Genomic DNA, 57,671 nt, shown 5'->3' on the forward strand with positions numbered 1-57,671 from the left:
AAATCGTTAAAGCAAATGCCAGAGCTACCTGAGTTTCGCTTTGTGAATCACTACTACAGTGAAGACAGCTATATCGAAGCACTGGCTCAATCGGTAGAAGAACACTGGGTTGAGCATGGCAAACCGGACATGCTTCTGTGTTCTTACCACGGTATCCCTAAGCGCTATGCAGATAATGGTGACCCTTATCGGGCACACTGTTTAGCAACGACCGAGAAACTGGTAGCGAGACTCGCCTGTGATGTCCCCCTAAAAACAACGTTCCAGTCTCGCTTTGGACGTGAAGAGTGGCTCCAGCCTTATACGGATAAAACCTTAGAAAAACTGCCAAGTGAAGGAGTGAAACATCTGGATGTGATTACGCCAGCATTCTCGGCAGATTGTCTTGAGACACTCGAAGAGATTTCAGAGCAGTGCCATGAGAGCTTTATGGAAGCGGGTGGCGAGGCGTTTAGATATATTCCGTGCCTCAATGATTCGCCGGCGCACATCAATATGATGAAGTTACTGGTGGAGCGAAATACAAAGAGCTGGTAACGCGTTCTTTTCATTTTCGTTTTATGCCTGGGCTGATTTTTTTCCCGGGCATAGTTTTGTTCGAAAGATTCCCCGTCGAAATTTGTGTGATAGAATTCGCACTTTCGCCACAACAACGACGCATTGAATCATGAAATTCCCGGGCCAACGCAAGTCTAAGCATTACTTTCCTGTCCATGCACGCGATCCACTTTTGGTGCAAGCGAGCGAGCAACGCAAGCTGAAACGTCCACATGTTATTGGTATCGACCAGACATTGGTGGATATTGAAGCGAAAGTAGCCGACGATTTCGTTGCGAAATACGAGTTGAGTAAAGGGCATTCTTTGGTGATTGATGACAAGCGAGCAGAAGCGCTGTATCAAGAACTCAAAGATAACAACATGGTTAGTCACGAGTTTGCAGGCGGTACTATTGGTAATACGTTGCACAACTACTCAACGCTTGCCGACGACAAATCTATTCTGCTTGGTGTCATGAGCCAAGACATCACCATCGGTAGCTACGCATATCGCTACCTCTGCAACACCTCAAGCCGTATGGACCTTAACTACTTACAGGCAGTTCAAGGCCCAATTGGTCGTTGTTACACGCTGATCAGTGAAGAAGGTGAACGTACCTTTGCGATTAGTGAAGGCTTGATGAACCAGCTCCACGCAGATTCTATCCCAGAGCACATCTTCCAAAATGCGTCAGCACTGGTACTTACAGCCTACTTGGTTCGCTGTAAAGAAGGCGATCCAATGCCAGAAGCAACCATGAAAGCGATCGAGTTTGCGAAGAAGCACGATGTACCAGTGGTGATGACCATGGGTACCAAGTACGTGATTCAGAACAATCCGCAATGGTGGCGTGACTTTCTGTCAGAGCATGTTTCTGTTGTTGCAATGAACGAAGAGGAAGCGGAAGCACTGACTGGCGAATCTGATCCTTTGTTGGCGGCTGACAAAGCCCTTGAATGGGTAGATATGGTACTGTGTACAGCGGGCCCGGTGGGACTTTACATGGCTGGCTATACGGAAGAAGAAGCCAAGCGTGAGACCAGCTTACCGTTGCTACCTGGCTCAATTGCCGAATTCAACCGTTACGAATTCAGCCGCCCAATGAAAAAGTTAGACTGTGAAAATCCATTCAAGGTTTACTCACATATTGCGCCTTACATGGGGGGCCCAGAACGCATCAAAAACACCAATGGTGCGGGTGATGGTGCGCTGTCAGCGGTGCTTCACGATATGTCAGCAAACCGCTATCACCGTGATAACGTGCCAAACTCCAGCAAGCACGCCCATTCATTCCTGACCTACAGCTCGTTCTCTCAGGTATGTAAATATGCGAACCGCGTAAGCTATGAAGTGCTGGCGCAGCATTCGCCACGATTGTCTCGTGGCCTGCCAGAGAAAGAGGATTCCTTAGAAGAAGCGTACTGGGAACGTTAATCGCTTAGCCCTGTTTAAGCACTAACTAAGTTCTCCCTACCAATTAAAAAATCCGCCACTTGGGCGGATTTTTTAATTGGTAGGGAGAACGACTCGAATGAACTGGAGTCGTTGGGCTTAAGACAGCTTCTTAGTCCATGTGTTCGTCGCGCGGACGAGTGTGTGGTAAAGGGTATCAAAAGACGCTTTGGGCTCAAGGATAGGATCTTCAATATCACCAAGGCCAATCCACTGGCCAATAAGCATGGTTTTACCTCTCGAACCTGGAGAGAGCAGCGCGACTTCCTCGATATGCTCATGGGACATCACCAAAATTAAATCAAACCCATCGCAAAGCTCCGGCGTAAGCTGACACGCATTGTGGTTAGAAATATCAAGGCCATTTTCGTGACATACTTGCTGGCTATATGGATGAGCCACTGCGTCAATAAGATTGCTCTTGGTAACGGCAGTCCCGGCTGATTCAATGACTAATTTTGGCAAGAGCTTTTTTAGCAAAGCCTCTGCAATTGGTGATCGGCAGATATTCCCGGTACACACCACGAGAATGCGTTTAAACATGTTCTGCTTCCTTTAAGCGTTCAGCGTGATTCGTATTTGGAGGTATAGTGACCAATTGCCCCATAGCAGGTAAAACCGCGCAGGCATTGGCAATGAAGAGTATCAGGATAAATGTCAGCGCGTTAGCCATTGGCTGAAGGTTAAAATCTACACTGATATGAATGAGCATACCAATGATGGACATGATACAACCCAGCGCTATTCCTTTCATTGTTCGGCTATGCCTCTTCCGAATCGTATGGAAGGCGCGAGCAAAGGCCAAAAGTACCACGAGGCCTAAAAGCAATGTCGCTGGGATTCCGGCTTCGACCATAAACTGGATATAGTCATTATGTGCGTGGTCATAGAACCCAATATCGGCTTTGGAGTACATAGGGAAGATCGTGTAAAAGCTCGCCATACCAGTGCCGGTGAAAGGGAAGTCCCTGATAATATCCAGTGACCAAACCACCACCTGATCGCGGGACTCCGCAACAAGTGACGTTTCAACCAAACGCTGTTTGACCTTTTCCAGCCCAAACAAGGCACCCACCACGATAGTATCGACAGCAATAACACTGCCTACCAAGACGGTTAACGCGCGCGGCTTATTTTTATAAAACACCAATGCTAGCAAACCACCGATAGCCGTCGCGGCAAAAAAAGCAGTATTTCCCATTCTCGAACGTGTCATTACCAACGCAATCACCATGATCACAAGGCAGAGACGTATATACATTTTACGGCTGAGAATACCTTCCATCAGTCTTTTAACAAACATATGGCGCGATTCGGAAGGGGAGGTATGAAGCTGAGAGACGATAAGGCCAATACCCATACAAAGCGTCATCATCAAATAATTTGCTAAATGATTCTTATAGACAAAAGAGCCAGTGGCAATCCCTTTTTCACTATAACCAAACACCAGGCTCTCTTTGATATCTAGCAAAACGACCATTGCTGCATAGAAGGCCTGTAAGGTGCCGCTAACCACAATTACCAATACAACTTGCTTAAGTCGCTTACTGGAGTTCACGAGATATATGGCGTTGAAAACCAGCATTGTGTAGGCAATCCCTTTGAAAAGAGACGCCAATGTCATTCGAGAATCAAGGGAAATAAAACCTTCGGGTGCTCCGACGAGTTGGTAAATCTCGGCACTTTTTCCAGAAAATAAGGCCAGTACTTCCCAAGGAAGAGGAAGAGTTTGAAACAATACCCATAGCTGGAACAGTGCCAACCCGGAAAGTAGCCATTTGTACTGCTTTAACGGCTCGAAAGGTAAATTCCCCCGATAGGCGATGATCAGCAGTATTAATTGAAATGCTATCCAGAATTCCGCAATTGACCATGCCCAATCTCGATTGCTCCCAAGGGGGATAGGTAACCAAATGATGAGCGCGAGTAGGGAATAGAACGAGAATTTTTCAATAGACGCCATGTGAATCACTCAATATGTGAGTACAACAAAAAGCCCAACGAACGCTGGGCTTTGGTGGGGTGAATCTTTTATAAAAATGTTCAGTTTGGAGAGATGACGTCTTCACCACCCCCACCTTGGCCGCCTACTGCCGGCGCTGATGGTGGAGCAGGGCCAGCTGCTGCGGTCTGGATACCTGCCGCAGTCGCTTCTGCGATTTCTGTTGGGTCAAGTCCAGCCAACAGTGCCGCAGTCGTAATGTTTTCGTTGGCAATACCTGCATCTCGGGCAAATTGCGCAATTTCAATCGCTTTGTCGGGCGCAGCGGTCATTGCTGCCTGAATCGCGAATTGAGGGTCGACGCCTTCCATCTCCAACAATAAAGCGAGGATTTCAACTGCGAACTCGGCGTTTTCAAACAAAACGTTCTGGTATGTTTCCTCGCTTGGAACATCACCGAGTTGTGAAATGATGGATTGACGCTGTTCGTCACTTTCGAAAGCAAAGGCCATTGATGATAAAGCCAAGCTTGTTACACCGAAAATGGTGGTGGTAATCTTCATGTTTTTTCCTTGAAAGTGTTTTCAAGAGTCTGATTAAAAAGACTATATCAAAGTTAAAATGATTAAAGATAACTTCAAAGCAATTAGAAAAGCTCAATCAGTGAATGGCTTTTGCTTTTGACTGAAGTGTCGCAATTACACTGCAAAAATATGTACCATGCAGTACGCCAAAAACATTGACGATCATATCCAGCCAGGAAAACTGTCTTGATGGGATCTGGGACTGCAGTGATTCGTCTAGTACGACCAAGATCAGGACAAAGAGAGTTGTAACGGGAAGCCCTAAAATAATTCCCTTCGATGAGGCTAGGCGGCAGAGTATGCCCAGCGCGACAGAGCCAAACATATGCAGATAAATGGCACCACCGATCATGAGTTCCGTTGCTTTTATATGGATCCCCCAAATACCGGCAGATTTCAGTACTGAAGCACCACCCAAGAAAGACAACATTGCGACGAGGATAAAAAACGGTGCTTTATGAACGCTATACACAGGCTTTGACCCTAATAGTGTTGAAAGCAAGCAGGTTACACATTCTTTGTTTCGCGGAGGAGTAAGAAATCATAGTTTCCAGCGCTTCTCTGTGACGCCATATACGGGCCAAAGAAACAAGATGTTTAGATGCCAAAACTTGTTCATCCAAATCTGCTTTTTCCCACTTTGTAAAAGTATCCTCAATCATGAGTAATCGACTCGATGGGGCATATGGGCCGAAAAGTGAAGCTAAATGAATGTATCTATCACGCTCACGCTTTGATTCTGAGAGCTTTGCCAACTCAACGTAAGTGTTCGACCAAGTCGGCCGAATATGGGTACTGGTTTGCATAAGCGATTGTGAATCAAGGTAGGTCTCATCCTTTTTTTCAAGGTATGACATCCACTGGTCGAAGAGCACAATGCTGTTTAACTGGTGAGCGGTCGCCGATGAAGCTAATGCCGCTTCCATTAGCTGCTCGTCGTTTTTATGTAATGGCTGGTTGGGATGTTGTGAAAAAGAATCGAGCCTAGTCGTTATTGCGTTTGCAGTTAGTGCATCTTTAAGAGAAAGTGGAGCTAAGACGGCCAATAACAACGCGAAAAAAAGAGCAGTTACAGAAACAAAATAAAGTTTCATATGCAGCTTAGCATCCCAATAAGTTTCAAATTTAATTTCCTTTTGTCAAACCAAAGCTGGACTTGGAGCGTTATTCGCTTCCAAGTCCATATTGCTTTTACCTTAATGTACTAGAACGATAGGTGTTGTTGAGAAGCCAGCTAGGCATTTCATACTGTGGAATTTTACCATCTTGTGTAATGTTGGTTTGATGGTAAGAGTGCTGGTTCCAAATGCGAGTAGCGTTTTTCCAATCACCGTCTTCCGATTCAAAGGCTCGCACGCCGGAATGTGTGTTGTATCTTGGGTCGAAATTGTTTGAAACAACAATGAGCTCTGCATTGTTGTCGCCCTCAAGATCGACGACAATTGGGTATTCGTAAAGCGTCGCACTGGAGTTCTCGATAACCAAGCGCTCCTGGCCAGTTTTACCATCTAAAACCGCTATCTGGAATTGGTCCTGAACGACAACTTCATCACGACCGTCTGCGTCAAAGTCGTAAGCTGATACTCCTACTTTATAGCTGGAAATATCATCGATGGTGTAAGACCAAACGAGATTCCCGTTTGTGTCATACATGGAAACCTTATCCATGGAAGCTGAAACGATGCCTAATTCATTGTTACCAAGGAAGCTCGAGATAGCTTGAACGCCGCCTCCCTGCTTGGACTGATCTTCCACTTGCCACTTCAACTCTCCGTCGTGTTCATAGACGGCCAACAGTTGATATGAACTCGAGTCTTTTCCTGGGATAGATGTAACAAACTCGGGCTCTGGATCTGAGTCTAGGTTTGCAACGGCAGAAAACCAAAAAAAGTCATGCTTTGAAGTGTCTGACCATATAATGTCGCCAAATTGATTGTAGAGTGATGCGTTAGCAAATACTTCCATGCTGCCATCGAGATCTACATCAACCGCAATTGGGTCTGGCCCCCATGTCGCAAATCGATAGAGATAGCCGTTGTTATAGGAATAGACGCCATCTGCGAGAAGTATTTCAGGGTTAGAATCCGAGTTTATATCGGCGATTGCGATGTTTCTGTATCCTGCGTATTTAATGGAATCTTGAATTGAACCAACGTTGTCTACGACGTAAACGGAACGGGCTTCTCTGTGGCCTACAATAATTTCTACAATGCCATCGTTATCCATATCCGCGATAGCAGGAGAGAACCGTGGATCTGCCCAAACTGGACCATCGTTGTAAATCCACAAATCAGAGCCGTCTTTTCCACTGACAGCCCTTAGGACACCAGCACTCGAATACTTGCTGCCTTGAAAGCTCACAAAAACAACGTCTGCGACATCTCTGTTATCTATCACGCCGTCACCGTTGTCATCATTAAGTTGGCCGGTAACTGGCGTCATCATCACCTGATCGTACTCAGGCATGAATGCGCTACTCTCCCAGTGCCATTTTAAATCAGCCTCAAGCGGAGAAGTCAGAATTTGTCCGTCGAAAGGTTGATAGCCCAAAAACATAGAGCCTTCAAAGCTGTCGGCAATGATGCCAACGTTGGAGGTACCTGATGGCGCGGAAACATCAGCATGAGGCGCGAGGACCAACCCTTCTATTGATACACCGGATAATTTCAGTGACGTCGCTTCAAAAAGGTTAAAGATTGTTTTGGAGCGGTGTGGCAGGAAGTCTTGTAGGCTTTTATTGCTTAGTGGGCTAAATCCAGATTTATCGCCACTAATATTCACTATCACCGTCGCATTCTCTGGTATACAGCTAAGAGCGATCGTATGTGATTTTTCGAGTTTATAACCATCGAGATTAAAAACTTGCATGTCGCTGGTGCAATCACCTTTCAGATAAAGGCCTCCCCAAAGTGCTTCGACTGTTCCAACATTCTCCAATTTACTAAGTGTGGTGGAGTAATTGATTATATCTTCTTCTAGATTATCAAAATCAATAGGTAGGTCTGCGGATCCTGTGATAGTGCTTGTTTCAGCCATACCTAGGAAAACGGTATGATTAACGTCCTCAATGTCGCCATTGACTATAACGTTACCTCTATAGACACGACCGCTGTTGTAAGTAAGGTCACCACCTACAGTCAAAGAATATTCGCTATTTGGGAAGTCCGAAAAGTCGTTAAATATACTGTAGCCGCTTAAATCAGCATCTTCGCCGATCGCTAGTGGGCCATTACTTCCAGAATGCGGCGATGTAAAATCACCGAATACTAACGCACTGTAACTGGTATTTAGTGCGAAGGTTTGAGTGCTAAAAAGCATGAACATGGTGCAAAATATATTTCGCATAATGTTACCTTTGTTTAATCGTATGAATTTTCCCATCGATAACAGATATAACTTCGATGGAGAGGGGATTAGTTATTTGACTTTTCTTTTTTCTTTAAGGAGTAACCAAGCAAAAGTTGCATTTGTTACTAAATACCTTTTCCACATTCTGCGGGGTTCTTGTATAACGCGATAAAGCCATTCTAGTCCGTTCTTTTGCATCCATATGGGGGCTCGATTCACTTTCCCAGCAACCACGTCAAAAGTGCCTCCAACGCCCATTACGAAGTCGACACCTAACTGATCACGCCATTTGTTAATGAAATTCTCTTTTTTGGGAGACGTAATCGCGACGAACAACAGTTTTGCGCCAGACTCTCGTATTTTACGCACTACAGTTTCTTCATCGTCCCAAAAATAACCGTCGTTGTATCCAGCTATTGTGAGCTTGGGGTAGAGGTGTTGGACAGTTTCTGTCGTCTTTTTCACGGTTTCACTTTTTGCGCCAAGAAGAAAAACAGGGAAGTCTTTTTCTGCACTCATTTTTAATAACTCATGAAAGAGATCTACACCCGCGACTCTCTCGGTGACATCATGTCCCAGAAATCGCGCGCCAAAGACTACCCCCATACCATCGATATTAATTACATCGCAAGCTTTTACCGAATCGGCCAGAGAGGGGTCTTTTCGCATGTTGACTATTTTTGCGACGTTAACAACCACATGTTGAAGAAAGTTGCCTTCTGATAAATTTTTCTCAATATGTATAACGGTTTCTTCCATTGTCGCCACATCCATAGGCGAGCCAAGAAAATTAATCCTTTTCATGATATGTCCCATAATTTAAAAGAAACAAAAATGAGTAATAAACCCACGCTTGTGTCCATCGAATATAGTTAGTGTTGTTTTTTATATGTCGGTACTTTTGATAAGAGAAAAGACCTGAACCCTGGCGATATAATTGTCGGACTGATGTTTCAACTATCTTTTTTGCGAGTTCAATGTCTTCATCCGTTTTTCCTACTCTAAGCAACGTGAACACTGCTTGAGAAACACTATGCATGTCTAACGGATATCGGTTGTTGTTGTAGTATTTCGCCGTTCCGTCTTCTTCGAATAAATGTGTCTTGTAGTACGTTAATCCTTTGGATATTGCCGAGTCGAATATATCAACCCCCAATGATTCTTTAATCATTTGCAGTGCTTCGAGGTTGTAACCTGTATGAAAGCCATCAACAAACTGATGATGATGTCGAGTTCCATAAACCCAAGAACCATCGTCTCTCTGGGCTTTTACGGATTGGAGAGCGACATCTATAGCTAGCTGCTTGTAATCGTCGTTTCCAGTCAAGTTAGCAACTTTTGCAACCCAAGCGGCTCCCCATAGGCTCGCATTGTGTACGAACGCTTTTTCACCAGGGATGTAGGAAAAGTACTTTTGACCCTCTTTGTCGTTATAGAGAATATTCACGATAAAAGCGGCAGCATCTAACGCAGGTTCTGAGTATTTAGGGTTGTGCGTAATCTCAGACAAGGCAAATAGAGCTTGTGACACGTAGATAGTGGTGATGACATTTGGCTTTCCTTTGGGTACATAAAAAGCCCGAGCATTCCAGTCAAAATGGTACCCCCAACAAGCATTCCCCCACTCCTCCTTACTGCACTGTTGATGGAGCAACCAATCACCAAGCTGAATCGCCTGCTGTAGATAAGCGTCGTCCTTGTTGTGTCTGTACTGTTCTATCAACCCTAAAATAAAAAGTGCAATGCCTTTGGGATTACGCTTTTTGGGAACGCCTAACATCGGCCGAAAATTAATGAGGGAGCGTTTGTTGAATTGAATCCAACATAAGCCAAAAAGTCCTTTTTTAAGTCGAGGGAAAACATTAAAAAAAACACTGTTTAGGCCATCAAAAGGGTCATAGCCTGCAAAACTATCTTGCTTTGCGGTTTCTAATGTTTTCTCTGAAATAGCTTTAATGCTTTCGTAAAAGTGCATTATTCACCTGTTAAATCTGAATAGATAAGGTCAAGTTTTGGGAAAACGGCTTGCTGACTGAAATGGTTCGTAAATTTTCGTTTTGCTTGAGAGGAAAGCCGCTTATTCATCTCTCTATCAATGATCAATGCGGTAATATGTTCGGCGAGTTTTTCTACATCACCGGCTTCGATTAACAATCCATCCACGCCTGATTCAATGGCATCTGGAATTCCCCCCACAGTAGAAGCGACGACTGGCACATTTGCCGACATTGCTTCAAGTATGCCCATGGGGAAGCCCTCGTTATAACTAGGGAGGCAATAGACATCAGACTTACTTAGCCAGGCTATTTTGTCAGAGCCTGATACCCAGCCTAAGAAATCCACGCTGTCTCGTATTCCGAGATTTTCGGCTTGCTGTTTGAAGGTATTTATATCTCCGTCGCCCCCTAATGCGAGGCGTGCGTTTGGCAATTGTTTAACGACGATAGCGAAAGCATCAATCAAATCTCTTACACCTTTACGCTCCCCAAGCCTTCCTAGAAACAAAATTCGTCCTTGCTCAGTTTGAGAGCGATCTAGGTCTAATGTTTCGACGGCGTTATATACGATGTGAGCTTTTGAGGGGTCCTTGAGAATTGTTGTTACCCAAGAGTGCCACTGAGTAGACAAGACAATAACTGCATCTGCATAGTTAAACGTCTGCCGAATGTGCAGTTGGGTTTTGTTCGAGCACTCGTTATAATAAAAGTGTTGAAACTCAGCACCATGCAAGTGAAGTACTACTTTTACTCGAAATGCTTTTACTAAGCGAACAATAATAGATTTCCGATAATAGCTGCCTCGCGAAGCCATATGGATATGTACCAGACCAACTTCGCGTGATGCTATAAAATATATCAGCTTCAATATTGAAGATAAAAATAAAAAAAGCTTTTTGAATCCGAAGAGAGAACCGTCGTTGGTATGTGTGGCAATATGTTTAACGTTCCATTTTTGGAAGTGACCATTATCTAATGTATTAATTACCGTAGATATCCCACCCATCTCACTTAGACCAGTTGATAGGGTGATATTTATTTTCTTTCTCATATTATAATCGCGTCGCAGTGAGGAGTGGAAACTATGTTTTATAAGATGTTGAGTAAAAAATAATCCTTCGCATGAGTACTTTTACTTTTGGTAACTTAATTATAAGCCTAATTGTTAGGGTTGTAGGTTTATTAATTTAAATTTGTAGTGACGAGTATATTTATGGCAAAAATTAAGTATTAATGGAAACATCTGCAGATCGTAATACGGAACGGAATTTTCCAGAGCGTGTTCTAGGGACTTTTTCCATGGTGATAAACTCTATGCGAATTGAGTCTCCAAGGCGTTCTTGAATTTTATTCGATAGTTCATTCTCAATAGTTTTAATGTTATCTAGTTCCTTAGGTACGTATCGAATAATTATTCGGTCTCGTTCTACTTGTTCTATTTGGCTTTCGACAATGGTTGTTACACCCTTAAATGCTACATCCATTCTTCCCACATAGGTCCCATTTGGAAGAATCAGGTAATCATCGTCTCTTCCTAGTATTTTTTCCACAAAAGGCGAGTGATTACCACATGAACACTTTGAGTGTGAATCGAATCCTTCTACGTAGTCGTTTGTATCGTATCGTCTAAGTGGCATTGCAGAGTTATAAATGTTTGTGCCGACGATATGTTGCCCATGCTCATTATGAAGAACTTCTACATGCGAGTAATCGCGACGAATATGATAGTTACCCTGTTCACAAAGTTGCAATGCAGCGACACGCTCGGCCTGACCATAATGGTCGAGAACCTTACCAAAAACTCCGGTCACCGTTTGTTGATTTTCTTTTGAGAACAGCTCACTCGAAGTCAATACACAGGCGAGATCCCAGTTGGGTTTCCAATCAAGTTTCTGAGCAAATTTAGCAAGGAGTGTTATCGAACTCGGATATGCCATGATGACTTCTGGCTCAAAGTTTTCGAGTGCCTCAAGATATAAATGCGCGTTGGTCTGAGAAATATGATAAGAAGAAAGAAATAAACGCCTCGTGAACAACGTTTTAACCCAAAACGTTGGACCAGTATGGTTGGCAGGGAAAAGGTGATCACCTCTTAACACTGCGATCCGTGGAGAGATGCCTACGCCATTCTCGTACATGTATGATTTAATAATGTACTCTTCAAGAAAAATAGATTTTAAGCTCCGATAAACTGTCATAGGTTTATTGGTGGTTCCGCTAGTATAACCCTTAACACTAAATTTAGTGTTAGGCTTATTCCCAATTTTTAGAACGTGGTCTTTGTTTATTATCGGGAGGTTTTTGACATCTAAGAATACGTTTCCATGAAAAATTTTTGGAGCTAAATACTTATAAATAAAATTTATAATTAAATTTTCTTTTAAAATTAGCCATAAGAAGTCTTTAAACAAAATTATACTCCGATATCAAGCTTGTAGATAATTGCTAACCATTTTTTCAAAGCTAAATTTGGTTTCAATAAGTTGGCGTGCATTTTTGGACACTAGAGATAATTGCTCTAAGTTACTGTGAATTTCTAAAATTCTTTCCGTAATATTAGAGATATCACGATAAGTGTGAAAATAACCCGTTTCGTTATCTTCAATCAATTCAGCATTTCCACCGATATTTGCGCCAAGTACTGGCGTGCCGCATGCCATCGCCTCTAAAACTGCGTTAGAAAATGTTTCGTGAGAGGGTATTAAAAAAAGGTCTGCTTTTAGGAGGTAACTATTAACAGAGTTGGTGTCACCAATAAAATCGACGAGATGTTCGATTGCATTATCCTTACAGTATTTTTCGAGAGACTCTGCATACTCAACAAAACTTTTATGTTCCCCCCCAACTATGAGTAACTTTATATCTACCCCTTCTTCATTTAACTGTGTAACTGACTGCAAAACATCTAAGTGTCGCTTTTCAGGTCTGAGTTTAGCAACCATGCAAAGAGTCATAGCCTTGGAGGTGTTTATTTGCTTAGGGTGGTAAGTATATCGATTAATATCAACGCCATTATAAATTTCTGAAATTTTGCTTGTAGTCTGTGGATGCCTAGTGGCTAACGCCTTACTCAAAGATTTATTTCCTAAAATAATCTTATCAAAATGTTTTAAGTTTCTTTCTGCTAGGTGTTTCTTTATTTTTTGAGATAACCCATAAACAGTGCTTGTATTTAACATGGCAATTTTTCGATGCTTAGATTTTGGTGCCATTAGAATTGGATAATAATTCAGCCAAAATGTTTTGTCGTAGTTTGGGTTTTTTAGTAGGAAAGAGTTTATCTGTTTTCTACAGGTTAGCCATTCTCTAAAGCCACCTGTACCATCTATGACTACAAATCGTATTTTTGGTGAAAGTTCTTTTTTAAGTTTTGTTACGTTAGACAAACAAAGAATATCCACTTCAGCAAGCGAGTTTTCGACTAGATAGTTCGCTATATTTTTAATTTTAACTTCGGTTCCGCCAACTGAGAATGCAGAAATGACAAATAGTAACTTCACTCTATTTAACCTTCTTATAGGGTAGGAAAGCAGCTAAACATGCAAGGATGAACAAGATATTATTTTGTTTTATATATGCACTTCCTGTAACAGAATAGATAATAAAAAATACTGAAAGAAAAAGGGGGAGCAGAAAATGCTCACCTTGAGTTCGATACCTCCTCAAACTGTCGACAATACATTTAATGAGCAGCATAAAATAAAAAATGACGCCTAAAACACCAAGTTCAATAAGGGTGTCTACAAATCCATTGTGGGCATGGCCAAGTAAGATATACCTTGGGTCAATCAAGCCATTGGCATAGCCAAACTCACCCCAGAATCCGCCACCAAAACCATAACCAAGAATAGGTGAGTCGATACTCAGTAATATATCTGCCCACATGTCAACTCTTCCAGAACCAGACAGGTCTTTACCCATTAAGTCAGTAACAATGAATTCGATAACTATAGGAATCAGTGCTAAGCAATATATGGATACGATTGCTATAACTATCTTAATGTGAGTTGAAATTCGGTCAGCAATAGACAAGTATAATTTAAGTGTTATTATAAAGGATACAGCAAGAATTGGCGTGGATGACCCCGTCATTAGAAGAACAAAAAGCGCAATAGCCAACGTAGCGTTTCGATAATTTTTCAAAAGTATATTCTGAGCAACTAAGATTACTACTAAAAGCCCCATCACACGGCCTAGTCGATTTTTAAATCCAAATGTACCATGCCACAAACCCGAGTGTTCAAGCACCTTGCTACCGTCATCAACACCAATGCTTGGTGCTAGTATTGATACAAATATCGAAGCTATCGCGGCAAATACTAGCGGCAATATAAGTACTTTAAGTAACTCGTCCCAATCAAAAATTAATATAAGACATAGTGCGAAGAAAAAAGTACCTGTCAACGCGATACTTCTCATCATTGCCTGACTAGAATTAAAACTCCATATTATGGATGCGATTGATAGTAGACAAATTAACATTGGGTAGGGAGAGCATGTTATATATCTTATGGCTTCTTTTCTATGTATGAAAATCATTATCCCAGATACAAAATAGAACTGCGCGGATATGATGGAGTAGGTAGCTGTTGGGTTCTCTGCGTCAAAAAGAAATAGAAAAAATCCGCTAAAGAAAAGAACCCCCATCCCCATGTAATAGGGGAGCAATCTCGAAAAGTCCAAGCTATTATCTCCTATTTATATTACTTAGACGCATATACTTATCTTGCAGGTAGGCCACTTGTTTCGTCACACAGAAATTATTGCTTACGTGTGTATATGCTCGAGCGCCTAAACCCAGTCTCAATGTTTGGCTGCTCACTAGTTTAGAGAGATTATCAGCGATAGAGTCAACGTCTTCGCTAGCTGAAAGAAATCCTAGATCGTCGTTATGAATGATCTCTGAAACACCACCTACGTGTGTTGCGACGACGGGCAGTCTGTGGATCATTGCTTCAATAATCGCTCTTCCAAACCCCTCAGAGCGCGAGGTGTGGCAGTAAATGTCAGACATGCTTAGGTAGTCGTGAACTTTGTCTGTAGCACCAACCCATAAAATGTTTTCATCGATACCTAAGTTTGCTGCTAATTGCATAAGCTTAGAAGTAGAACCATTAACACTTTCTGTTCCAATTTGAATTAGTGTTATGTTTTTGTGCTTTTTAAGTAGTATTGAAACTGACTCTAACAATATATCAACGCCTTTTATGTCAGCATGAAAAGCAACATTAGAGATAATGATGTTTTCTTTTGGTATATTTAAATTACTTCGGCTTATGCTTGTTCTTTTCTCTGGAATCGATAGATTAATACCATTGTATAGGGTGCTTATATTTTTCACCTGCGAAATAGCTCTTAGCTGTTCAGCAACCGCGTTGGACACAGCCAGTACTTCTGACGAGAGTAGACATCTTAGTCGGGTTGAAAACTTTGAAAGAGTACTTTTTCCCGGCATAGAGCGGAAAGATTGAATTGCGGGAATACCGAGCAAGTATGAAATCGCAGTCCCATATTTTGCCGCTGGGTTGAAATGGTAATGAACGATATCTGGTTTCTCTCTTAAAAATAATGAAAGCAATGAGAGCATAAAATGTATCGGCTTACTTCTGGCGGGAATAACTAACAACTTTACGTTATTCACTTTTAAGTCTTCGAGGTATCCTTCAGATGTCGGTAACTCTTCGTAAACGAGACTTAATACAGTTCCATTTCTTTTTCAATTTTTTGCCAACTCAATAAACTCAGTTTCAAGTCCACCATACTTGTTTGAGCGCATTCCGGTTAGATGAATAATGTCATGCAGTTATCTCAACACGCTTGTTTAGATGTAAGCGATACGTACATATTAGACAAATGGCGATGTATGAGACGGTGCATGTCAATGAGTAGTACATAATCGTGTACATGGCGGTCATGTTGGATGTTAGACAGTAAAGGAGAATTGCCGTTTTTATCGCAAAATCGATTGTCTCAAACTTTAACAGGAGCCTATTTTCAGAAATGATAGTCAAGGCAGGTGTGGTCGCGACATTGACAACACTCATGAACACCCAGAATATCATATATTTAGAATATTGTGCTGCATCCCTCCAACCATCTCCAAGTATAAGAACCACCAAATCAGAAATGTAGTAATACAGAGTAATACATATAGGAAGCCCAACTAGGAAGAGGCCAAAGGTCAATTTTATATAAGTGTGATAAATACCTTCACTATTTTGTTCTCTAAAGTAAGGGTAAAAAACGTTACGAAGTGCCATGGTTAGTATTCCAGCAGGCATTTTCAATAACCGTTGTGCTATAAATAATCCACCTATTACGCTTGTTGAATAATATAAAGGAAAGATGAGATATGGTAGTTGCTGAGATGTGTAGTTTAATAGGCTTTGTGGGAATAAGTGCATATATGTTCTTCTGTACTTTTGTAGTATATGCTTTACTCTTTTCGATGTTATCTTGCTGGAATAAAAATCGCTTTTAAAGTCACTCTTGAAACAGAAGTATAGGATGTAGAGAACATAACTTAAGATGCTTCCTAATATAAGGCCATATGTACCAGATAAAGCAAATCCGATAGCGAGTTGACAAATCACTATTAAAACAGAACGGTAGAACGTTGCCTTAGAGACATATCCATACTCTTTGTTGCTGTTTGCATTGATGGTTACAAATTTGTGTCCACAAAAAGCAATTACTCCAGGGATGACGAGAAGAACTGGAATTATGCTATCGGTACCAAAGTAAGACTTTGCTTGATTGTTAAATATTAATATAGATAGAGCTGTTATCATCGCGGATGCAATGGTGATAATAATACATATTTTGAGGATTATCGCACGTTCCACTTTTCTGGAAGTTAGCATCAGAGCTGACTCAATATTGGCACTTGCGAATAAAGATATAAGTCCAACTAAAGATAAGTATACGCTGAAAACGCCAAACTCTCCTGGTGAAAAAAATCGAGAAAGAATAGGCATCGACACAGCCATTACAATGCTGGCAGTAATCGAACCAGTAGCTAGTGTTAAAATGCTTCTAGTGAGACTTTTCGCCATCTCTAACTTTAACTCCAAAGCTGAAAATGATGTTAAAAGCGGTAATTGCCTTTATATTTTTAGATTAGCTATCAGATAGCAAACAGATGTGTGTTAATATCAGTGGTTGCAAGGTGGCAGTTAGTGCATATTGACCGTTAACCACTGCTAACGGTCTAGCTTACTGGGTATGTAAAAATCCAAATGTCAAAGTGGTAGCATCAAAATATCGGTGTCTATTGCTGATTATTAATGTACCACGGAACAGCCGCGAATATCCCTTCTATAATTCTGTATTCAGGGCTGTAACCTAGGGCACTTTTGGCTTTTGATATGTCCGCTTGAGAATGACGGACATCACCCGGCCTAAAACCCCGATATTTAATCTCTCCGCTAACTTGTATGCTATTTTCTATTAGAGCTTCCTTAATTGCGGCATATAAGTCATTCAGTGTTGTTCTGTCACCTAGCGCTACGTTATACACGGCGTCTTTTGCGTCGTCGGATGCGGTTGCTGCGAGGATGTTCATCTGAACCGTATTTTCGATAAAGCAAAAGTCACGACTTGTCTCACCATCGCCATTTATAAAGACGTCTAAGCCATTCAGCATTGCAGATGTCCACTTTGGAATGACGGCAGCGTAAGCACCGTTGGGATCTTGTCGAGGGCCGAATACGTTGAAGTATCGTAGACCGATAGACTTAAATCCATATGTTTTTGCGAATACCGTAGCGTATAGTTCATTAACATATTTCGTAACGGCGTAAGGAGACAGAGGGTTGCCTATGTTTTCTTCTACTTTTGGTAGTGCCGGATGATCTCCATATGTAGAACTACTGGCCGCATAGGTAAAACTTTTGACGTTTTGCTCTTTTGCCGCGTGCAACATGTTCAGGAATCCGGTGATATTCGCGGCGTTTGTTGTTATGGGGTCATTGATCGAGCGAGGGACTGAGCCTAAAGCTGCTTGATGGAGCACATAGTCAACGTCTTTTGTTACACGCTGGCAATCATCGTAGTTGCGAATGTCACCTTCATAGAAAGTAAAAAGAGACCATTGCGAGTCTGAGACTAGATTTTTAACTTCGTCCAGGTTTATTTGATGACCGGTTGCGAAATTGTCTAATCCTATGACTTTTTGATTGAGCTTAAGTAACGTTTCCAACAGATTGGATCCGATAAATCCAGCTACTCCAGTGATAAGCCAAACCTTTGGTTCTGACCTTAGCTCGTTTTTTATGCGTTCAAATTTTGTCATGAAAAATCGTGTTCCGTCGATTCGGGAAGAGTTAGATCTTAAAAAATATAAACTTGAAGCATTAAAGACGAATATCTACATCTTGCTTGTCGAGGATATATTTTAAATCATAGATTACGTGTTGTTCTTTCCCATATGAGTGGAGCATATCCGCGCCTATTTCTTTAAACTCAGCGTGTCCAACAGCTAAGATAATTGCGTCATAATGGTTTTTCTTGATGTCCTTAACGAGTGTGAGTCCATACTCGTGTTGTGCTTCGTTCGATGAACACCAAGGGTCGGCAACATCGACATTAACGTTGTATTCTTTGAGCTCACTTACGATGTCTACAACTTTGGTATTTCTTAAGTCTGGACAGTTTTCTTTAAAGGTTAGCCCCATCACGAGGACGTTTGAGTCTTCGACATGGATTCGTTTCATTAACATTTTTTTGACTAGCTGAGAAACGACATACGCGCTCATTCCATCGTTTAATCTACGGCCAGCCAGTATCATTTCAGGATGATAACCAATACTTTGAGCTTTATGCGTTAGGTAATACGGGTCAACACCAATACAATGTCCACCTACTAATCCCGGGCGGAATGGAAGAAAGTTCCATTTGGTTCCTGCTGCCTCTAGAACTTCCAGCGTATCGATTTCCAGCTTGCTAAATATAATGGATAGCTCATTGATAAGAGCAATGTTGACATCACGTTGCGTATTTTCAATCACTTTTGCAGCTTCAGCGACTTTTATAGATGATGCCTTATGAGTACCTGCAGTAATAATTGACTTATATAGCTCATCTACTTTAGTGGCAATTTCTGGTGTAGAACCACTAGTCACCTTCAGAATGTTCGTAACACGATGTTCTTTATCACCAGGGTTTATTCTTTCTGGTGAGTAACCAGCATAAAAGTCGTCATTGTATTTAAGTCCTGATACGTCTTCTAATACCGGTATACATACTTCTTCGGTCGCACCTGGATATACTGTTGACTCATAAATAACAACGTCACCTTTGCTTATCACCTGACCCAGCATTTCACTTGCTCTAACTAAGGGCGAAAGATCGGGTTGCTTGTGTTCATCTATAGGTGTTGGGACAGTAACGATATAAACATTACACGCTTTAAGATCACCAGATGTGCATGTGTATGATAGGTGAGTTGACTCTTTTAGTTCGCGATCAGATACCTCAAGCGTAAAGTCGTGACCATTAACTAACTCTTGAATCCTTTTGGAATTGATATCAAAGCCGATAGTTGTATATTTTTTTCCAAATTCAACCGCTAAAGGCAAACCAACGTAACCCAAGCCGATAATTCCGATCTTTACATTTTCTTGGTACATACTCATGCCTCAATTCACTATCCCACGTGTATCAATGACGAACTTGGTCATGAATAACGTTTTGTCTGCTGCTTTAAACTGTTTGTGGTCGACGAGAACAACAATGATATTTGCCTTCTCAAGTGCGACCTCTAACGTCGCTTGCTCTGCACCGGAATGGACTAGTTTTTCCGGAATCGCGGAAACGTTAGGTTCTACGGCAAATATCTGTCCGAGATTTTTCTTCGTCAGTTCTTCGACGATTTGCAGGGCTGGGCTTTCGCGGAGGTCGTCGATGTCGGCTTTAAATGCTAGGCCTAAGCAAGCAATAACCGGTCGTTTGAATTGGTCGGCCGCCTTTTCAACTTGATCTATGACGTAATGAGGTTTTGAATCGTTTGTTAGACGTGCTTGACGAATAATTTTGGCTTCATCAGGGCAACTGTCTACGATAAACCAAGGATCGACAGCGATGCAGTGACCACCCACGCCAGGTCCTGGATTTAGAATGTTCACGCGAGGATGCCTGTTTGCTAGTTTGATAAGCTCCCAGACATTGATTTTTAATTTGTCGCTGATGATGGATAATTCATTTGCGAATGCGATGTTAACGTCACGAAATGAATTTTCCGTCAGTTTTGCCATCTCAGCGGTTCTGGCGTTGGTAATCACACATTCACCGCGGACAAACGTTTGGTATAGCTCGACGGCTTTCTCACTACAAGCCTTTGACATCCCGCCAATAACTCTGTCATTCGAGACCAATTCCTGAAGAACATAACCTGGCAATACACGTTCTGGGCAATGAGCCACTTTAATATCCGCAATGTCGCCAGCGTCTTGGGGAAAGCTCAAATCTGGTCTCGCAGCGCTGAGCCATTCGGCTAATTTTTCCGTCGCGCCAACTGGGGAAGTCGATTCTAGGATGACAAGATTGCCTTTTTCCAATACTGGTGCAATAGCGTTTGCTGCGGACTCAATGTAGCTTAGATCCGGTGTGAAGCCTTCTTTGAAAGGGGTTGGGACCGCAATCATAAATGCTTCAGCCGGTTCTGGGGTGGTCGTCGCACGTAACATTCCGGTCGTGACAACACCGCGAACGACGATATCAAGGTCAGGTTCTACAATATGTATCTTTCCTTGATTTATTGTGTCTACGGCATTGGGATTAACATCTACGCCAATTACTTCTATTCCGCGTGAGGCCACAACCGCTGCGGTAGGAAGTCCGATGTAGCCTAAGCCGACAACAGAAACCCTTTTAAAGGACATAACTGCTCCTCAGGCATACCTTTAACAAGTATGCGCTTAAAAATAAGAAAAAAATAAGATGGGATTTGATTTACGTTTTCGTTTGAAACGATGAAAAGATCATTTGATGAATAGCCAAAAAATTAACGACTCTATGAAAATGATTTAATTATTTTCTCGACGATTCTCTGACAAGATTTACCGTCACCATAAGGGTTATGTGCGCGACTCATTCTTTCGTAGTCGAATTCGTTGGTAAGTAAGTTCTCCACCGCTTCGATGATTCTATCTTTATCTGTACCTACGAGTTTTACTGTACCAGCCTCTACCGCCTCAGGACGTTCTGTTGTGTCTCTCATAACCAACACAGGTTTACCTAATGAAGGCGCTTCTTCTTGAATGCCACCCGAATCAGTGAGAATGATGTGAGCTTTGTTCATCAGATAGACGAAAGGTAAATACTCCTGAGGTCCAATTAAATGAACATTACCAATGCCTTTTAGTATGCGGTTGACCGGTTCTCTCACATTCGGATTTAGATGGACAGGATAGATGATTTGGCTATCTGGGTAGCGAGTTGCGATCTCGGCAAGAGCTTCACAAATTCGCTCAAATCCACCTCCAAAGCTCTCGCGGCGATGCCCAGTAACAAGGATCAGCTTTTTGTCGTCATCTAATTGAGGAAAGACATTCGCAAAGGTATCGATGAGATCCTGATCATTCTCAAGCTTTTCTTTAACAAGAAACAACGCGTCGATGACGGTATTCCCTGTAACAGAAATACTCTCTGCATTGACTCCCTCAGAAAGTAGGTTCTTTTCTGATGTTTTCGTCGGTGCGAAGTGAAGTGATGTTATTGCACCGGTGAGTTTCCTGTTTCCTTCCTCTGGCCAAGGAGAGTAAATGTTACCTGTACGAAGTCCCGCTTCGACATGCCCTACAGCAATTTGCTGGAAGTATGCTGCCAGACTTGCTGAAAGTGTCGTAGCCGTATCACCATGCACAAGAACAATATGTGGTTTGAAAGACTCTAATACGGGTTTGAGGCCAGAAAGAATATTGCCTGTAACTTCATAAAGAGACTGTCCTGGCTTCATCACATTTAGATCAAAGTCTGGTTTAATTTCAAATAAATCAAGAACCTGATCAAGCATTTCTCGATGTTGTGCTGTAACGCATACCTTCGCTTCAACACCCTCAGCCTTACTGAGCTTGTGAACAAGTGGCGCCATTTTAATCGCCTCTGGGCGGGTACCAAAGACAGTAAGTACCTTAATTGTAGCTGTCATATGCATTCCTTAGCTTGCTGTGTTTCCATACGCATAGCGAGAGTATTCAGAGTAGGTATGTGTGCCTTTCTTTGGTTGTGGGACTTGATTTATTACTACGCCATCAATTGATATTTGATGCTTTGTAAATAAGGACATGGTGTGCTTGTACACTGATTTGCTTGTACTATTGGCTTTCAGAATGAGCACAATACCCTTGGTCAACTTCCCGACGATAAATGCATCTTTCACTGGCAAAATAGGCGGCGTGTCAAAGATGATGCGATCATACTTTTCTGCCAGCTTTTCAATGAGATTCTGGAAAGAGGAACTGCTAAGAAGTTCCTGTGGATTGGCAACAACTAACCCTGCTGATAGAACATCTAGATTGGTTCCCTCTATGCTTGTAATACAGTCATTAAGTGATGCATTCATAACCAGAATATTCGTCAGTCCAGGATGGCTTTTAGCAAGTCCAAAACGTGTTCCCACCGAAGGCTTTCTTAAATCACAATCAATCAATAACACCTTTTCGATACTTGCAAAGGATTGGGCAAGACTCACTGCGGTTGTCGTTTTGCCCTCTCCTGGGACGGAAGATGATAGTGCCAATAGTTTCCTATCAGTTTTAGGCATACTTAGGTAAAGCGATGTTCGAATTGAGTCTATGGATTCTTGAAATGCAGCAAATTTACTGTTGCTAAAAACTGATGCATCAATGTGATTACGTTTGTATTCCTTGGCCCTTACTAAAGGGAGTGTTCCAGTTGGTAATAAGCCAAGCTTGTTTTCAAAATCTCTTGCAGAAGTGATGGTGTTGTTAAAGGCATCTAGGCAAATAACGACTACAATGGCAAAACTTAAACTAACAGCAAATGAAAAAAGTACGATAAATTTTCGATTAGGTTTAAAAGGAAGTTGTGGCACTAAGGCGTAATCACTAAAGCGTGCATTTGCCGCGCTGAAATCACTGGCTGCGGATGTTTCCTTTTGTCGAGTCAGAAATAGGTCATATAATTTTGAGTTGCTGTCGACTTCTCGTTTTAACGCATCATACTCACTTTTAATTACACTTAAAGCTTGGAATTCCTCTTTTTTACCTAGCAGTTCTTGTTTTAAAAGCTTCTCTTGCTCAATAGCGCTGGATAGCTCCTTTCCAATACCAGCGACAAGTTTGTAGGTCAATTTATCAGTTCGCTGCTGAATTGACTTTAAGCGCGCATTGGCTTGAATCATCTTGTCATGCTTTGGCCCATAGCGTTTTGAAAGTTGACTGACCTCTTTCTCTGCTTCTGCTTCTGCCATTCTTAAATCGCGTATCTGAGGATGGCTAGATATAAGTGTATTGGCGCTCATTGCAGAAATATCTGCATTTGGATTACTTTTTAACGCATTGTATAATGCTTGTGTTTTTGTTCTTCTATCTGTTGCTTCGGCAATTCGATTGGTAAGGTTCTGTAGCTCATTGCTTGTTAAAGCTGAAATCCCGCTGTCGTCGATTAGCTTCTGTTGTTGTAAAAAATTTAATAATGCTTGCTCGGAGGCATGGAGATTCTCTTTAAGCTCGTAAAGGCGAACATTGAGCCAATCGTTTGCTTTGTCAGTGGTTATTATCTTTGACTCTAAATTGTTTTCAATAAATGCCTCACCTACAGCATTAGCAATTTTTGCGGCTAGCCTAGGGTCTTCTGATTCAAAGGAGATTCTAACTAGTTGAGTTTTCCTTATTGGTGAAATACTCAATCTGGATTTGAATTTCCTAAGGATTTTTATATTTTCCGCTCCTTGCTTGGAATCTATATCTTTGAGGGCTTCTTTCTTTTGAGAGAGAAGTGAGTCCATAATTGGATGAGAACGAAGCCAGTCTGATATCTGTTTGCTATATGATGGGGAGTTTTTTGAACTTAAAGCTGAGTTGAATTCTGGAACTCTATTCAGTTGTAACTTATCAATAACCCGTTGTGCGACTTGATTAGATTTTAGTATCTCAAATTGAGTTAAGTAGTATTCGTTAGCGCGCGAATCAATTCCAACTACCTCCTCAATAGATATAGCTCTTGCCTGTTGAGATTCAATTAATAATGTGGCAGTGGCACGGTAAGTCGGAGTAATAGATAGTGCGAAAAGTATAGAAATTGCTGTACATAGAAATGTAAATAGTGCAATTGAAAGCCAGCGTTTTTTAATTAAATGAACAAAATATCCGAAGTCTATAAGTTGTTCTTTCGTTGAGTTATCTTTACTGGAGTTAACAAACATCATTTATTCCGTGGATGAAGATGGGTATTCTGGTTTTACGCCATACTTTTCAAGGAAACCAGAGTGGCAGTGTATAAAGCTAGAATGCAATAATGGTCGTATGCCTACTAGAAAAAGCTTTGTTCAATTACAATGATGTCCCCAGGTGCGACCATGTGAGAAAGACTTACTCGGTTTTTAGGTTCATTTTTATCTTCGTGAGTAATGTAGATACTTTTCCTCGCAGCGCGCTCTGTGAAGCCCCCGGCAAGTGCAATTGCCTTGTCGACTGTAAGGCCAGGTTGATATTCATAGCCGCCAGGCTTTTTGATTTCACCGTTGACGAAAATACTCCTGAAACCAACAATGCCCACACGAACTTTTGGTGAAACAAGGTAATCGCCTTTTAGACCTCTGATAATTTCAGCCTTTAGCTGCTCGGTCGTTTTGCCAATTGCTATTAATTGACCAAGATAGGGATAGTCGAATTCGCCACTGCTATCGATATAAAGCTCTTCAATGGTTAGCTCTTCCTCACCATATACGATGATTTGAATTTTATCGCCTGCGCCAATGGTGTAGTCATTACCACTAGCGAAAGCACTCAATGGAAAAGCGAGGATAAAGGTGAACGTAATGAGTAAGCGATAGATGTGTGTCATTTGAACAGCAATCCTTTGAAAAATCAGAACACGAGATTAGTGCCGAGGTACCAAACATTTTGGCTGTAGCGGTTGGTGTCAATCGAAGAGTCATTGTCTTCATATCGCCAGCCGGCAGTAATTTCAGTGTCTTCCCTGAACGCATATCCGAGGTAGAAAGAGGATCTCAGTAGGTCGTCTTCACGGGAGCTCTGTGAATAGTCATCGTTAATGATGTCGAACGCGATGTTGCTGTATACGCGCGACAGCCAGAAGTGCTTCCAACTAGCAGCAAAACTGGTTTGATTGATGAAGTTGTTGCCTTGATCCGGGTCGATGGCGCTCTGAGCAGCAGACAAAGCAATCGTTGAATAGGTAAGAGGTTCCCAAACAACATCTAAATCCCAACTGAAACCATTGAAGTCCTCTCTGGCATCATCTTCGTAGTTTTTGTCTTGCAAGCCCAATCTCAGCTTGCCAGTGGTCTTGCCCGTAATGTCCCACTGGGTACCCACGAGAAAGTAAGCATCAAGATTATTCTGAGAATCACCACTGACTGGATCGCCAAGCTTGTACTGACGATCAGCTAAATCTATTTCGAGTAAAAGCTCTGTGGCTGGAAATATCTGGTAGTAAAACGCTAGCGCGCCGGCGAGTTCATCGTAGTCTTTATACTTGGTGCTCAAAGCAACAAAACCCGGAGCAGTGAGGTCGCGATAATTGTTATATTTCTTGTTTTCGTACCTTAAATTGGACTCAAGTCGTCCTGTCGAGTCTTCTGCTCCGTAAACATGAGTGATGTTTGCGTTGTGGAGAGAGTATTTCACAGGTTCGGTTGCAATGGTTGTAAGTTGGTCACCAGCCAAAATGCCTGTACCGCGAGCTTCGTGAGATTTTAGATACGTGTAGTTAAAACCAATCCCACTTCTTTGGCTGATCTGGACAAAATTGTTTGTCGTGAAAGCGTGGTCGAGAAAGTCATCGATGTCACTATCAAAATAGTTCCCCGAAGATAGCTGGTACGCTATTTGGTACTGGTTTCCGTTACGGTCAGATTCAAACATCACACCTGGTTTTGCAATCAACGCACTGGAGGATTCAATGCTTTCAGAAGGTGAATAGCGACCGACGTTGTCATTGTATTCATAATAAGCTTCAAAAAGAGGAGTGATTTTAATCCCTGACTCTGTGGTGTATCCATTATCTTCATTAGCGACTACCCAACTGCTAGTACTTAACAAGACCAAAGCAATGAGTGTTTTCTTAGGGCTGTTCATTTTCATTCCTTTAGTAGGCAGTCTTTCCGGTAAAGCCTTTGAATAAGGTTTTAAAGATGATTTTTAGATCAAGCCATGTTGACCATGACTGAATGTATTTGATGTCAAACTCAACGCGCTTCTGCATTTTCTCTAAGGTATCTGTTTCGCCCCTGTACCCATTAACCTGCGCTAAGCCAGTGATTCCGGGTTTCACTTTGTGTCGCAGCATGTAACGATCAACGATGGTTCGATATTCTTCATTGTGTGCAACAGCATGTGGTCGAGGACCAACAATAGACATGCGGCCCTGTAACACATTGATAAACTGCGGAAGCTCATCCAGTGAGGTTCTTCGAATAAATGCCCCAAAGGGTGTGATTCTTGGGTCGTTTTTTGTGGCTTGCTTGACGACTGAGCCGTTGTCCATTGTGCTCATTGAGCGGAATTTCCAAACTTTAATTCGGCGCCCATCCAGTCCGTAGCGGTATTGTTTAAAAATAATTGGACCCGGTGATGAAAATTTGACGCCAATGGCAACACCGATAAGTACTGGGCTGATCAGCAGAATGATCAATGAGGCAAGTACGATATCCTGTGCGCGCTTAAACCAACCATTGGTCCCGTAGAAAGGAGTGTCATGAATACTGATGGTCGGTATATTTCCAATCGCGCTCAATCGAGACTGGATAAGGTTGTAGACAAAGAAATCCGGTATCAAATAGGTATTTGCAGTGGTATCCGAAAAGTCTTTCAGATATGCAGTAATACGTTCATTTGCCTTCAGTGGCATGGAAATGTACACATGCTGGGCGTCACCGCTTTTAACAAGCTCTAACGCTGAAGGAACATTGCCTTTAAATGGGGCGGGAAGATTATCGATATCTAGACGGCTGGCTTCTCTGTCATCATAAAAACCGCTCACTTTGATGCCAAGTTCAGGGTGCTTTTTCAATTGGTGAGCGAGTCGAATTCCATTCTCTGTCACCCCAATGATAATGGCTTCTTTCTTATTATATCCGTAATCGCGCAGTTTCTTTAAAGTCTGTTTGGCTGCATATCGCCAAGTAATCAGTATTACTGGTGTAGCTACTAACCAAACACCAGTAACAACACGTGAATAATGAGTACTTGTTTTAGTAAAGAACGCCAGAAAAACTAACACAATGAAGGTAATAAACCATGCCTTACTAATACTAAGGGCTTCTTCCCTGAATAGATGAACCCGCCAAGAGCGATAGAGTTCATTTTTCTCTGCTACGAGCATGTATACCAAAATGGCGTAGCTTCCCAACAGTAAATCTTTTTGGATGAACTGGTTGGTATACAACGTAGATATTACGTAAAGTGTCAATAATATAATCAGACAGTCAATTGTCCTATATAAAACGTGTAGTGCGCCGTAGTTACTATGTAATTTAAGAGTAGAATCCATTTTCTCTGACCTTAGATAACTAATCGATGACTCATCGCTGGCTTGTGATTTTCGACGCTACCGCCCTTAGGTGTCGCTCCTAAAGTACGAAATCAAAAGAGGTTTTTATTGTTTTTTTGATAGTAAGAAGTTTTTTGCGTCAAAGTTATGACGCAATGAAAGATGGCAGGATATTAACATTAGGAATTTAGGTATTTACATAGTTATTAAGTGTCGGAGCCAACAATAAGTAATTCCTACGTGATGCCACACATTTGTATGTAAATAACAAAACAGACAATAATAACAGTGCGATTAAAAACACATAAAAAACATTTTTAATAATATAAAGAATAATAAATGATGCTCAAAATTTAACCTTAATAACAATATATTAATTAAGGATAAATGCCATTTTATAAGTTGATTTTTTTATAACGAGGGTCATCAATAGCAACTAAGAGTGAGAAGTTGTTCCATATGTTTTGCGCGCTAAAGATTAGACTGTTGCATTGTTCGCTTATTGCGCGATGATGATTCATAAGCATATTGATATAAAAAAAGGCTTTCCCAAGGGAAAGCCTTTTTTTATATGCTTGAAAATTTTGTTGCTTAAGCTTTTCCATAAGCCTCGTTGTGAACCGCAGCCACAGCTCGACCTGATGGGTCTGCACTGTTTTTGAAGCTCTCATCCCACTCGATCGCCTTGGCGCTTGAACAGGCGATTGATGGGCCGCCTGGAACACATTCTGCCGCTGATGGGAGTGGGAATAGCTCTTCAAAGATCTCACGGTAAACGTAAGCTTCTTTGGTTTGTGGTGTATTGTAAGGGAAGCGGAAGCCGGCTGATTCCATTTGCTGGTCAGTGACTTTATCTTCCGCAACGGCACGCAGAGTATCAATCCAGCCGTAACCAACGCCATCCGAGAACTGTTCTTTCTGGCGCCATGCGATTGAATCTGGCAGGTAGTGCTCAAAACACTCGCGCAGGATGTGTTTTTCCATCTTGCCGTTGCCACACATCTTGTCTTTCGGGTTCAGGCGCATCGCTACATCGATAAACTCTTTATCGAGGAAAGGAACACGACCTTCTACACCCCATGCCGCCAGTGATTTGTTCGCACGGGCACAGTCAAACATATTCAGAGCTAGCAGTTTACGCACTGTCTCCTCATGGAACTCTTGGGCGTTTGGTGCTTTATGGAAGTATAGGTAGCCACCGAAGATTTCATCTGCACCTTCGCCGGACAGTACCATTTTGATGCCCATGGCTTTGATTTTACGACCCATCAGGTACATCGGCGTGGATGCACGGATAGTTGTTACGTCGTAAGTCTCAATGTGATAGATAACATCACGAATAGCATCCAGACCTTCCTGAATGGTGTAAGTCATTTCGTGGTGAACAGTACCAATTTTCTCTGCCACTTCACGAGCTGCTTTCAGATCCGGCGCACCTTCCAGGCCAATCGCAAAGGAGTGAAGCTGAGGCCACCATGCAGCGCTCTTGTCATCATCTTCAACACGCATTGCGGCGAAACGTTTAGCCACTGCTGAAGTAATAGAAGAGTCCAAACCACCGGAAAGCAGAACACCATATGGAACATCAGTCATCAGCTGTCGCTTAACCGCAGCCTCTAACGCCGCTGTGAGTTCTTCTTTACTTGAGGTGTTGTTTTCAACCGCTGCGAACTCATTCCAATCGCGCACATAGTAACGAACAGGCTCAGCATCTTTAGAGCCGTAGCTGCAACCTGGAGGGAATTCGCTGATGGTTTTACATACTGGAACCAGTGCTTTCATTTCTGACGCAACATAGTAGTTGCCGTGCTCATCATAACCCTGATATAGAGGAATAATACCAATATGGTCACGGCCAATAAGGTACTCATCTTTCTCTTCATCGTAGAGAGCAAATGCAAAAATGCCGTTTAACTCTTCAAGAAGATCTGCACCTTTGTCCTGATACAGAGCCAGGATTACTTCACAATCGGAATCAGTTTGAAACTCGTATTTTCCCTCATAACGTGCGCGAATTTCTTTGTGGTTGTAGATTTCACCGTTAACAGCCAGTACCACTTTGCCGTCTGGGCTATAGAGAGGCTGGGCGCCAGAATTCAGACCGACGATGGCAAGGCGCTCATGAGCAAGAATAGCACGCTCAGATGAGTAAATACCTGACCAGTCTGGGCCACGGTGACGCAGTTTCTTGGACATTTCCAAAGCACTTTCGCGAAGTGCAGACGCATCTGACTTAATATCCAGAATGCCAAATACAGAACACATAAATCCCTCTCCAAACTTCCTACTGCCGCCTTTTCAAGGCGCATTTTATTTTGCGTTGTATTCAATTTGCCAACTTAGACAAAAAAAGCAAGCAAGAGCGAGAAAAAAAATATCAAACTTGGTGTGTGATTAGAAAATATTCGATTAAAATGGTATTTTGGTGAATAAAAGTTAGTGCATGATGGAAAAAGCGCCAATCGACGGGGCGAAATGGCGCTTTAAAGTATCTAGCAGGCGAAGAATCTGTTTAGTGATTTAACTGTTCTTTAACGTGACGTGCGAAGCCTGAGCCAGCTTCTCGGTAGATGTTATAGGCTTCATCTACACCGAGCGCCTTGAGTTGCTCCAGTTCATCAGCGTAACGGGCGATAGCAGCTACTCTGCCTTTAAAGTTAAGCTGATTAATCTGCTCCATGGCAATGGTGTTGGCGTGGCTGTTTGGCATTGCTAGTAAGATGAGTTCTATTTCCTTTGAAGATGTAACTCGCGACCAAAAGTCGGGGTCTGTTGCGTCTCCCAGAATAACCTTACGTCCCTCATTACCATGACGCTCGACAGAGTCTTCACGAGCTTCAATACCTAATACTGCCCCCGAGTAGTCTTCTGATAGCTCATCATATGCTCCCGTACCTATGCGTCCCATCCCCAAAATAACCACTCGCGCATTACCAAGGCAGATGAGCTGGTCGTTATGGTGAAGCCTGTTCGGGTTGGGGTCATGAAGTCTACCAGATGTATACGCATAGATTTTGTGACTGAAGGTGTTGAGTGGGGCCGCCAAAACAAAGGAGAGGGAAACAGCAATTGCAATAGCAACCAAGACGCTACCCGGCATGATCCCCATTTGATAAGCGATACCGCCAACGATAAGCCCAAACTCGCTGTAGTTGAACAAGGTCAGTGTGGCGAACAGCGAGGTACGTACTCGGAATTTGAATGCACTGAAAATCAGGTAGTAGAGAGCACCCTTCAAAGGGAGAAGGGCGAGAAGAATTATCGCAATAAAAAAGCCCTGGACGGTTGGCTGTTCTGAAAGGCCAATATTAAGGAAGAAGCAAACAAGAAAGAGCTCTTTCAGATTGAAAAGGGACTTTGCCATTTCAGACGCACGAGCGTGGCCAGCCATCAGCATGCCAAGGATGAGTGCTCCTAAATCCGGCTTCATGCCAACCGCATCAAACAAACCGGCCCCGGCAACTAGCGCGAGAAATACAGCATAAAGCACCAATACTTCGCCGTGTCCCGCGCGATCCAAAAGCCTGAAAAGGATAGGGCGAGCCAACGGCAATGCAAAAAGTAACAGGGCTTCAATGCCTGGTACTTTGCCGGAGGCGATCGTTAAGAAAATCACCGCAAAAATATCCTGCATAATCAGGATACCGATGGCGAGTGTGCCGTAAGTGGCATTCATCTCGCCTTTTTCTTGTAGTGCTTTGATGGCGAAAACAGTGCTCGAAAAAGAAAGGGCAAAAGCAATCAGAGTAAGATCATTGAGGTTCAGGCTGGCGAAGGTTGAAATGCCAATGGTTTTGAGGGCGACTAGGCAGAGGGTAAAGAGGGCGGTGGTTGCGATGTTATGGAGCGTAGCGCCCAGCCAAATTTCTTTATTTAAGAGAGACTTTACATCTAGTTTGAGGCCGATGGTAAACAGTAACAGGGTGACGCCAAGATCTGCCAGAGTCTGAATCAGTGGCGTACTGGTGTATCCCGAAGCGTGAAGCGCGAACCCTGCTATCAGAAAGCCGACTAACGGAGGCATATGGCAGCGCAACATAAGGAAGCCGCTGACAAATGCGACGGCAATAATCACTAGATCCATAAAGCAGTAAATGTCCTAAAATCGGGGGAGTTGATGCCGTGGAAAACGGAAAGACTGAGTATCAACTCTGAAAAGTTGGTTTCAATGATAAAACAAAGGCAACACTGGTCACCAGTATTGCCTTTGTAACATTTTGCAAACTATGCGCTTAATTCCGCGCCGGTTTGAGTGTTAGTCTTCCAGCAGTCGCTGGAGCAGTGCGCCGTTTAGCATTGCACGCTTGACCAGAGCAAAAGCACCAAGTGTTGGCGTCGCTGAAAGACCAGCAGCCACGATAGGCAGGTTTTGATGGAAGGTGCGCAGAGATTGGTTCTCTACACAACGCTGGATTGCTGGGAAGACAACACTTTTAGCTTCCGTAATTTCACCCGAAATAACCACCTGTTGTGGATTGAACAGGTTGATGGTCATGGCAATAGCTTTGCCTAAATGATTGCCCACTTTGACCAGAACCTGACGCGCCAGTTCATCACCTGCGACAGCGGCGCGGCAGATATCCGAAACGTTCAAGTCTTTTTTACCCTGAAGCATACTCTCGTGGCCTTGTGCCAGCAGTTGTTGAGCGTGCTCAATAATGGCCGGGTTTGAAGCAACAGTTTCCAGACAGCCAAAGTTTCCACACTGGCATTTCTTACCCAGTGGATCAATTTGAATATGGCCTATTTCACCGACGTTGCGGTTATATCCTAAAAAGACCTGACCATTCACGATAATACCTGCGCCTGCACCATTGTGGACACTCACCAGCAGTGTATCGTAATAATTTTTACTTACCCCGAAATAATGCTCCGCAAGAGCCTGACCACGGGTATCATTTCCGATGAAACACTGCACGCCAAATTCATCACGAATTAAGTCACTTAACGGTAATTTGTCGATCGTAATATGTGGCATGTATTCCACAATACCAGCCTCTGCATCAACAAGGCCAGGCAGGGAAACAGCAACGGCGATCAGCTCTTTCAAGACATCTTGATGTGAGGCAAGGAAGGTATGCAGTTTGTAGATCAGACCTTCAATCAACGTATCCTGATTCGGATAGTGGAATGGCTCTTCGTGTTCTGCAAGCGGGTTACCGGCAAGGTCAAACAGTGTAAGCTCAATGCGGTCGCGTCCAAGGCGGACGGCAAGGGAGTGAAAAGGTGCGCACTCTGTGGTCAAAGAAATAGCTCGTCGACCACCAGTGGATGCCTGTTGCGCGACTTCTTTAATTAAGCCGCGCTCCAGTAACTGGCGGGTAATTTTGGTAACACTGGCTGGTGCAAGACTACTTACATCAGCTATTTGGATTCGAGAAATCGGCCCTTGTTGGTCGATGAGTCGGTAAACGGCGGCACCGTTTAGCTGTTTAACCAGATCTACGTTACCAATTTGTCCGCCTGTCATAAATTTCCTAATTCAATGTATATTCGCCATTAACCACAGTCGCTTTGACATTGAATTCACGGTCGAACACGGTCAGGTTGGCTACATATCCTTGTTTGATAGCGCCCAGCTTGTTATCCATGCTTATTGCACGAGCAGGATACAAGGTTGCCATGCGTACCGCTTCATCCAAAGCGATGCCCACATGTTCGACAGAGTTTTGTACTGCTTCAATCATGGTCAATGCCGAACCACCAAGTGTGCCATTCTCATCAACACACTTGCCATCTCTGTAATATACTTTCTTACCTACAAAAATAAAGTGATCTATGTCCGCTCCTGCAGGCGCTGCTGCATCGGTAACCAGAACAAGTTTTTCACCCTTGAGCTTGTGTGCAATGCGGATGTTTGCATAGTCGACATGAAAACCGTCGGCGATAACACCAGTGTAAACCTCAGGTGTATCGTAGATTGCGCCAACCATACCAGGTTCACGACCTGCAATTGGTGTCATCGCGTTGAAGAGATGAGTTGCGAATGTGATACCAGCTTTGAAACCTTTGCGCGCCTCGACATAGCTTGCGTTGGTGTGGCCTGCTGAAACCACGATGCCTGCTTTCGCCAGTTTCTCGATATGTTCAGAAGGTGTCAGCTCAGGTGCCAGCGTGACTTTGGTTACAACGTCTGCGTTAGCCGAGATAAAATCAATCATCGCGTCGTCAGAGCGGCGGATGTAATCCACGCTGTGAATGCCTTTTTTGGCAACGTTCAGGTAAGGGCCTTCAAGGTGCAGACCAAGCGCTTGGTTAGCGTATTGCTCCTGGTAATCACGAATCGCACTGACAGATGCTTTCATATCTTCATCAGAAGATGTGATGAGGGTAGGCAGGAAGCTGGTGCAGCCAGACTTGAGATTTGCCAAGTGCATCGTGTGGATGGTTTCCGCTGTCACTTTGTCATTGAACATGACACCGCCACAACCGTTCAGTTGTAGATCGATGAAACCAGGAGTCAGGAATGCGCCGTCCAGTGAACGGATTTCAATGCCCTCTGGCAATTCTTTTTCTGGGCAGATGTTCTGGATCAGGCCGCTTTCAACGACAACGGCATGATTATCCAGCACTTCGCTACCGGTGAAAATTCGGCAGTTTGTCAGTGCGTACATGAATACTTCCTTACCTTACAAGTTCTTGATGTTTTCTGCTTCCAGCTCTTGGAAGTACTTAACTGTCTTCACTTTCAGCTCCGCAGTTGATGGGTCATCACATACCATCAGTGCTTTAGGGTGCAGTTGTAGCGCAGATACAGTCCATAGGTGGTTAACTGAGCCTTCAACAGCTGCTTGCAGTGCTAGTGCTTTATTATGACCGGTGATAAGGATCATAACTTCTTCAGCATCAAGCAAAGTACCAACACCGATAGTCAGCGCATGCTTAGGTACCTGGTTAATATCGTTATCGAAGAAGCGCGAGTTTGCAATGCGCGTGTCTTCAGTAAGAGTTTTGATGCGAGTGCGTGAAGACAAGGAAGACGCTGGTTCATTAAATGCGATGTGACCGTCGTTACCAACGCCACCCATGAACAGGTTGATTTTGCCGTAAGACTTGATCTTGTCTTCATAACGTTGGCATTCAGCGAAATGATCTTCCGCATTGCCGTTCAGAAGGTTGATATTATCCTCTTGAATATCAATGTGATTAAAGAAGTTGTTATACATGAAGCTTCGGTATGACTCTGGGTGGTCAGCCGGGATGCCGCAATACTCATCCATGTTGAAAGTCACAACATGTTTGAAGCTTACTTCGCCTTGCTTATGAAGGTCAATCAGTTGCTTGTACGTGTTCAGAGGGGTGCCACCAGTTGGCAGGCCAAGAACAAAAGGGCGATCTTCGGTTGGGGAGAATTTGTTAATCGTATCAACGATATGACGTGCTGACCAAAGGCCTACTTCATGTGCTGTTTGTAGTGGGATAAGTCTCACGGGACACCTCTCAGTTAATTCAAAATCTGACTATACAGGATAGTGGATTTATATCTTAGTTTTCATCATAAAATAAGTTTTATGAGCGTGCTAGCAAAAATCCCGATCTCATAGTGTTTTGAGTGACGATAATCACAATTGCATCCGTTTTAATTTGCGGGGCGAAATTAATGGAATAAACTCCTCCTGACTCACATTGGATAGTAAAAAAAGTCCCATGTTGTCATTACACATCTGAGAAAGAACCACTATAGGGGGAACAAAGGTGAATATTCTCGGTTATTTCCAAAAAGTAGGTAAAGCACTTATGGTGCCAGTCGCCACGCTTCCTGCTGCTGCAATTCTTATGGGTGTTGGTTACTGGATTGACCCGAATGGCTGGGGTGCGAATAGCGCACTGGCAGCATTCCTGATCAAAGCTGGTGCTGCAATCATCGATAACATGTCTGTACTGTTCGCGGTTGGTGTTGCGTACGGTATGTCTAAAGATAAAGATGGTGCGGCAGCACTGTCAGGCTTCGTTGGTTTCCTAGTTGTAACCACGCTGCTTTCTCCAGGTGCAGTTGCGCAAATTCAGGGTATTGACCCAAGCGCCGTACCTGCAGCATTTGGTAAGATCAACAACCAGTTCGTAGGTATCTTGGTTGGTATCGTATCTGCTGAGCTTTACAACCGTTTCTCTCACGTTGAACTGCACAAAGCACTGGCGTTCTTCTCTGGTAAGCGACTTGTACCAATCCTGACCTCTTTTGCTGGTATCTTCATCGCATTCATCCTGATGTACGTTTGGCCAACTGTATACGGCGGTCTGGTAAGCTTCGGTGAAGGTATTCAAGGTATGGGCGAGCTGGGCGCGGGTGTATACGCGTTTTTCAACCGTCTTCTGATCCCTGTTGGTCTTCACCACGCTCTGAACTCAGTATTCTGGTTCGATGTTGCCGGCATTAACGACATCCCTAACTTCCTGGGCGGTGCTAAGTCTATCGCTGAAGGTACTGGTGTTGCTGGTGTGACTGGTATGTACCAAGCGGGCTTCTTCCCAATCATGATGTTCGGTCTGCCAGGTGCGGCACTGGCTATCTACCACTGTGCGAAGCCAGAAAACAAAGAGAAAGTTGCATCTATCATGCTGGCTGCTGCTTTCGCATCTTTCTTCACCGGTGTAACTGAGCCTCTGGAATTCTCATTCATGTTCCTGGCACCTGGTCTGTACGTACTGCACGCACTGCTGACCGGTATCTCTGTATACATCGCAGCATCTATGCAGTGGATTGCGGGCTTCGGCTTCTCTGCAGGTCTGGTGGATATGGTTCTGTCTACCCGTAACCCACTGGCGGTTAACTGGTACATGCTGATTGCTCAAGGTCTGGTGTTCTCGGTTATCTACTACACCGTATTCCGTGCAGCTATCCTGAAGTTCAACCTGGCAACTCCAGGTCGTGAAGAAGATGACGAAACTTCTTCAGACGTTCAAGGTTCAGCAGAAACTGGTGTTCTGGCTCGTCAATACCTGAAAGCTCTGGGTGGTCACGACAACCTGACTAACATCGATGCATGTATTACTCGTCTGCGCCTGACTGTCAAAGACGGCAGCCAAATCGACGAGAAGACACTGAAAGCACTGGGTGCGATGGGTGTTGTTAAACTGGGTACCAACAACCTTCAGGTTATCCTGGGCCCACTGGCAGAAATCGTTGCTGGCGAAATGAAAAAAGTCGGCACTACTGAAGACCTGTCTGACGTAAAACTGCCTTAATAAAAAATACTGACTAAACAGTCAACATAGCCGGCCTCTAACGGGGTCGGCTTTTTTTGGGCCTTTTTTAAGGCTATTCGTAGGGAAAATGAACAATGAACAAAACATTTAAGATGGGTATCTTGTCTGTTGCGATTGCTTCAGGTCTGGCTGGTTGCAGTTCTCTGCAGTCAGACGCAGCGCAACAAGGAAAGGTTGATGCACTGGCTTCTCAGCTGAATATCAGCTATGACGTGGAGACAAACCACGGTGCACAGGAAGGCATGGCATGTCAGGATATGGGCGCTGAGTGGGCGTCGTGTAACAAGATTCTGATGACTGTGGTTAACGACGGCGAAGCGGTTTCCGGCAACGACTGGAAAATATACTTGCACAGCATTCGTGTCATTCTGGATGTTGAAAACAAAGACTTCGCGATTGAACACATCACCGGTGACCTTTATGTGATGACTCCAACGGCATCCTTCGAGGGTTTTGCAGCTGGCGAAACAATCGAGATCCCTCTTATTCAGGAATACTGGACGCTGTTTGAAACTGACTTTATGCCTCGTGCATACGTGACAGCAGGTAATGCTATTCCTAAAGCAATTGCTTCGCTGAACACAGAAAACGTCGATGCTTACGTGGCAGAGATCGAAGGCAAGAACTGGAAGCGTACGCCGGAAGATAACAATGTGCTGGCGACTGCTGCATCCCGTTATGCGAAAAACAGAGATGTCGCAGCACTGGCAGAAGGTGCAATTGAAGCCTCTATCATTCCAACCCCGTTGAAAACCAAGCAAATGCGCGGCGCGCTGCACATTGCCTCAGGCTTCGCAGTAATCAACAACGCATTGGACGCTGACCAACTGGCGGCATTCGAAAAGCGCGCTGAGCTTCTGGGCGTGAATGTTGAGGGTGACATCGCGCTGAACATTAATGTTGATGCGAAAGCGTTCGAAGGCAAAGAAGCGGTATCAGGCGCATACAAACTGGCAGTGAATGCTGGTGGTGTTGAAGTGCTGGGCTTCGACAGTGTGGGTGCATTCTACGGTCTGCAATCTATGCTGGCGCTGATGGACAACGGTGACGACGAGATGCTGCCTTGGGTAGCGATTGAAGATGCCCCCCGCTTTGAATACCGCGGTGTGATGGTAGATGTTGCGCGTAACTTCCACTCTAAGGAAGCGATACTGCGCACTATCGATCAAATGGCGGCATACAAGCTGAACAAGCTACACCTTCACCTGACGGATGATGAAGGCTGGCGTTTGGAAATTCCGGGCCTCCCTGAGCTGACTGACGTAGGCGCAAACCGCTGCCACGACCTGAGCGAAACCTCATGTCTTCTGCCACAGTTGGGTTCAGGCCCAAGCACTGACAACTTTGGTTCTGGCTACTTCTCGAAAGCGGATTACATGGAAATTCTGCGTCATGCGAAAGCACGCGGTATTGAAGTGATCCCAGAAATCGACATGCCTGCACACTCACGTGCGGCGGTGGTTTCTATGGAAGCACGTTACCAGAAATATGCAGAGCAGGGTGATCTGGCGAAAGCAGAAGAATTCCGTCTGATGGATCCGCAAGATACGTCTAACGTAACCACGGTTCAGTTCTACGATAAGCGCAGCTTCATCAACCCGTGTATGGACTCGTCCATGAACTTCGTGAACAAAGTGATCATTGAAGTAAAAGCGATGCATGATGCTGTTGGTATGCCGCTGAATACTTGGCATTTCGGTGGTGACGAAGCGAAGAACATCAAACTGAACGCAGGCTTCCAAGATAACAACGCAACTGATCAGGTGGCGTGGAAAGGCAATATTGACCTGAGCCAGCAAGACAAGCCATTCGCTAAGTCTCCAATGTGCCAGAAGTTGATCGAAGAAGGTGTTGTGTCTGATTTTGGTCACCTACCAAGCTTCTTTGCGGAGAAAGTAAGTGGTGCAGTTGCTGAGCAAGGCATTGAGAACTTCCAGGCATGGCAAGACGGCCTGAAGTATTCAAAAGATGCTTCAGCGTTCAAAACCGAAAACATCCGCGTGAACTTCTGGGATGTGCTTTACTGGGGCGGTGATGCATCTGCATACGACTGGGCTGCGAAAGGTTACGACCTGATCGTCTCTAACCCGGACTACGTGTACATGGATATGCCATACGAAGTAGACCCGAAAGAGCGTGGCTATTACTGGGCAACCCGTGCAACTGACACTCGCAAGATGTTTGGGTTCGCGCCAGAGAACCTGCCTCAGAACGCAGAAACGTCAGTGGACCGCGATGGTAACGGATTCAATGGTAAAGGTACCGTTGAACACACCGAAGGCTTCCACGGTTTATCTGCACAACTTTGGAGTGAAACCGTTCGTACTGATGAGCAATACGAATACATGGTATTCCCTCGTGTGATTGCCGCCGCTGAGCGTGCATGGCACAAAGCAGACTGGGAATTGGATTACCAAGTGGGTAAGCAATTCAACCAAGAGACTTCTCACGTTAATAAAGATGCGCAACTGCAAGACTGGACGCGCTTTGCCAATGTGATGGGTCAGCGCGAAATGGCGAAACTGGATGCATCAGGTATCAACTACCGCATTCCTGTTCCAGGCGCCATCATGCTAGACGGCAAACTGCACATGAACATCAGCATGCCGGGTCTGCCAATGCAATACTCTGTAGATGGTGGTCAATCTTGGATGGACTACGTCGCTCCGGTAGCTCTTGACAACAATGCTAACGTAGAAGTGCGTGCATTGAGTGCAGATAAACAACGCGAAGGTCGCGCGGTTTCTCTGTAATTTCCCCCTTAAAGCATCAAAGCCCGCACTTCGCGGGCTTTTTTTTGTTCAAATGGCGTGAGAGCGTTCAGTAGTGGTTGAGTAAATAGCCACGATCGGGGATTATTGGGCGTTATTTAAAGTCTATTCAACCAAGGCGCTGAACGACAGCATCTCAAGTTCGCCTGGGTATAAGATCTGGATCTTCCAACGAGGTATTTTTTGATGAGTGAGTCTGAGGCTCGTCCAACTAACTTTATCCGTCAAATCATTGATAAAGATTTGTCAGGTGGTGTTCACAACACTGTTCACACGCGTTTCCCGCCAGAGCCAAATGGCTATCTGCACATCGGTCACGCAAAGTCGATCTGTCTGAACTTTGGTATCGCCCAAGATTACCAGGGTCAGTGCAACCTGCGTTTTGACGATACCAACCCAGAGAAAGAAGACATCGAGTTCGTTGAGTCTATCAAGAACGATGTGAACTGGCTGGGCTTCCAATGGGATGGTGAAGTTTGTTATTCGTCTGACTACTTCGACCGTCTCCACGGGTATGCGGTAGAACTGATCGAAAAAGGTTTGGCTTATGTTGAAGAACTGAGCCCTGATGAGATCCGCGAATACCGTGGCACCCTGAAGGAAGCAGGCAAACACAGTCCATACCGCGATCGCACTGTGGAAGAAAATCTGGCGCTGTTCGAAAAAATGAAGAACGGCGAATTTGCTGAAGGCAAAGCCTGTCTGCGTGCAAAAATTGATATGGCTTCACCATTTATGGTGATGCGTGATCCAGTGCTCTATCGCGTACGTTTTGCACACCATCACCAGACCGGTGATAAGTGGTGCATTTACCCAATGTACGACTTCACACACTGTATTTCAGATGCGATTGAAGGCATTACTCACTCACTGTGTACGCTGGAATTCCAGGACAACCGCCGTCTGTACGACTGGGTTCTGGAGAACATCACTATTGAGTGTCAGCCACGTCAGTATGAGTTCAGCCGTCTGAACTTGGAATACACTGTGATGTCAAAGCGCAAGCTTAGCCAACTGGTAAGTGAAAACCTGGTTAATGGTTGGGATGATCCACGCATGCCGACCATTTCTGGCCTGCGTCGTCGCGGTTACACGCCTGCATCAATTCGTGAGTTCTGTAAGCGTATTGGTGTCACTAAACAAGACAACACCATTGAGATGAGCTCACTGGAGTCTTGTGTGCGTGATGACCTGAACGAAAACGCACCTCGCGCGATGGCCGTGCTTGACCCAATCAAACTGGTTATCGAGAACTACGCAGAGGGTGAAATCGAAACGCTGAATGCAGCTAATCACCCGAACAAACCAGAAATGGGCGAGCGTGAAATCCCATTCAGCCGCGAAATCTGGATTGAAGCTGAAGACTTCCGCGAAGAAGCGAACAAGAAGTACAAGCGTTTGGTACTGGGTAAAGAAGTGCGTCTTCGTAACGCGTACGTCGTGAAAGCTGAACGTTGTGACAAAGATGCTGATGGCAAGATCACTACGGTTTACTGCACCTATGATCCAGAGACACTGGGTAAAGATCCGGCAGATGGCCGTAAAGTAAAAGGTGTTATCCACTGGGTATCTGCAAATGCAGGTGTTGAAGCGGAAATCCGCATGTATGACCGCCTGTTCACTGTGCCAAACCCTGGGGCAGCTGATGACTTTGCAGCGACCATTAACCCTGAGTCACTGACTGTGGTTCGTGGCTACGTAGAGCCAAGCCTGAAAGCAGCAGAAGCTGAGCAGGGCTATCAGTTTGAGCGTATGGGTTACTTCTGTGCAGATAGTAAAGTCAGCAAAAAGGACGCATTGGTGTTCAATCGCACGGTGGGCCTGCGTGACACCTGGGCGAAAATTGGTGATTAAGTTGCCTTGAATACAAAAAACCGGAGCTTGGCTCCGGTTTTTTTGTCCCAATCAATCGGCGTAATTAAGCGTCATGAATGCTAGGGTCGTCTTTACATCCACTCTTAGTGCAGTGGCCATAAAGATACAAGCTGTGGTTTGTAAGCCTTATGTTGAATTGGTTTGCGATATCTTTCTGGCGCTCTTCTATCACATCGTCTGTAAATTCGATAACGCGACCACAATCCAGACAAACTAAATGGTCATGGTGGTGTTGTGTCGCCAGCTCAAAAACCGATTTACCGCCTTCAAAGTGGTGGCGGGTGACAATACCGGCATCATCGAACTGGTTAAGTACGCGATATACTGTCGCAAGTCCAATTTCTTCGCCGATATCGATAAGCTTTTTGTAAAGATCTTCAGCGCTAATGTGCTGACAGTCCGGCTCTTGCAGAACTTCTAAGATCTTCAAGCGAGGCAGCGTTACTTTTAGGCCTGCGTCTTTTAGTGCCTTGTTATTATCTGACATCCGGTTCTTTCCTACGTGATTGCTTTTCCCTGTGTGAGAGAACGGGAAAACTGATAGTTAGCGTAACAAATGTGATAAGAGGCCGCCAGTACAAAGGGGTAAATATCTGGCCTAATTGGTTGGTTTTGCGGCTTGTTGTCGCATTGTAAAACTGGCAGTATTTGCTGGTATGACCAGAAAAGGGATTCCTGTGTACAAATTTTACAAACCCGGCATTGTGAAACTCGCCTTGAATTGTTGGCCTCCATTCTGGGGAGCGGGTATCAAGATCCTGAATATTAGCGAAGATTTTCGGCATGTTAAGATGCGTTTGAAGCTCCGCTGGTGGAATAAAAATGCCAACCGAACCCAGTATGGCGGAAGTATTTTTTCTATGACAGATCCCACCTATGCTCTCATGCTGATGGGAATCCTTGGTGAAAAGTATTTCGTTTGGGACAAAGAGGCTGACATCAACTTCATTAAGCCTGGAGCGACAGATCTGTTCGCTGAATTTGTGATTTCCGAGGAAACCGTTGCTTCCATTCAGCAAGCGACTATCAACGGCGATAAGGTGTTTCCCGAGTTCATCGTGAATGTGCAAGATGCTAATGGGGAAGTGGTGAGCCGGGTGCGCCGCGTATTGTATGTGCGCAAAAAACCAAAGTACCGCGAAGAAAAGTCAGCTTAAGACTTTACAGCAGATATAAAAAACGCGCACTGGGCGCGTTTTTTGTTTTTGGTAATTGCTTAACTTAACCTTCCAGTTCAGCCAGGCACATTTCCTCGTAGACTTGGTTGACCCATTTTTCTACGCGGGTAGAAGTCAGTTCCGGTTGACGATCTTCGTCAACACACAGGCCAACGAAGTTACTGTCATCAACCAGTGCTTTCGATGCTTCGAACTCATAACCTTCCGTCGGCCAGTGACCAATAATGGTGCCGCCTTTGGTTTCGACGATGTCACGGATGGTACCCATCGCGTCACAGAAGTATTCTGCGTAGTCTTCCTGATCACCACAGCCAAAGATTGCAACCAGCTTGGTTGAGAAGTCGATTTGCTCAAGTTCTGGGAAAAAATCATCCCAGTCACATTGTGCTTCACCGTAGTACCAAGTCGGGATGCCAAGCAGGAGCAGATCGAAGTTATTAATATCTTCTTTGCTGCTCTTTGCAATGTCCTGAACATGGACCATTTGCTTGCCCAGTTGTTTTTGAATCATCTTGGCGATAGCTTCAGTGTTACCTGTATCGCTACCAAAGAAGAGACCTACGCTCGCCATAATAGAGAATACCTATTTATTGTTAATCGAGCCGCAATATACACAGCCCAGAATGTAAAGTGTAGAAGAAGGCTCGGCCTTCTTGCCGTTGGAATCTTTTAAGGTGGTGTGGCTGTAGACTCAGATGCCTACCCCTTCCCAGAAAAGCTGGATCACGCCCTTGGTAATAAAACCTGCGCACCCGAGGAAAAGTACCAGCCACACGATTCTGCGGCCAAATGGTGGAACTTTCCCCTCTTTGAGCACGTCCTTGATCGCCATACCAATAAAAAAGAAGATACCTGCAAATAGCAGATCAAGACCTATCTTCTCGAGCAATTCGAAGTGCTCGTATAGCATTACCGCCTCCGTTCGGAACCCATTTTCGCCGCGCACTATAGCATAAGTGGGAGTGCTCTGTTAACGCTCTGAGTTTGTTAAAAAGCGAGTGATCACACGTGCTACGGTGGCAGGTTTTTCTGCGTGTAGCCAGTGTCCAGTATTCGCAATGACGTGTGCTTTGGCGCGTGGGAACTGTCGCTCTATATCCGCTCGGTGTTCGGCTGCAATATAATCTGAATTGGCACCTTTTAAAAACAGTGTTTCACCTTCGAAAACACCCTGCTCAGGCCATCCGGTAATGTCCAGATAGTGTGTTTCAAGGGTTGGGACATTGAAGCGCCAATCAAAGGTACCATTTTCTTGTTTAGCGAGAGATTTTAACAGAAACTGACGCACCCCCGGCTCTAGGATATGCTCAGCAAGTGCTGCTTCCGCATCTTTTCTGCTTAGGATAGGTTGGGCCATTGAGGCATTGAGACCTGCTAAAACTGCGTCATGTCGGCGAACTTTGTATTCAACGGGGGCAATGTCCATAACCACAAGATCTTCGAGGTGATCTGGATGGAGTTGTGCAAGCATCATGGCAACTTTTCCACCCATTGAGTGCCCGACAACAGAGACCTTCTCCAGTTTCTGCTGGTCTAAAAAATCCTTCACGGCAGTGGCTTGGGATACATAATCAACGTTTGCGGAGCGCGGAGACTGGCCGTGGTTAGGTAAGTCAATTTGATAGACCTGATAGTGTTCTGCCAGTACCTTTGCCAGCCCGCCAAGATTGTCCAGACTGCCAAACAGTCCGTGGATCAACAGGAGCGGGCTTCCTTCGCCCTGGATCTTGAAGTTCAATTGCACAGCGGTTTTCCTGTTAAATTCATGGTTGAGCGTAGTATAGCGATCCTGAAGGCGACTCAAAACCTTACCTCGATCACGAAGAGAGTTATTCTCACTGAAACCAGCATCTTGAGGTGGCTCGGGTACCCCTAACTCTGTATAATCACAGTGTTGAATTGTAAACAGGACACGATGATCAAACGATGAAGACAATTGAGGTTGATGAAGAGCTATACCGGTACATTGCCAGCCAGACCCAGCACATTGGTGAAAGTGCATCGGACATTCTGCGCAGGCTGCTGATGGCACCGAAGGTGGAGCAACAACCCGTTGCAACGTTGACGCCGAGCCCAGAGACAAAGGGCATTGTTGTCAGTAAAGACGCGGGCAAAAGCGATACCGTTGATCGTGTAAAAGAAATGCGCTCCCTGTTGATATCAGATGAATTCGCGGCGCAAGAGAAAGCGATTGGCCGATTCATGCTGGTACTTTCGACCCTATACCGTATTGATAATCAAGCATTTGCTGAAGCGACAGCGTTGAAAGGGCGTACGCGCGTCTATTTTGCTGATAATGAGCAGACGCTACTGGAAAGCGGCAAGACGACCAAACCGAAACACATTCCTGAAACGCCATTTTGGGTGATCACCAATACCAATACTGGACGTAAACGCCAGATGGTTGAGCAACTTATGACCAAGATGAGCTTCACCAACGACATCACTGAAAAAGTGGTCGGCGAGATTTAACCTCGTAGGGTTAGGTGCCAAACAAACATAATGAATGAAGAGGCCTTGTCATTGACGGGCCTCTCAATATATCTAGACCTATTGGGTATTTAGCGCAGAGGTTCTGCTGCTTCTCAACTGGTTAACGTCAGAATTATTTTAAGGATGCGAGTGAATGGCTAGCCATGAACGTGCCGGGCAACGAGCCCAGCAACAAGATCTCCATAATATTCCAATGTTGGTGTCGAACTACTTCCAATTGACACCAGACTCTAGCAATCCAGCCCACAAAGTGGAGTTTGGTACTTCCGGTCACCGCGGCTGTGCCGACAAAGTGACTTTTAACCAACACCATATTCTGGCCATTGCTCAAGCAGTTGCTGAGGTGCGTGCTGAGAAAGGTGTGACTGGCCCTTTATTTGTGGGTAAAGACACACACGCACTGTCTGAGCCAGCGTTTTGTTCTGTGGTCGAAGTGCTTGTAGCGAACGGCGTGTCCGTGATTGCTCAGAAAGACGGTGGTTATACCCCAACGCCAGGCATCTCCCATGCGATCTTGACTCACAATAAGAAAAATGCCGACAAAGCGGATGGTATTGTGATCACGCCCTCGCACAATCCACCTCAAGATGGCGGTATCAAATACAATCCAACACACGGCGGTCCTGCTGAAGGTGATCTCACTAAAGCTATTGAGCAGCTTGCCAACACACTGATTGCAGAAGGTTTGACAGGCGTTCGTCGCGTGACTTTCGCAGAAGCCGTTGACAGCGATCTGTTTGTTGAAACAAACATGGTCATGCCTTATGTACAGGACTTGGCTTCTGTCGTCGATATGGATGCCATCAAAAAAGCAGGTCTTCGTATCGGTATTGATCCACTAGGTGGCTCAGGTATTGATTATTGGAAATCGATTGCTACGTATTTCGACTTGGACATCACGATTATCAATGATGATGTGGATCCGTCATTCCGTTTTATGTCACTTGATAAAGATGGCGTGATCCGTATGGATTGCTCATCACCGTCTGCGATGGCTGGTCTTCTTGCGTACAAAGACCAGTATGATCTGGCATTCGGTAACGATCCTGATTTTGACCGCCATGGTATTGTAACTCCAGCAGGTCTGATGAATCCGAACCACTATCTCGCTGTGTGTATCGATTACCTTTACCAGCATCGTCCACAGTGGGGCGCAGAGGTCGGTGTAGGTAAAACACTGGTATCGAGCGCAATCATCGATAAAGTGGTCGCTAATCTTGGTCGCAAATTGTGCGAAGTTCCCGTAGGCTTCAAGTGGTTTGTTGATGGCTTGTATTCAGGTGAAATCGGCTTTGGTGGCGAAGAAAGTGCAGGAGCATCTTTCCTGCGTATGGACGGCACAGCTTGGGCGACGGATAAAGACGGTATCCTGCTTTGCCTTCTGGCAGCAGAGATAACCGCTGTTACAGGCAAGAACCCTCAGCAGTACTACGATGAGCTCGCTGCGAAATTTGGCGCCTCTAGCTATGCTCGCCTGCAAGCACCAGCTAATGGCGAGCAAAAAGCGGTGTTGAGCAAACTTTCTGCGGAAATGGTTACGGCTGAAACCTTGGCCGGTGACACAATCACAGCGAAACTGACTCATGCGCCGGGCAATGGCCAGGCGATTGGTGGTCTTAAGGTGACAACTGAGTTTGGTTGGTTTGCCGCGCGTCCATCAGGCACAGAAGATATTTACAAAATTTACTGTGAAAGCTTCAAAGGTGAAGAACACCTTACACTCATCCAGAAAGAAGCTCAGAGCATCGTGAGTGATGTGTTCAAGGCTGCAGGGCTTTAGTACGCCTCAGCGAAGTGAAAATTGAAAAGCCACCGCATCGCGGTGGTTTTTTTTATATCTAAATAAGGGGCAAGGCGACTCAAAGAGAAGGCCAATTATCTGGAACAACAAACCAGCGGTGACGGTTTTCGTCAATAAGATGCGTTGCCCTCGTGACAGTTTCTGGCAACGAATATACAGGCAGATCCTCCAGAGAAGGTGCTTCCATCCACTGTGCTCTGGTTAGCTCGAAAAATTTTACATCTTTAGGCAATTGGTAGGGCCAACACCAAAATCCATTGACGCTCTGCTCTTGCACATCTGGAGGTGAAGGCAAATCACCAAGAGATAAGAAAGGATTAGTGTAAAGTCGGCCTTGAACCAGCAACCTGCGTTTCTCGATAGGGTATTGGGAATACTGACTCTGATACTCCTCAGTATCTGACAGCATCAACTGTTGGTCAGTCATCTTTTGGTACTTCTTCGCCAGTGTATCTTTGGCATTGGGGCCTCGCCATTCTCCTTCGAAAGCCAGATAAAACTTGATGGCAACTTCCCAGTGTTCCAATTTTCCTTCCGGATTTTCTACCACAAAATCAATGGCACCCAGTGTGCGTTTATCTTTTTCTACCTGAAGCTCTTCCGCAATCAGATGATAGGTTTCGCTTTGCTGCAGACACTGATTGATGAGCCATTGGTAGTAAAAGCCAATTCTATGACCACCCTCATAAGCAGGGTAGCGCTCGAATGAAAATGAAGTCCAGAATGTAAGGGGAACAACGCTCGAAGATTTTTGATTGATGATGTCTGATGACTGTTGAATCCAAGCAATATCCTTTTGGACTTGAGTACTGTCTGCGAACATGGATGACTTTCCTTGATGGTTGTACCGAGAGCATATAGCAAACGAGGTTCACCTGCATCGATAGGGTGGTTAGAATAGACTTAATTGACACAAAAGATTCGGGAAGAAAATGAATAATTACCAACTGGAATCGGTTCTCAACGAATTTCTAAAGCCTTTTGCAATGAAAGATTACTGCCCCAATGGGATGCAGATTGAAGGCAAAGAGGAAGTGCGAAAAATTGTCACTGGTGTGACGGCTTCACAAGCTTTGATTGAGGCTGCGATTGAGCAAGACGCGGATGCGTTGCTGGTTCATCATGGTTATTTCTGGCGAGGAGAGTCCGAGCCGCTCAAGGGCATGAAGTTTAAGCGTATCAAGTCTTTGATTGAAAATGGTATTAACCTCTATGCCTATCATCTGCCATTGGATGTTCATCCTGAAGTAGGAAATAATGCTCAACTGGCGACGCTTTTGGGGATTGAACAGCTTGGTGGCTTAGAAGATGGCAATTCAAACTCTATTGCCGTTTGGGGTGAATTGCCCAGTGCATTATCGGCAAAAGATTTTGGTAAATTGCTGGCGACGAAGTTAAACCGTGAGCCACTGCATATTGAAAGCGGTATTGCTAAGCCCATCAAGAAAGTCGGATGGTGTACAGGCGGTGGTCAGGACTTCATCGATCTTGCTGCAAGCAAGGGGATGGATGCGTTTGTTTCTGGAGAAATTTCCGAGCGAACAACATATTCTGCACGAGAGCTATGTATCCATTACTTCAGTGCGGGACACCATGCAACTGAACGTTATGGTGTGAAAGCTTTGGGGCAGTGGCTTGCTGACCAACATGGCTTTGAAGTGACCTTTATTGACATCGATAACCCAGTCTAACGTGTTAAAAAAGCAATAAAAAACGCCGCAGAGCGGCGTTTTTTGGTTAGCTATCGCAAGTTTACTATCGATCTTTCAGTGGTTTGAAATCTCGCTTGTCGTAGCCAGTGTAAAGCTGACGTGGACGACCGATACGGTTTTGCGGGTCGCTGTGCATTTCATTCCAGTGAGCGATCCAACCAATGGTACGAGACATCGCGAAAATCACAGTGAACATTGACACTGGGATACCGATTGCTTTCAGGATAATGCCTGAGTAGAAGTCTACATTCGGGTAGAGTTTCTTCTCGATGAAGTAAGGGTCAGAAAGTGCAATTCTTTCCAGCTCCATAGCAACATCCAGCAGAGGATCGTTGATTTTCAGCTCATCAAGAACTTCGTGGCATGCTTCGTTCATTACAGTTGCGCGTGGGTCATAGTTCTTGTAAACGCGGTGACCGAAGCCCATCAAACGGAATGGGTCATCTTTATCTTTCGCGCGTTCGATGTACTCTGGAATGTTCTCGACAGAACCGATTTCTTCCAACATGCGCAGACAAGCTTCGTTTGCACCACCGTGAGCAGGGCCCCAAAGCGATGCGATACCCGCAGCAATACATGCAAATGGGTTTGCACCGGAAGAACCAGCCAGACGAACGGTAGATGTTGAAGCATTTTGCTCGTGATCTGCGTGAAGGGTAAAGATCTTGTCCATTGCACGAGCAACAACAGGATTCACTTCGTACTCTTCTGCTGGGGTCGCAAACATCATGTGTAGGAAGTTCTCTGCGTAATCCAGGTCGTTACGTGGGTAGATGAACGGCTGTCCGATCGAGTACTTGTAACACATAGCTGCCAGCGTTGGCATCTTCGACAGAAGACGGAACGCAGTGATTTCTCGGTGTGTGTCGTTGTTGATGTCCAAAGAGTCGTGGTAGAACGCAGCCAGTGCGCCAACCACACCTACCATGACAGCCATTGGGTGAGCGTCACGACGGAAACCATGGAAGAAACTCGCAATTTGTTCGTGAACCATGGTGTGGCGAGTTACGATACGACGGAACTCTTCATATTGTTTAGGACTTGGGGCTTCACCATATAGTAGGATGTAACAAACTTCCAAATAGTCAGCGTTATTGGCTAATTGATCAATTGGGTAGCCACGGTGCAATAAAACGCCAGCTGTGCCATCAATATAGGTAATTTGTGACTCACAAGACGCTGTTGCAACGAAACCTGGGTCAAACGTAAAAAAGCCGTTCGCGCCCAATGCACGTACATCGATCACTTCTGGACCGACTGTGCCCCCTTTGATCGGCAGTTCGATAGGTGCTTTCCCTTCAATTTGTAGGGTAGCTTTCTTCTCTGCCATAACATTCTCCTTTGTTTTTTTATAATCCTATCCCGGATACGGACCCCGTTGTTGTACCGATCGTCTCATTAGATGTCAATTTGCAGACGTGAACTTTGTCGGGTGTACGCAAGTATCAAAATTCTGTGCGCATTAAGTTAATGCTCTGTTTCGGGATTTCCGTCAATTTTATTGGTTTGTGTTTAAATGTTACGGGGCATATACTCTCCGGCAGGTCTCTGGATATTACATAATGCCGGGGCGTTTCGGGGCTCAAATCGATATTTTCAATGCGGATTTCAGTGCTTGAACTGCAGTTAATAGCAGTGGCACGTGAAAACGTAATAAATGATGTTGTAGGTCTGGCGCTGTAGCGAGATGTGATTCCAGAGGGTGTAATAACAATAATTTGCTCAATGGAGCTGAGTGGGCCATATCGTGAAAGTAAGAAAGCCAAGACCGGTAAACCTCGACCTCCAGACCATTCGCTTCCCTATCACAGCGATCGCGTCTATTGCGCACCGTGTGTCGGGTGTCATCACCTTTATCTCGGTCGCCATCCTTCTATGGCTATTAAGCCTCTCCTTATCATCCCCTAATGGTTTTGAAGCCGCCTCGAACATCGTAAATAGTTTCTTCGCCAAGTTTGTCCTATGGGGCATCCTGACTGCACTTGCTTATCATATTGTTGGCGGTATCCGTCACTTGTTGATGGACATGGGCCATTTTGAAGAGATGGAAAGTGGTTCGCAAAGCGCGAAAATCGGTTTCATCATCACTGCAGTGCTGTCTGTTTTAGCGGGGATTTTAGTATGGTAGGACACGTATCTTCTTTTGGCAGAAACGGGGTTCATGACTGGATTTTGCTCCGTGCGACTGCCATTATCATGACGCTTTACACCCTATACATGGTGGGTTTCTTTGCGTTTGGTCCCGAATTGACATATCAGAGCTGGATCGAGTTCTGGGGACAAACAAGCAACAAAGTATTCACCATGTTGGCGCTAGTGTGCGTACTTATCCACGCTTGGATAGGTATGTGGCAGGTATTGACTGACTACATCAAGCCGACCGTGCTGCGTATGTTTATGCAGTTTGGCATTGTTGCGCTGCTGTTTGTCTACTTGTTGACTGGCTTTTTTGTATTGTGGGGTGTGTAAGTGAGTATTCCAGTAAGAGAATTCGACGCAATAGTTATCGGTGCAGGTGGTGCAGGCATGCGCGCTGCACTGCAAATTTCTGAGCAGGGCCTGTCTTGTGCGCTGCTGTCTAAAGTTTTCCCAACCCGTTCCCACACCGTTTCTGCCCAGGGTGGTATTACGGTAGCACTGGGTAATTCCCATGAAGATAATTGGGAATGGCACATGTACGACACCGTCAAAGGATCCGATTACATCGGTGACCAAAACGCGATCGAATACATGTGTAAAACCGGTCCTCAATCCATTATCGAGCTGGAAAAAATGGGGCTTCCATTTTCCCGTTTCGATAACGGCCGCATTTATCAGCGTCCATTCGGCGGACAGTCTAAAGCATTTGGCGGCGAGCAGGCTGCGCGCACTGCAGCTGCAGCTGACCGTACTGGCCATGCTCTGCTTCACACGCTGTACCAGCAAAACATCAAAAACAAGACCACCATCTTCTCTGAGTGGTACGCGTTGGATCTGGTGAAAAACCAAGACGGTGCAGTTGTTGGTGCAACTGCGATGGACATGGAAACCGGCGAAATTTGCTATTTCAAAGCGAAGGCAACTGTCTTGGCGACAGGCGGTGCGGGCCGTATTTACCAGTCAACGACGAATGCACACATCAATACAGGTGATGGCGTAGGTATGGCACTGCGTGCGGGCGTACCAATGCAAGACATGGAAATGTGGCAGTTCCACCCAACCGGTATCGCAGGTGCAGGTGTACTAGTGACTGAAGGTTGTCGCGGCGAAGGTGGTTACCTCCTCAATAAAGATGGCGAGCGCTTCATGGAGCGTTATGCACCAAACGCGAAAGACCTTGCGGGTCGAGACGTTGTTGCACGTTCAATGATGGTAGAGATTCGTGAAGGCCGCGGTTGCGATGGCCCATGGGGTCCACACATCAAGCTGAAACTGGATCACTTAGGTAAAGATGTTCTGGAAGCGCGTCTGCCTGGTATCCTCGAGTTGTCTCGTACATTCGCGCACGTCGACCCGATTAAAGAGCCAATCCCAGTAATCCCAACCTGTCACTACATGATGGGCGGCGTACCGACACAAGTATCCGGTCAGGCCATTAAGCAAGACGCGAGCGGCAACGATGTTGAAGTTCAAGGCCTGTTTGCTTGTGGTGAGATAGCGAGTGTATCTGTCCATGGTGCAAACCGTCTGGGTGGTAACTCGCTGCTTGACCTTGTTGTATTTGGTCGCGCAACGGGACTGCACTTGGGTGAAACCTTGGCTGCGCAAGTGGAAGCACGCGATGCGTCTGAGTCTGACATCGAAGCCTCCTTGGCGCGAGTAAATCGCTGGAACACTACTCAGAAAGGCGAAGACCCGGTTCAAATCCGCAAAGACCTGCAATCTTGCATGCAGAATAACTTCTCGGTGTTCCGTGAAGGCGATGCGATGGCGAAAGGCTTGGAAGAGCTTAAAGTTATCCGCGAGCGCCTCAAAGAAGCGCGCTTGGATGACACATCATCAGAGTTCAACACTCAGCGTATCGAATGTCTGGAGTTGGACAACCTGATGGAAACTGCCTTTTCGACCGCGGTTGCTGCAAACTACCGTACGGAGAGCCGTGGCGCACATGCACGCTTTGACTTCCAAGAGCGTGACGATGAAAACTGGCTGTGCCACACCATCTACAACCCGGAAACAGAAGCGATGTCTAAGCGTGATGTGAACATGACGCCAGTACATCGTGAAGCTTTCCCACCGAAAGCGCGTACTTACTAAGGGAGGTAGAAGAGTATGAAACTGAATTTTTCTGTATACCGTTACAACCCGGACGTTGATGACGCGCCGCACATGAAAGGGTACACGCTGGAAGTGCCAGACGGTTCTGACATGATGGTGCTGGATGCGCTGATCCTGTTGAAAGAGCAAGATCCAACGTTGGCATTCCGTCGTTCATGCCGCGAAGGTGTGTGTGGTTCTGACGGTATTAACATGAACGGTAAGAACGGTCTGGCATGTATCACACCGCTGTCAGCCTTGACTGACAAATCAAGCATTGTGATTCGTCCACTGCCTGGCCTGCCAGTAGTTCGTGACCTGATTGTCGATATGACTCAGTTCTACCAGAACTATGAGCGTGTTAAGCCTTACCTGATTAATGACAGCACACCGCCATCGCGTGAGAATCTTCAATCGCCTGACGACCGTGCTCACCTTGATGGCCTGTATGAGTGCATCATGTGTGCATGTTGTACCACCTCGTGCCCATCGTTCTGGTGGAACCCAGATAAGTTCGTAGGCCCTGCAGGGCTTCTGGCTGCATATCGTTGGCTGATTGACAGCCGCGACACTGCGACAGATGAACGTTTATCAGATCTGGACGACGCTTTTAGCGTTTTCCGTTGCCATAGCATCATGAACTGTGTAAATGTTTGTCCCAAAGGGCTAAATCCTACGAAAGCAATCGGCCATATTCGTTCAATGCTGCTCAAACGCGCAGTGTAGTATCGGCCTCTGTACACCTACATATATTAAGATTTAGGCTCCCTTTCGGGGGAGCTTAAAAGGAACGCCGGTTAACCCCCGGTCGTAGCAACATAAAAACTAAGTGGTTAAGGGATAACAATGCAAAATGGCGTGATGAAGGCTTGGTTTGAGTCTTCTCATTTGGCTGGCGCCAATGCAACTTACGTAGAAGATCTCTACGAACTGTACCTCAGTGACCCCGAGTCTGTAGATAGCGAATGGCGAGCAGTTTTTGATGAACTGCCTGTCGTGAATGGCAACGCAACCGAGCAACCCCACTCAAGAGTTCGTGAATATTTCCGCAGACTTGCTACCGAGACAGCGCATTTCAGTGCATCAGTCAGTGATCCGGACGTCGACGCGAAACAGGTTAAAGTTCTTCAACTTATCAACGCCTACCGTTTCCGTGGACACCAACAAGCAAATCTGGACCCTCTTGGTCTTTGGCAGCGCGAACGCGTGCCTGACTTAGACCCATCTTTTCATAGTCTGAATGAAGACGATTTCCAAGAGTCATTTAACGTAGGTTCTTTTGCCATTGGGCAAGAGAGCATGAAACTTGCCGACCTCTACGAAGCACTGACCAAGACCTATTGTGGTTCTATCGGTGCGGAGTACATGCATATTACCAACACAGAAGAGAAGCGCTGGATTCAGCAACGCCTTGAATCTGTCGTTGGCCAGCCAGAATTTTCCAACGACGAGAAATTGACCTTGTTGGAAGAACTGACTGCGGCGGAAGGCCTCGAGCGTTATCTCGGTGCTAAATTCCCAGGCGCAAAGCGTTTCTCGTTGGAAGGCGGTGATGCGCTTATCCCGATGGTGAAAGAAGTCATTCGCCACTCAGGCACACAAGGTGTGCGTGAAGTGGTTGTTGGCATGGCGCACCGTGGTCGTTTGAACATGCTGGTTAACGTCCTGGGCAAGAAGCCTTCGGAACTGTTTGATGAGTTTGCAGGTAAACATGGTGAATCATGGGGTACGGGTGATGTGAAGTATCACCAAGGTTTCTCGAGCGATTTCGCAACACTGGGCGGCGATGTTCATCTGGTTCTTGCATTTAACCCGTCGCACCTCGAAATCGTAAACCCTGTGGTTATGGGGTCTGTACGTGCCCGTCAAGATCGCCTTGGCGACAAAAATGGTTCAATGGTACTGCCGATCACTATCCATGGCGACTCTGCGATTGCAGGTCAGGGTGTGGTGCAAGAGACGTTCAACATGTCTCAGGCTCGCGGCTATCGAGTTGGCGGTACCATTCGTATCGTGGTTAATAACCAAGTGGGCTTCACCACTTCAAACCCGAAAGATACCCGTTCCACACAATACTGTACTGATATCGCGAAGATGGTTCAGGCGCCGATTTTCCACGTGAATGCAGATGACCCGGAAGCGGTGGCATTTGTTGCACGTCTGGCTATTGATTACCGAAACGAATTCAAGCGTGATGTCGTGATTGATCTGGTGTGTTACCGTCGCCACGGCCACAATGAAGCGGACGAGCCAAATGCAACTCAGCCGCTGATGTACCAGAAAATCAAAAAGCACCCCACACCACGCAAGCTCTATGCAGACGTGCTGGCAGACAAGGGGGTTGCTGACGTTGAGAAAGCCACTGAGCTTGTTAACGGATATCGTGATGCTCTGGATCACGGTGAAATCGTGGTGAAAGAGTACCGTCCAATGGCGCTTCACTCTGTTGACTGGTCTCCTTATTTGGGCCACGACTGGACAGTTGAATGGCCAAATACCTTTGATAAACAGCGTTTGGTCGAATTGGCTAAACGCCTTTGTACATATCCTGAGAGTCATAAGCTCCACAGTCGTGTAAACAAGCTTTACAACGATCGTTTAGCCATGACCAACGGTGAAAAAGCCCTGGATTGGGGTATGGCCGAAACACTGGCTTACGCGACAATCGTCGATGAAAGTCGCCGCATTCGCATCACCGGCCAGGATTCCGGCCGCGGTACCTTCTTTCACCGTCATGCCGTATTGCACAATCAAACCGATGCTAGCACCTACATTCCACTGACAAACATCCATGATAAACAAGGCCCATTCCAGGTTTTTGACTCTGTTTTGTCAGAAGAAGCAGTACTGGCATTTGAATACGGCTATGCGACGGCAGAGCCAGGTGGCTTGACTGTCTGGGAAGCTCAATTTGGTGACTTTGCAAATGGTGCACAAGTCGTCATAGACCAGTTCATCAGCTCCGGTGAGCAAAAGTGGGGCCGTATGTGTGGTTTGACCATGCTACTGCCACATGGCTACGAAGGTCAGGGCCCTGAGCACTCATCAGCTCGCCTTGAGCGTTATTTGCAACTTTGTGCTGAGCAAAACATGCAGGTTATCGTTCCTTCGACGCCTGCACAGGTTTACCACATGCTGCGTCGCCAGGTGTTCCGCCCAATGCGTCGCCCTCTGATTGTAATGTCGCCAAAATCACTGCTCCGTCATCCACTGTGTACTTCAACACTGGATGAACTGGCAGACGGCAACTTCCAACCAGCAATCGGCGAGATTGACGAGCTGGATCCAAAAGCGGTCAAACGCGTCGTGATGTGTTCAGGTAAGGTCTACTTTGACTTGCTGGAAGCGCGTCGCAAAGAAGAAATTAAAGATGTCGCCATCATTCGTATTGAGCAGATCTACCCGTTCCCGAAAGAGGACGTACAGGCTGCGATCAGCGAATATGTTAATGCCAAAGACTTTGTCTGGTGCCAGGAAGAGCCGCAGAACCAAGGCGCTTGGTACAGCAGCCAGCACAATTTCCGCTTGGCAATTCCGGCTGACGCCACCCTGAGCTATGCAGGCCGTGAGGCTTCTGCATCTCCGGCGGTAGGCTATATGTCGGTGCACTTAAAACAACAAAAAGCGTTGATTGAAGACGCTCTTACCCTGAATTAAGAACTAGAAAGCTAAGGAATTAAACGAAATGACAATCGAAATTCTGGTTCCCGACCTACCTGAATCTGTTGCTGATGCAACAGTGGCGACATGGCACAAGAAACCAGGCGATGCGGTAAGCCGTGACGAAGTACTGGTTGATATCGAAACAGATAAAGTGGTTCTGGAAGTTCCAGCACCAGACGATGGCGTGCTAGAAGCCATTGTTGAAGAAGAAGGTGCAACGGTTCTGTCGAAGCAACTGATCGCTAAGCTTAAGCCTGGCGCTGTTGCTGGTGAGCCAACTCAAGATGCTCCAACGTCTTCGGAAGCATCTCCTGACAAGCGTCACACTGCGTCGCTATCAGAAGAGTCAAACGATGCGCTGAGCCCAGCAGTTCGTCGTCTTCTTGCTGAAAATGATCTGACGCCTGAACAAATTAAAGGCACAGGTGTTGGTGGCCGAATCACTCGCGAAGATGTAGATGCGTTCCTGAAAAGTGGTGGTGCGAAAGCAGCTGCACCAGCAGCGGCTAAAGAAGAAGCGCCTGCACTTGGTCATCGTAGCGAAAAACGTGTTCCTATGACGCGTCTTCGTAAGCGTGTTGCGGAACGTTTGCTCGAAGCGAAAAACAGCACAGCGATGCTGACGACGTTTAACGAAGTGAACATGAAACCAATCATGGACATTCGTAAGCAATACAAAGACGTGTTCGAAGAGCGCCACGGTATTCGTTTGGGCTTTATGTCTTTCTACGTGAAAGCTGTTGTTGAAGCTTTGAAACGTTACCCAGAAGTGAATGCGTCAATTGATGGTGATGACATTGTTTATCACAACTTCTTTGACGTCAGCATGGCCGTTTCGACTCCTCGTGGTCTGGTAACGCCAGTATTGCGTGACTGTGACCGCCTGGGTCTGGCTGAGATCGAAAAAGGGATCAAAGAGCTGGCCATTAAAGGTCGTGACGGTAAGCTGACGGTTGATGAACTGACCGGCGGTAATTTCACCATCACAAACGGTGGTGTATTTGGTTCTCTGATGTCGACGCCGATTATCAACCCACCACAAGCTGCTATTCTTGGTATGCACAAGATCCAAGAGCGTCCAATGGCAGTTGATGGAAAGGTTGAGATTCTGCCAATGATGTACCTTGCTCTCTCTTATGATCACCGTTTGATTGATGGACGCGAGTCTGTTGGTTTC

At 45.1% G+C, this 57,671-nt stretch carries 49 protein-coding genes (2 of these 49 running past the window's edge); 15 read left to right on the top strand and 34 right to left on the bottom strand.

Annotated features, from left to right (window positions below; translation table 11 throughout):
* Together hemH and VP504_RS16330 are read left to right on the top strand one after the other, a co-directional pair.
* Nucleotides 1-537, top strand: partial view of a ferrochelatase gene (gene hemH, locus VP504_RS16325; RefSeq protein WP_325892083.1) — the 3' portion only. It extends 435 nt beyond the left edge of the window; the window shows 537 of its 972 coding nt (coding positions 436-972); the start codon falls outside the window, past its left edge; the stop codon is at nucleotides 535-537.
* Between the two features lie 130 nt (nucleotides 538-667).
* Complete coding sequence (locus VP504_RS16330) at nucleotides 668-1,972, top strand: inosine/guanosine kinase (RefSeq protein ID WP_325892085.1); 1,305 nt, start codon at nucleotides 668-670, stop codon at nucleotides 1,970-1,972.
* Between the two features lie 117 nt (nucleotides 1,973-2,089).
* On the opposite strand, the gene VP504_RS16335 is transcribed toward VP504_RS16330, so the two are convergent.
* The 28 genes from VP504_RS16335 to nagB form a co-directional block, all read right to left on the bottom strand.
* Nucleotides 2,090-2,533: a low molecular weight protein-tyrosine-phosphatase gene (locus VP504_RS16335; RefSeq protein WP_325892086.1), complete on the bottom strand. Its 444-nt coding sequence runs from the start codon at nucleotides 2,531-2,533 to the stop codon at nucleotides 2,090-2,092.
* Nucleotides 2,526-3,953, bottom strand: coding sequence for an O-antigen ligase family protein (locus VP504_RS16340; RefSeq protein WP_325892087.1), 1,428 nt, complete (start codon nucleotides 3,951-3,953; stop codon nucleotides 2,526-2,528). The genes VP504_RS16335 and VP504_RS16340 overlap by 8 nt, the downstream gene beginning before the upstream one ends.
* Before the next feature lie 80 nt (nucleotides 3,954-4,033).
* Nucleotides 4,034-4,495: a hypothetical protein gene (locus VP504_RS16345; protein ID WP_325892088.1), complete on the bottom strand. Its 462-nt coding sequence runs from the start codon at nucleotides 4,493-4,495 to the stop codon at nucleotides 4,034-4,036.
* Nucleotides 4,496-4,592: 97 nt separating this feature from the next.
* Nucleotides 4,593-4,988 carry a hypothetical protein gene (locus VP504_RS16350; protein WP_325892089.1) on the bottom strand — a complete coding sequence of 132 codons (396 nt, stop codon included), beginning with the start codon at nucleotides 4,986-4,988 and terminating at the stop codon, nucleotides 4,593-4,595.
* Nucleotides 4,981-5,610 (bottom strand): hypothetical protein, encoded by a 630-nt coding sequence (locus VP504_RS16355; protein ID WP_325892090.1) that lies wholly within the window; start codon nucleotides 5,608-5,610, stop codon nucleotides 4,981-4,983. The genes VP504_RS16350 and VP504_RS16355 overlap by 8 nt, the downstream gene beginning before the upstream one ends.
* Before the next feature lie 97 nt (nucleotides 5,611-5,707).
* Nucleotides 5,708-7,861, bottom strand: coding sequence for a choice-of-anchor A family protein (locus VP504_RS16360; protein ID WP_325892091.1), 2,154 nt, complete (start codon nucleotides 7,859-7,861; stop codon nucleotides 5,708-5,710).
* 72 nt (nucleotides 7,862-7,933) lie between these two features.
* The gene (locus tag VP504_RS16365; protein ID WP_325892092.1) at nucleotides 7,934-8,668 is read right to left on the bottom strand and encodes a WecB/TagA/CpsF family glycosyltransferase; all 735 of its coding nucleotides are present in this window, start codon (nucleotides 8,666-8,668) and stop codon (nucleotides 7,934-7,936) included.
* Nucleotides 8,655-9,839 carry an aspartate-semialdehyde dehydrogenase gene (locus VP504_RS16370; RefSeq protein WP_325892093.1) on the bottom strand — a complete coding sequence of 395 codons (1,185 nt, stop codon included), beginning with the start codon at nucleotides 9,837-9,839 and terminating at the stop codon, nucleotides 8,655-8,657. Before VP504_RS16370 ends, VP504_RS16365 begins: the two co-directional genes overlap by 14 nt.
* The gene (locus VP504_RS16375; protein ID WP_325892094.1) at nucleotides 9,839-10,912 is read right to left on the bottom strand and encodes a glycosyltransferase family 4 protein; all 1,074 of its coding nucleotides are present in this window, start codon (nucleotides 10,910-10,912) and stop codon (nucleotides 9,839-9,841) included. The genes VP504_RS16370 and VP504_RS16375 overlap by 1 nt, the downstream gene beginning before the upstream one ends.
* Nucleotides 10,913-11,084: 172 nt before the next feature.
* Nucleotides 11,085-12,272 (bottom strand): hypothetical protein, encoded by a 1,188-nt coding sequence (locus VP504_RS16380; RefSeq protein WP_325892096.1) that lies wholly within the window; start codon nucleotides 12,270-12,272, stop codon nucleotides 11,085-11,087.
* A 15-nt stretch (nucleotides 12,273-12,287) separates the two neighbouring features.
* On the bottom strand, nucleotides 12,288-13,361 hold the full coding sequence (locus VP504_RS16385; protein ID WP_325892097.1) for a glycosyltransferase family 4 protein: 1,074 nt from the start codon (nucleotides 13,359-13,361) through the stop codon (nucleotides 12,288-12,290).
* 1 nt (nucleotide 13,362) lies between these two features.
* Nucleotides 13,363-14,265, bottom strand: a complete 903-nt coding sequence (locus tag VP504_RS16390; RefSeq protein WP_325892098.1) for an O-antigen ligase family protein — start codon at nucleotides 14,263-14,265, stop codon at nucleotides 13,363-13,365.
* A 283-nt stretch (nucleotides 14,266-14,548) separates the two neighbouring features.
* Complete coding sequence (locus VP504_RS16395) at nucleotides 14,549-15,502, bottom strand: glycosyltransferase family 4 protein (RefSeq protein WP_325892099.1); 954 nt, start codon at nucleotides 15,500-15,502, stop codon at nucleotides 14,549-14,551.
* A gap of 154 nt (nucleotides 15,503-15,656) precedes the next feature.
* Entirely contained in the window at nucleotides 15,657-16,916 is a 1,260-nt protein-coding gene (locus VP504_RS16400) for an oligosaccharide flippase family protein (RefSeq protein WP_325892100.1), read from the bottom strand.
* Nucleotides 16,917-17,131: 215 nt separating this feature from the next.
* On the bottom strand, nucleotides 17,132-18,154 hold the full coding sequence (locus VP504_RS16405; RefSeq protein WP_325892101.1) for an SDR family oxidoreductase: 1,023 nt from the start codon (nucleotides 18,152-18,154) through the stop codon (nucleotides 17,132-17,134).
* A 61-nt stretch (nucleotides 18,155-18,215) separates the two neighbouring features.
* A complete protein-coding gene (gene tviB, locus VP504_RS16410; RefSeq protein WP_442788916.1) occupies nucleotides 18,216-19,490 on the bottom strand; it encodes a Vi polysaccharide biosynthesis UDP-N-acetylglucosamine C-6 dehydrogenase TviB in 1,275 nt (424 codons plus the stop codon).
* Nucleotides 19,491-19,499: 9 nt separating this feature from the next.
* Complete coding sequence (gene wecC / locus VP504_RS16415; protein ID WP_325892103.1) at nucleotides 19,500-20,741, bottom strand: UDP-N-acetyl-D-mannosamine dehydrogenase; 1,242 nt, start codon at nucleotides 20,739-20,741, stop codon at nucleotides 19,500-19,502.
* Nucleotides 20,742-20,872: 131 nt separating this feature from the next.
* Nucleotides 20,873-22,009 carry a non-hydrolyzing UDP-N-acetylglucosamine 2-epimerase gene (gene wecB, locus VP504_RS16420; RefSeq protein ID WP_325892104.1) on the bottom strand — a complete coding sequence of 379 codons (1,137 nt, stop codon included), beginning with the start codon at nucleotides 22,007-22,009 and terminating at the stop codon, nucleotides 20,873-20,875.
* A 9-nt stretch (nucleotides 22,010-22,018) separates the two neighbouring features.
* Nucleotides 22,019-24,250, bottom strand: coding sequence for a GumC family protein (locus VP504_RS16425; RefSeq protein WP_325892105.1), 2,232 nt, complete (start codon nucleotides 24,248-24,250; stop codon nucleotides 22,019-22,021).
* A 104-nt stretch (nucleotides 24,251-24,354) separates the two neighbouring features.
* A complete protein-coding gene (locus tag VP504_RS16430) occupies nucleotides 24,355-24,888 on the bottom strand; it encodes a polysaccharide biosynthesis/export family protein (RefSeq protein ID WP_325892106.1) in 534 nt (177 codons plus the stop codon).
* A gap of 23 nt (nucleotides 24,889-24,911) precedes the next feature.
* Nucleotides 24,912-26,144 carry an outer membrane beta-barrel protein gene (locus VP504_RS16435; protein WP_325892107.1) on the bottom strand — a complete coding sequence of 411 codons (1,233 nt, stop codon included), beginning with the start codon at nucleotides 26,142-26,144 and terminating at the stop codon, nucleotides 24,912-24,914.
* 10 nt (nucleotides 26,145-26,154) lie between these two features.
* On the bottom strand, nucleotides 26,155-27,558 hold the full coding sequence (locus VP504_RS16440) for an undecaprenyl-phosphate glucose phosphotransferase (protein ID WP_325892108.1): 1,404 nt from the start codon (nucleotides 27,556-27,558) through the stop codon (nucleotides 26,155-26,157).
* Nucleotides 27,559-27,953: 395 nt separating this feature from the next.
* Nucleotides 27,954-28,163: a hypothetical protein gene (locus VP504_RS16445; protein ID WP_325892109.1), complete on the bottom strand. Its 210-nt coding sequence runs from the start codon at nucleotides 28,161-28,163 to the stop codon at nucleotides 27,954-27,956.
* Nucleotides 28,150-29,823 (bottom strand): asparagine synthase B, encoded by a 1,674-nt coding sequence (asnB, locus tag VP504_RS16450; protein ID WP_325892110.1) that lies wholly within the window; start codon nucleotides 29,821-29,823, stop codon nucleotides 28,150-28,152. The genes VP504_RS16445 and asnB overlap by 14 nt, the downstream gene beginning before the upstream one ends.
* Nucleotides 29,824-30,070: 247 nt before the next feature.
* On the bottom strand, nucleotides 30,071-31,642 hold the full coding sequence (locus VP504_RS16455; RefSeq protein WP_325892111.1) for a cation:proton antiporter family protein: 1,572 nt from the start codon (nucleotides 31,640-31,642) through the stop codon (nucleotides 30,071-30,073).
* Nucleotides 31,643-31,813: 171 nt separating this feature from the next.
* Nucleotides 31,814-33,028, bottom strand: a complete 1,215-nt coding sequence (gene nagC / locus VP504_RS16460; protein ID WP_325892112.1) for a DNA-binding transcriptional regulator NagC — start codon at nucleotides 33,026-33,028, stop codon at nucleotides 31,814-31,816.
* Nucleotides 33,029-33,035: 7 nt separating this feature from the next.
* The gene (gene nagA / locus VP504_RS16465; RefSeq protein WP_325892113.1) at nucleotides 33,036-34,172 is read right to left on the bottom strand and encodes an N-acetylglucosamine-6-phosphate deacetylase; all 1,137 of its coding nucleotides are present in this window, start codon (nucleotides 34,170-34,172) and stop codon (nucleotides 33,036-33,038) included.
* A 15-nt stretch (nucleotides 34,173-34,187) separates the two neighbouring features.
* Complete coding sequence (nagB, locus tag VP504_RS16470; protein WP_325892115.1) at nucleotides 34,188-34,988, bottom strand: glucosamine-6-phosphate deaminase; 801 nt, start codon at nucleotides 34,986-34,988, stop codon at nucleotides 34,188-34,190.
* Nucleotides 34,989-35,253: 265 nt separating this feature from the next.
* On the opposite strand from nagB, the gene nagE reads away from it, so the two are divergent.
* From nagE to glnS, 3 genes are all read left to right on the top strand, one after another.
* Complete coding sequence (gene nagE, locus VP504_RS16475; protein WP_281544151.1) at nucleotides 35,254-36,744, top strand: N-acetylglucosamine-specific PTS transporter subunit IIBC; 1,491 nt, start codon at nucleotides 35,254-35,256, stop codon at nucleotides 36,742-36,744.
* A 95-nt stretch (nucleotides 36,745-36,839) separates the two neighbouring features.
* On the top strand, nucleotides 36,840-39,518 hold the full coding sequence (locus VP504_RS16480) for a beta-N-acetylhexosaminidase (protein ID WP_325892116.1): 2,679 nt from the start codon (nucleotides 36,840-36,842) through the stop codon (nucleotides 39,516-39,518).
* A gap of 204 nt (nucleotides 39,519-39,722) precedes the next feature.
* A complete protein-coding gene (gene glnS / locus VP504_RS16485; RefSeq protein ID WP_325892117.1) occupies nucleotides 39,723-41,390 on the top strand; it encodes a glutamine--tRNA ligase in 1,668 nt (555 codons plus the stop codon).
* 64 nt (nucleotides 41,391-41,454) lie between these two features.
* Here the strand turns inward: glnS and fur are convergent, their stop codons facing one another.
* On the bottom strand, nucleotides 41,455-41,898 hold the full coding sequence (fur, locus tag VP504_RS16490) for a ferric iron uptake transcriptional regulator (RefSeq protein WP_062704885.1): 444 nt from the start codon (nucleotides 41,896-41,898) through the stop codon (nucleotides 41,455-41,457).
* Between the two features lie 169 nt (nucleotides 41,899-42,067).
* On the opposite strand from fur, the gene VP504_RS16495 reads away from it, so the two are divergent.
* Complete coding sequence (locus VP504_RS16495) at nucleotides 42,068-42,568, top strand: DUF4442 domain-containing protein (protein WP_198159438.1); 501 nt, start codon at nucleotides 42,068-42,070, stop codon at nucleotides 42,566-42,568.
* A 64-nt stretch (nucleotides 42,569-42,632) separates the two neighbouring features.
* On the opposite strand, the gene fldA is transcribed toward VP504_RS16495, so the two are convergent.
* From fldA to VP504_RS16510, 3 genes are all read right to left on the bottom strand, one after another.
* A complete protein-coding gene (gene fldA, locus VP504_RS16500) occupies nucleotides 42,633-43,160 on the bottom strand; it encodes a flavodoxin FldA (RefSeq protein ID WP_062704887.1) in 528 nt (175 codons plus the stop codon).
* Nucleotides 43,161-43,280: 120 nt separating this feature from the next.
* Nucleotides 43,281-43,499: a DUF2788 domain-containing protein gene (locus VP504_RS16505; protein WP_325892119.1), complete on the bottom strand. Its 219-nt coding sequence runs from the start codon at nucleotides 43,497-43,499 to the stop codon at nucleotides 43,281-43,283.
* 60 nt (nucleotides 43,500-43,559) lie between these two features.
* The gene (locus tag VP504_RS16510; RefSeq protein ID WP_325892121.1) at nucleotides 43,560-44,333 is read right to left on the bottom strand and encodes an alpha/beta fold hydrolase; all 774 of its coding nucleotides are present in this window, start codon (nucleotides 44,331-44,333) and stop codon (nucleotides 43,560-43,562) included.
* Nucleotides 44,334-44,515: 182 nt separating this feature from the next.
* Between VP504_RS16510 and seqA the strand changes: the two genes are divergently transcribed.
* Entirely contained in the window at nucleotides 44,516-45,061 is a 546-nt protein-coding gene (seqA, locus tag VP504_RS16515) for a replication initiation negative regulator SeqA (protein ID WP_325892122.1), read from the top strand.
* A gap of 154 nt (nucleotides 45,062-45,215) precedes the next feature.
* Nucleotides 45,216-46,862, top strand: a complete 1,647-nt coding sequence (pgm, locus tag VP504_RS16520; protein WP_325892123.1) for a phosphoglucomutase (alpha-D-glucose-1,6-bisphosphate-dependent) — start codon at nucleotides 45,216-45,218, stop codon at nucleotides 46,860-46,862.
* A 79-nt stretch (nucleotides 46,863-46,941) separates the two neighbouring features.
* Here the strand turns inward: pgm and VP504_RS16525 are convergent, their stop codons facing one another.
* A complete protein-coding gene (locus VP504_RS16525; protein ID WP_325892124.1) occupies nucleotides 46,942-47,706 on the bottom strand; it encodes a DUF1853 family protein in 765 nt (254 codons plus the stop codon).
* Between the two features lie 109 nt (nucleotides 47,707-47,815).
* Between VP504_RS16525 and VP504_RS16530 the strand changes: the two genes are divergently transcribed.
* A complete protein-coding gene (locus VP504_RS16530) occupies nucleotides 47,816-48,574 on the top strand; it encodes a Nif3-like dinuclear metal center hexameric protein (RefSeq protein WP_325892125.1) in 759 nt (252 codons plus the stop codon).
* Nucleotides 48,575-48,638: 64 nt separating this feature from the next.
* Here VP504_RS16530 and VP504_RS16535 read toward each other — a convergent pair whose 3' ends face one another.
* Nucleotides 48,639-49,925, bottom strand: coding sequence for a citrate synthase (locus VP504_RS16535; RefSeq protein ID WP_062704901.1), 1,287 nt, complete (start codon nucleotides 49,923-49,925; stop codon nucleotides 48,639-48,641).
* A 405-nt stretch (nucleotides 49,926-50,330) separates the two neighbouring features.
* Here VP504_RS16535 and sdhC point away from each other — a divergent pair, with 405 nt between their 5' ends.
* From sdhC to odhB, 6 genes are all read left to right on the top strand, one after another.
* Entirely contained in the window at nucleotides 50,331-50,723 is a 393-nt protein-coding gene (gene sdhC, locus VP504_RS16540) for a succinate dehydrogenase cytochrome b556 subunit (protein WP_325892126.1), read from the top strand.
* Nucleotides 50,717-51,064 carry a succinate dehydrogenase, hydrophobic membrane anchor protein gene (sdhD, locus tag VP504_RS16545; RefSeq protein WP_325892127.1) on the top strand — a complete coding sequence of 116 codons (348 nt, stop codon included), beginning with the start codon at nucleotides 50,717-50,719 and terminating at the stop codon, nucleotides 51,062-51,064. The genes sdhC and sdhD overlap by 7 nt, the downstream gene beginning before the upstream one ends.
* On the top strand, nucleotides 51,065-52,831 hold the full coding sequence (sdhA, locus tag VP504_RS16550; RefSeq protein WP_325892128.1) for a succinate dehydrogenase flavoprotein subunit: 1,767 nt from the start codon (nucleotides 51,065-51,067) through the stop codon (nucleotides 52,829-52,831). It begins immediately after the preceding gene.
* Between the two features lie 15 nt (nucleotides 52,832-52,846).
* On the top strand, nucleotides 52,847-53,557 hold the full coding sequence (locus VP504_RS16555; protein ID WP_062662716.1) for a succinate dehydrogenase iron-sulfur subunit: 711 nt from the start codon (nucleotides 52,847-52,849) through the stop codon (nucleotides 53,555-53,557).
* 120 nt (nucleotides 53,558-53,677) lie between these two features.
* The gene (sucA, locus tag VP504_RS16560) at nucleotides 53,678-56,488 is read left to right on the top strand and encodes a 2-oxoglutarate dehydrogenase E1 component (protein WP_325892129.1); all 2,811 of its coding nucleotides are present in this window, start codon (nucleotides 53,678-53,680) and stop codon (nucleotides 56,486-56,488) included.
* A gap of 28 nt (nucleotides 56,489-56,516) precedes the next feature.
* Nucleotides 56,517-57,671 carry the 5' portion of a 2-oxoglutarate dehydrogenase complex dihydrolipoyllysine-residue succinyltransferase gene (gene odhB / locus VP504_RS16565; RefSeq protein ID WP_325892130.1) on the top strand. It continues 57 nt past the right edge of the window, so 1,155 of the gene's 1,212 nt are visible here — the first part of the coding sequence; the start codon lies at nucleotides 56,517-56,519; the stop codon falls past the right edge of the window.

Source organism: Grimontia sp. NTOU-MAR1, assembly GCF_035758505.1.
Classification (GTDB): domain Bacteria; phylum Pseudomonadota; class Gammaproteobacteria; order Enterobacterales; family Vibrionaceae; genus Enterovibrio; species Enterovibrio marinus.

What these genes read in the sequence shown, in the direction of transcription:
- VP504_RS16355 (WP_325892090.1), bottom strand. Translation starts at nt 5,610, where the DNA reads ATGAAACTTTATTTTGTTTCTGTAACTGCTCTTTTTTTCGCGTTGTTA.
- VP504_RS16535 (WP_062704901.1), bottom strand. Translation starts at nt 49,925, where the DNA reads ATGGCAGAGAAGAAAGCTACCCTACAAATTGAAGGGAAAGCACCTATC.
- VP504_RS16400 (WP_325892100.1), bottom strand. Translation starts at nt 16,916, where the DNA reads ATGGCGAAAAGTCTCACTAGAAGCATTTTAACACTAGCTACTGGTTCG.
- wecC (WP_325892103.1), bottom strand. Translation starts at nt 20,741, where the DNA reads ATGTCCTTTAAAAGGGTTTCTGTTGTCGGCTTAGGCTACATCGGACTT.
- VP504_RS16455 (WP_325892111.1), bottom strand. Translation starts at nt 31,642, where the DNA reads ATGGATCTAGTGATTATTGCCGTCGCATTTGTCAGCGGCTTCCTTATG.
- VP504_RS16430 (WP_325892106.1), bottom strand. Translation starts at nt 24,888, where the DNA reads ATGACACACATCTATCGCTTACTCATTACGTTCACCTTTATCCTCGCT.
- seqA (WP_325892122.1), top strand. Translation starts at nt 44,516, where the DNA reads ATGAAGACAATTGAGGTTGATGAAGAGCTATACCGGTACATTGCCAGC.
- glnS (WP_325892117.1), top strand. Translation starts at nt 39,723, where the DNA reads ATGAGTGAGTCTGAGGCTCGTCCAACTAACTTTATCCGTCAAATCATT.
- wecB (WP_325892104.1), bottom strand. Translation starts at nt 22,009, where the DNA reads ATGACAGCTACAATTAAGGTACTTACTGTCTTTGGTACCCGCCCAGAG.
- VP504_RS16555 (WP_062662716.1), top strand. Translation starts at nt 52,847, where the DNA reads ATGAAACTGAATTTTTCTGTATACCGTTACAACCCGGACGTTGATGAC.
- VP504_RS16425 (WP_325892105.1), bottom strand. Translation starts at nt 24,250, where the DNA reads ATGATGTTTGTTAACTCCAGTAAAGATAACTCAACGAAAGAACAACTT.
- nagC (WP_325892112.1), bottom strand. Translation starts at nt 33,028, where the DNA reads ATGACAGGCGGACAAATTGGTAACGTAGATCTGGTTAAACAGCTAAAC.
- VP504_RS16335 (WP_325892086.1), bottom strand. Translation starts at nt 2,533, where the DNA reads ATGTTTAAACGCATTCTCGTGGTGTGTACCGGGAATATCTGCCGATCA.
- fldA (WP_062704887.1), bottom strand. Translation starts at nt 43,160, where the DNA reads ATGGCGAGCGTAGGTCTCTTCTTTGGTAGCGATACAGGTAACACTGAA.
- VP504_RS16345 (WP_325892088.1), bottom strand. Translation starts at nt 4,495, where the DNA reads ATGAAGATTACCACCACCATTTTCGGTGTAACAAGCTTGGCTTTATCA.
- VP504_RS16375 (WP_325892094.1), bottom strand. Translation starts at nt 10,912, where the DNA reads ATGAGAAAGAAAATAAATATCACCCTATCAACTGGTCTAAGTGAGATG.
- VP504_RS16445 (WP_325892109.1), bottom strand. Translation starts at nt 28,163, where the DNA reads ATGGAAAAGCTTAAGCAACAAAATTTTCAAGCATATAAAAAAAGGCTT.
- VP504_RS16405 (WP_325892101.1), bottom strand. Translation starts at nt 18,154, where the DNA reads ATGACAAAATTTGAACGCATAAAAAACGAGCTAAGGTCAGAACCAAAG.
- VP504_RS16340 (WP_325892087.1), bottom strand. Translation starts at nt 3,953, where the DNA reads ATGGCGTCTATTGAAAAATTCTCGTTCTATTCCCTACTCGCGCTCATC.
- nagA (WP_325892113.1), bottom strand. Translation starts at nt 34,172, where the DNA reads ATGTACGCACTGACAAACTGCCGAATTTTCACCGGTAGCGAAGTGCTG.
- VP504_RS16440 (WP_325892108.1), bottom strand. Translation starts at nt 27,558, where the DNA reads ATGGATTCTACTCTTAAATTACATAGTAACTACGGCGCACTACACGTT.
- VP504_RS16435 (WP_325892107.1), bottom strand. Translation starts at nt 26,144, where the DNA reads ATGAACAGCCCTAAGAAAACACTCATTGCTTTGGTCTTGTTAAGTACT.
- asnB (WP_325892110.1), bottom strand. Translation starts at nt 29,823, where the DNA reads ATGTGTTCTGTATTTGGCATTCTGGATATTAAGTCAGATGCGTCTGCA.
- sucA (WP_325892129.1), top strand. Translation starts at nt 53,678, where the DNA reads ATGCAAAATGGCGTGATGAAGGCTTGGTTTGAGTCTTCTCATTTGGCT.
- tviB (WP_442788916.1), bottom strand. Translation starts at nt 19,490, where the DNA reads ATGTACCAAGAAAATGTAAAGATCGGAATTATCGGCTTGGGTTACGTT.
- VP504_RS16495 (WP_198159438.1), top strand. Translation starts at nt 42,068, where the DNA reads ATGACCAGAAAAGGGATTCCTGTGTACAAATTTTACAAACCCGGCATT.
- VP504_RS16365 (WP_325892092.1), bottom strand. Translation starts at nt 8,668, where the DNA reads ATGAAAAGGATTAATTTTCTTGGCTCGCCTATGGATGTGGCGACAATG.
- VP504_RS16480 (WP_325892116.1), top strand. Translation starts at nt 36,840, where the DNA reads ATGAACAAAACATTTAAGATGGGTATCTTGTCTGTTGCGATTGCTTCA.
- fur (WP_062704885.1), bottom strand. Translation starts at nt 41,898, where the DNA reads ATGTCAGATAATAACAAGGCACTAAAAGACGCAGGCCTAAAAGTAACG.
- VP504_RS16330 (WP_325892085.1), top strand. Translation starts at nt 668, where the DNA reads ATGAAATTCCCGGGCCAACGCAAGTCTAAGCATTACTTTCCTGTCCAT.
- VP504_RS16530 (WP_325892125.1), top strand. Translation starts at nt 47,816, where the DNA reads ATGAATAATTACCAACTGGAATCGGTTCTCAACGAATTTCTAAAGCCT.
- sdhD (WP_325892127.1), top strand. Translation starts at nt 50,717, where the DNA reads ATGGTAGGACACGTATCTTCTTTTGGCAGAAACGGGGTTCATGACTGG.
- VP504_RS16525 (WP_325892124.1), bottom strand. Translation starts at nt 47,706, where the DNA reads ATGTTCGCAGACAGTACTCAAGTCCAAAAGGATATTGCTTGGATTCAA.
- VP504_RS16505 (WP_325892119.1), bottom strand. Translation starts at nt 43,499, where the DNA reads ATGCTATACGAGCACTTCGAATTGCTCGAGAAGATAGGTCTTGATCTG.
- VP504_RS16360 (WP_325892091.1), bottom strand. Translation starts at nt 7,861, where the DNA reads ATGCGAAATATATTTTGCACCATGTTCATGCTTTTTAGCACTCAAACC.
- pgm (WP_325892123.1), top strand. Translation starts at nt 45,216, where the DNA reads ATGGCTAGCCATGAACGTGCCGGGCAACGAGCCCAGCAACAAGATCTC.
- VP504_RS16370 (WP_325892093.1), bottom strand. Translation starts at nt 9,839, where the DNA reads ATGCACTTTTACGAAAGCATTAAAGCTATTTCAGAGAAAACATTAGAA.